We start from the raw sequence: 56396 nt of genomic DNA on the forward strand, positions 1-56396 counted from the left end.
CCTACAAACAGATCGTTTGCGCGGCGATGCGCAAGCTGCTGCACCTGGTTTACGGGGTGGTGAAGTCGGGGATACCGTTTGATCCCAAAATCGCTCTTGCAGGGTGAGGGTCAAGACGGTATCTACATTTGTTGCAACGTGCCATGGCCTGTGAGGCCATAGTTGTCAGCCTTGTTGGCACGACGCGATTTTTCGGTTGGCGCTGCTGGCGCCCCACCTGTCTTCAGCCTTGCGCCAAGGCGAACAACCATGGCCTGACTGGAATGGCACGTTGCAACAAATGTAGGAGCGGCTTTAGCCGCGATGCGCCGCGCGGGCGGCGCTCGATTTGCGCCGCGCCCCAAACATCAAGCCAAGCACTCCGCCGCCCCACAAACAAAAAGGGCCGAGCATTCCACATGCCCGGCCCTTCCATGTTTCACCCAACCTCCATCTGATTACTGCTTGGCCACCTTGGTGCTGGCACTGAGGTAGTCAATCAAGATGCGCCCAGTTTCAGACAGGTAAGCATCATCTTCCGGCTTGGTGTTCTCATCCTCCACCGGCAGCGCATCCTCGTCCTCTTTCTTCAGCTCTTTCAGCGGCTCTTCACCCTTGGCCTTGCGGCGGGTATTTTCCAGGGCCAGCTGCTTGGCTTCGACCTCGTCGTGGCGGGCGCGGCGGTCCTGCTCGTTGAGGCTGACGGTCTTCTCGTCCATCAGCTTTTTGGTCAGCGCCAGGCGGTCGCGGATGTAGGTGAATTCCGCATCCTTGTCGCTGCGCGCTTCATGCTGGGCCTTGAGCTGCGTCAGGTACGGCTTGAACGGGTCTGCCGCCGGCTTGACCACCGGGCGGATGGTATCCCACGGCATGGCCTCGGGCAGGGCGCTTTCACCGATTTCCTTGGTGTCGATGATAGACGGGTAGTCGATGTCCGGCAGCACACCCTGGTGCTGGGTGCTTTGCCCGGAAACCCGGTAGAACTTGGCCAGGGTCAGCTTCAGCTCGCCATGGTTGAGCGGCTGGATGGTCTGCACGGTACCTTTGCCGAAGGTCTGGCCCCCGATGATCAGGGCGCGGTGGTAGTCCTGCATGGCGCCGGCGAAGATCTCCGAGGCCGAAGCCGAGAGACGGTTGACCAGCAGCGCCAGCGGGCCTTTGTAGAAGGCGCCGGGGTTTTCGTCCTCGAGCACGTCGACACGGCCGTCGCTGTTGCGTACCAGCACGGTCGGGCCTTTCTCGATGAACAGGCTGGTCAGCTCGGTGGCTTCCTGCAAAGAACCACCGCCGTTGTTGCGCAGGTCGATGACCACGCCGTCGACCTTTTCCTTCTGCAGTTCGGTCAGCAGTTTTTTCACGTCACGCGTGGTGCTCTTGTACTCCGGATCGCCGGCACGGTATGCCTTGAAATCCAGGTAGAAGGCCGGGATCTCGATGATGCCCAGCTTGTAGTCACGGCCGTCCTGCTTGAGCTTGAGCACCGACTTCTTCGCCGCCTGCTCTTCAAGCTTGACCGCTTCACGGGTGATCGAAACGATCTTGCTGGTCTGGTCGCTAGGTGCGTTGCTGGCCGGAATGACTTCCAGGCGCACCACCGAGCCTTTCGGGCCACGGATCAGCTTGACCACTTCGTCCAGGCGCCAGCCGACCACGTCGACCATTTCCTTGTTGCCCTGGGCGACGCCGATGATCTTGTCGGCCGGGGCCACTTGCTTGGTCTTGGCGGCAGGGCCTGCCGGCACCAGGCGGACGATCTTGACCTGGTCGTTGTCGCTCTGCAGCACCGCGCCGATGCCTTCGAGCGACAGGCTCATGTTGATGTCGAAGTTTTCGGCGTTGTCCGGCGACAGGTAATTGGTGTGCGGGTCGTAGGACTGGGCAAAGGTGTTGATGTAGGCCTGGAAGATATCTTCGGCTCGGGTCTGGTCCAGGCGCGCCAGCTGGTTCTTGTAGCGCTTGGTCAGGGTTTCCTGGATCTGCTTGGGCTCTTTGCCAGCGATCTTCTGGCGCAGCACTTCGTCCTTGACGCGTTTGCGCCACAGGTCGTCGAGCTCGGCCTGGTTCTTCATCCACGGGGCATCCTTGCGGTCGATCAGCAAGGTCTCCTTGGTGGTGAAATCGATCTTGTCGACGCCCTTGTTCAGCTCGGCCAGGGCAAAGTCCAGGCGCTGTTTGACGCGATCGAGGTAGCGTTTGTAGATGGTGAAGCCGGGCTCGAGGTTGCCGCTTTTGAGGAAGTCGTCGAACTGCGTCTTCCACTTGTCGAACTCGGCGACGTCGGCCGCAGTGAAATAGCTGCGCGCAGGGTCGAGGAGCTTGATGTAGCTGTCATAGATGATCACCGAGCGGGCGTCATCCAGTGGCGGCTTGCTGTAATGGTGGCGCTTGAGCAGCTCCACCACATTCAGGCTGGCGACGATTTCGTCACGGTCCGGCTGTAGGCTGTCCCACTTGTTGGCGGCCGCCGCATTGCCGCCGAGCGTGAGGCTGCCGAGGCCGATCATGAGGGCCAGGGCGGTGCTAGGTAGGAAATGCTTCATGCTGATTCGACGTGGAGGCAATTGATCACGCATAGTAGGCCGTCTTTTCCGTTGCCGGTTCCATGGAGCCGGACAAATACTGCAAAAAGCCCGGGGCGAGGGTTCCCCAGGCTCAGTCATGATTCAACTATGGAGGCACTGTGAAGGCATTGCAAGGCGAAGACGGACATGTGGAGTGGGTTGAGGCGGTGCGCCCGGCCCTTGACGCCGGCCAGGTACGCATTCGAGTGGCCGCTGCGGGGCTGAACCGCGCCGACCTGTTGCAAATGAAGGGGCTGTACCCGCCACCACCAGGCGCCAGCCCCTACATGGGCCTGGAGTGCGCCGGGGTGATCGAGGAAGTGGGGCCAGGCGCCGACTGGCGCGTGGGCGACCGGGTCTGCGCGTTGCTGGCCAGCGGGGCGATGGCCGAGGAAGTGGTGGTGGATGCCCGCCATGTGCTGCCGGTGCCCGAGGGCCTGAGCCTGCACGAAGCGGCGGCGCTGCCCGAGGTGTATGCCACGGCGTGGTTGAACATCTTCCAGTTGGGCAACCTGAAAGCGGGCGAAAAGGTGCTGGTGCACGCAGGCGCCAGTGGCGTCGGCTCGGCGGCCATTCAGCTGTGCAAGGCGTTTGGCAACCCCGTGTATGTGAGCGTTGGTTCGCAGGACCGCCTGGCGTATTGCGAGGCTTTGGGGGCTGCCGGTGGGGTGGTGCGTAACGAGAACCTCGAAGCGCTTGAAGGTTTCGGGCCGTTCGACGTGATCCTCGACCCGGTCGGTGCCAGTTACGGGGAACTCAACCTCAAGCTGCTGGCGCGTGACGGGCGTTGGGTGATCATTGGCTTGATGGGCGGGCGCAAGTTCGAGCTGGACCTGGCGCAGGTGCTGGGCAAACGCCTGGAGATCACCGGTTCCACGCTGCGCAACCGCGACGACGGGTTCAAGGCCGAGTTGTTGCGCGAGTTGCAGCAGCAGGTGTGGCCGCTGTTCGCCGAAGGGCGCTTGTCGCCGCAGCTGGTGGATACCTACCCGGTGGCGTTCGCCCAGGCGGCGTATGCCGCACTTGAAAGCAACCAGGTGTCGGGCAAGCTGGTGATGGTCATCGACCCGAGCTTGGTTTAACGCTTGAAGGCCTCATCGCCGGCAAGCCGGCTCCGACAGGAATTCCACACTATTTGAAGCTGTGGTGAACCTGTGGGAGCCGGCTTGCCGGCGATGAGGCCGGACCAGCCGCTGAAATTTTTCAGCTCCAGCTCAGTATCGGCCACCCATTCTTCTCGGCGTGTTCACGCAACACCGCATCCGGGTTCACCACATGCGGATGGTCCACCTTCAGCAACAGCGGCAAGTCGTTACGCGAATCGGAATAGAAACTCGCCCCCTCCAGATTCTCCTGCTCCTGATCCAGCCATTCCAGCAACCGGGTGATCTTGCCCTCTCGGTAGGTCAGCACCCCATGAGTCTTGCCGGTATACACCCCGTTCACCGCCTCCAGTTCGATCGCCAGGTATTCATCCACGCCTAGCCGCGCCGCAATCGGCCCCACCAGGTGCGTGCCGCTCGCCGAGATGATCAGGATGCGGTCGCCACGCTTGCGGTGCTCGGCAATGCAGCGGCAGGCATCGCCAAAGATGATCGGCTCGATCACCTCCTCGACCCACGGCTCGACCAAGTGCTCGACTTCTTCCAGCGTGCGCCCGGCAATCGGCTCGAGGCTGAAGGCCATGTAGTCCTCCATCGCCAGGTGGCCCTTGCCGTAGGCCTCCATCAGCTCATGATCGCGGCGCAGGAAGGCCTTGCCGTCGACCCAGCCCAGCCGCGCCATCTGCTCGCTCCACAGTGACGCGCAGTCCCCGTGGATGAGGGTTTCGTCGAGGTCGAAAATTGCCAGTGCCATGTGTTGAATCTCCTTAGGCCACTTCCCGTAGCGCCGTGGGGTCGATCGACAAGGATACCCGTTGCCCGTCCGCGTGCAGGTCGGCGGATGAGCGGTTGAGCACATCGACCACCAGTTCGACGTCGCGCACCCGCACCCGGTAGCGGATCACGTTGCCCAGCAGGCTGTGGCTGCGGACCTCGCCGTCCAGTTCGCCTTGGCGGCCCAGGGTGATCGATTCCGGGCGGATAGCCAGGCGGCTGGCTACCGGGCGCTGCAACAGGCGGCTGGCGCTGTCGGGGTCGAGCAGGTTGTAGTTGCCAATGAAGCCGGCGGCAAACAGGTCGACCGGCGCGGTGTAGAGGGTTTCGGCATCGCCGCTCTGGACGATGCGCCCCTGGTTCATCAGGAAGATGCGGTCCGACAGGGTCAGCGCTTCTTCCTGGTCATGGGTGACGAAGATGGTGGTCAGCCCCAGTTCGCGCTGGATGCCGCGAATCTGCTCGCGCAGGTGCTTGCGGATGCGCGCATCCAGTGCCGACAGTGGCTCGTCCAGCAGCAACAAGCGGGGGCGTGTGACCAGCGAGCGGGCCAGGGCCACGCGCTGGCACTGGCCGCCGGACAGCTGGTGCGGGTAGCGCCCGGCAAAGCTGCCCAGCTCTACCAGCTCCAGGGCCTCGCGCACCCGCGCCTGGCGCTCGTCGGCTTTCACTTTCTGCATGCGCAAGCCGAACGCGACGTTCTGCTCGACGGTCATGTTGGGGAACAGCGCGTAGCTCTGGAACACCATGCCGATGCCACGCTTTTGCGGGCTGAGTGGCACGATGTCCTGGCCATCGAGCAGGATCTGCCCACTGTCCACGGGGGTCAGCCCGGCGATGCAGCGCAGCAGCGTGGACTTGCCGCAGCCGGACGGGCCGAGCAGCGTGACGAACTCGCCGCGTTCGATCTGGCAGTCGATGTTCTCGAACACCTGCGTGCCGGCATAGCTCTTATGCAGTTTCTGTACGCTGACGAAGCTCATGTCAGGTCTTGTCCTTGTTCAAGCGGTTGGCGACCCAGGTCAACACCAGCACGAAGGCGAAGTACGAAATCACCAGTGCGCTGTTGAAGTGGCCGCTGCTGTTGCGCATGTTGTTCAGGTACACCTGCAGGGTTTCGTAGCGGGTACCGACCAGCAGGTTGGCGAACACGAACTCGCCGAACAGGAACGAGAACGACAGCAGCAGCGCCACCATCAAGCCCTTGCGCAAGTTCGGCAGCACCACCAGGAACGCTGCCTGCCAGGTGCTGGCGCCGAGCAGCTGGGCGGCGTCCATCAGGTCGCGCAGGTTGATCGCCTGCAGGTTGTTGGTGATCGCCCGGTACATGAACGGTAGGGCGATGGTGAAGTAGCAGCCGATCAGGATCCACGGCGTGCCGACCATGGCCATCGGCCCGCTGCCGTACAGCTGCAGCAGGCCCACCGACGACACCACCGGGGGGACCGCGAACGGCAGCAGGATGAGGATGTTCATCAGCGCGTCGAGCTTGGGGAAGTGGTAGTGCACCACGAACAGCAGCGGCAGTATCAGCACCACCGACAGCAGCAGGGCGCCCATGCACACCAGCAGCGACTGGCCGAAGGCGGCCAGAAAGCGCGGCTCGCTCCACAGTGCCAGGTACCACTTCAGTGTCAGGCCGCTGGGCAGAAGGCTGGCCGACCAGCTGGTGGCCAGCGAATAGAGCAAGGTGCCAGCCAGCGGCAGCAGCAGGATCAGGAACAGCAGGTACACCACGAGGCGGTGGTACAGGCTGGCAGCGTTGGAATCAGCGCGCATGGTAGCTCCTCTTGAGCAGCCATTGATGCACCACCGTGACCAGGGTCATCAGGCCCACCAGCACCATGGCCAGGGCGCTGGCCAGGTTGGGGTCAAGGCTGATGTCGCCGGCCACCAGCCCGGCGATGCGGATCGGCAGCACGTTGAAGTTGCCGGTGGTCAGTGCATACACCGTGGCATAGGCGCCCAGGGCATTGGCCAGCAGAATGACGAACGTGCCGAGCAGCGCCGGGGCCAGCACCGGCAGGCCGATGTGCCGCCAGAACTGCCAGTGGTTGGCGCCGAGCAGCGCGGCCGACTCGCGCCAGTCCTCGCGCAGGGCGTCGAAGGCCGGGTATAGCAGCAGCACGCCGAGTGGGATCTGGAAGTAGGTATACACCAGGATTAGGCCGCTTTTGGAGTAGATGCTGAAGTCCTCCAGCAGGCCGGCCTGCTTGAGCAGCAGGGTCAGTGCGCCGTTGAAACCCAGCAGAATGATGAAGGCAAAGGCCAGCGGCACGCCGGCGAAGTTGCTGGTCATGTTGGCAAAGGCGCTGACGAAGTCGCGCAGGCGCGAATCCACCTGGCGCAGCGAATAGGCGCCGAGGGTGGCGATGACGATGCCGAACAGGCTCGACCAGAAACTGATCTCCAGGCTGCGCTGCAGCGCCTGCAGGTAGAACTTCGAGGCAAACACCTTGCTGAAGTTTTCGATGCCCCAGCCGGCTTCCGATTGCACGCTGTTGATCGCCACCCAGGCCAGCGGTGCAATCTGGAAGATGACGAAGAACACGGCGAACGGCAGCAGGCAGAGCAGGGCCAGATAGCGGCCACGGGCGCTGCGGCTGTGGGTGGTGGTCACTTGAGCAGCTCCCGGCAGACGGTCTTGTCGTGGGGCACGCCGAGCAATTCGCAGATGGTACCGCACAGTTCGGTCTGTAGTGGCTTGGCGGCAGGGTCCAGGCTGAAGGCGTCGCCGAACACGAACAGCGGCACCTCGCGCTCCTCGGCCAGCAGGCCATTGTGCGAGCGGTCATTGTTCATGCCGTGGTCGGCGGTGACCAGTATCTGGTAACCCTCTTCGAGCCAGCGCGGCAGGTAGTCGGCCAGCAGGATGTCGGCGCTGCGCGCAGCGTTGCGGTACTGGCTGCTGTCCAGGCCGTGGCGGTGGCCGGTGTCATCGATGCTCATCGGGTGCACCAGCAGGAAATTCGGTGCATGGCGGCGGCGCAGGTATTCGGCGTCGGCCAGCAGGTGTGAATCGGGGTAACGGTCGTCCCAATAGAACAGGCCATGCTGGATCGGCAGCTTGGGCGCGTGGGTATGGCGGTCGCGTTGCGGGTCGAAGGGGGAGCGGTTGTACAGTTCGCTCATCCAGTGATAGGCCGCGGCGGCGGTGCCCAGGTTGGCCTCGCGGGCATAGTGGAACACGCTGCGCTGGTTGGACAGGCGGTTGACGTTGTTGTGCACGATGCCGCTGTCGATCGGTGGCACGCCGGTGAGGATGCACTCGTACAGCGGCCGCGACAGCGACGGCAGCTCGCATTCCACGCGGTACAGCGCGGCGCGGTCGGCTTCGACATAGGCGTGCAGGTGGCCCATGGCGTGGTGGGCGACCTGGTGGTTGAGGCCGTCGAGCAGGACCAGGATGACGTTGTGTTGCATGGTGGCTCCAGTCAATAACCGCGTTGCCTTCATCGCCGGCAAGCCGGCTCCCACAGGTACACCACAGGGCTGAAAACTGTGCTGCCCGGTGGGAGCCGGCTCGCCGGCGAAGAGGCCGGTTCAGGCGCTAGAAAACTAGCCCCTTACTCCATCTCGATGATCACTTGCTCCTGCCACATCTGCGGCAGCTTCTTCGAGGTCGCTTCCCACACTTCGGCATTCTTGATCGGCTGCGCAGCACCGTACTGCTCGTTGGGCAGCAGCTTGGCCTGCACGTCGGCCGGCAGTTTCAGGTGCTCGGCGCGGATCGGCCGGGCATGCCCCTTGGCGAGGTTGATCTGCCCGGCGTCGCTGAAGATGTATTCACGTGCCAGCTTGGCCGCGTTCGGGTGCTTGGCGTACTTGTTGATGATGGTGGTGTAGCCCGAGGTGATCGACCCGTCCGAGGGGATCAGCACTTCGAAGCGCTTGGGGTCGATCTGATCACGGTAGCTCAGGCCATTGAAGTCCCACACCACGCCGACTTCCACTTCACCTTTTTCCAGGGTCTGGATGGTCGGGTTGGCCAGCGACAGGCGTTTTTGCTGGGCCAGCTTGGTGAACAGCTGCAGGCCCGGCGCGACGTTGCTCTCGTCACCTTTGTAGGCGATGGCCGCGGCCAGTACGCCGTTGGCAGCCTGGGCGGCGGTGCCGACGTCACCGATGGCGACCTTGTACTTGCCTTTTTCCAGGTCGTGCCAGGTTTTAGGGCGTTCCTCTTCCTTCACCAGGTCCTTGTTGATGATGAAGGCGATGGTGCCGGTATAGGCCAGCGCCCAGTGCCCGTCCTTGTCCTTGGCCCATTCCGGTACCTGGTCCCAGGTGCTCGGCTTGTACGGCTGGCTAACACCCTTGGCCACGGCTATCGGGCCGAAGGCTGCACCCACGTCACCGATATCGGCGCTGGCGTTGTCCTTCTCGGCCTCGAACTTGGCGATTTCCTGGGCCGAGCTCATGTCGGTGTCGCTGTGCTTGAGGCCGTACTTGCTGGCCAGGTCATCCCAGGTGCCTTTCCAGTTGGCCCAGGCATCGGGCATGCCCACGCTGTTGACGGTGCCTTCCTTGCGGGCGGCGTCTTCCAGGGCCTTGAGGTCGGTGCCGGCAGCCATGGCCGAAGTACACAGGGTGATGGCCGAGCCGAGCAGTGACGCCATGAACAACTTTTTCATCCGAAGCTCCTTGGGTGGGTGCCTTACGCGATCGTTGTTATGAGTGAAGCCTTTGCTTGGGAACCTTTGGTCTAGGTCAGCAAACCTTGCGCCAAGGTAGGCCGGTTGCATGACAGTTTGATGTAGGAGAGGGCCTGAACCGGCTGCTGGAGGTTCCTGGAAATACAGCGTAGCCCAGATCGCAAGGCCCGATTCATCAGGGTTGGCGCGAATCTGGCAGTCATCCTGAGGAGGCCGCTCAGCGCCTTTGTCACAGGATGTTCATCAGCCCTGCCTAGGCTTGCACTATTCTCCAAGTGCCCTGTTCTGGGGCTGGACTAGTCCAGATAGGTAACCCTTGATGCAGTCGATGCCACCGCGTGCGGTAACAGCCATCTGCCATGCGTTGCAGGAGCAGATCGAGCACGGCCTGTTGGCGCCGGGCGGCAAGCTGCCGGCCGAACGCAAGCTCAGCGACGTGTTCGACACCACGCGCATCACCCTGCGTGAGGCGCTGGCGCAGCTGGAAGCCCAGGGGCTGATCTACCGTGAGGAGCGGCGCGGGTGGTTCGTCGCGCCGCAACGGCTGACCTACGACCTGATCGAGCGGAGCCACTTTCATGCGATGGTGCGGGACCAGGGGCGGGAAGCAGCCACCGAGTTGCTCTCGGCGCGCCTGCAGCCGGCATCGGCGGCGATCTGCGCGCGTTTGCGCCTGCCGGCGCTGTCCAGCGTGGTGCAGATCTGCAGGTTGCGGCGCATCGATGGGCGGGCGGTGCTGTATGCCGAGCATTACCTCAACCCGCAGCATTTCCCGGCGATTCTCGAACAGGACCTGGCGCAGTCGCTGACCGAGATTTATGCACGTGTGTACGGCATTCGCTATGGGCAGGTGTGCTTCGAGATCTTGCCCACGGCGTTACCGGTGGACGCGGCGGCGGCACTGCGGGTGACCACGGGCAGCCCAGGGCTGCACATCACCCGGGTCAACAGTGACCAGCATGGGCATCTGATCGACTGTGACCTTGAGTATTGGCGGCATGATGCGATCCGCATCCGTGCCCATGCCGGGTAGGGCTTTGCAGCCCACTCGCCGGCAAGCCGGCTCCGTACAGCGCTGCCTTTGAGAGCAGTGGGGTGCTTGTGGGAGCCGGCTTGCCGGCGATGAGGCCTTAACTGGAGGCACCGGCCTCTGCCATGCCGCCACCGCCCGCGGTCACCACCTGCACCGACAACCGCGGCGTCGCCAGGTCCAACCCCGCTTCATCCAGCTGCCGCTTCAGTGCCAGGTTGAACGCCCGCGACACTTCCCACTGCTTGATCGGCGCGGTCTTGAAGCGTGCCCGCAAGATCGCCGAGCCCGACTCGAAACTCTCGACCCCCTGCAGTTCCAGCGGCGACCAGATATTGCGGCGCATCAGCGGGTCGTTGCGCAGCTTCTGCCCCACTTCACGGATCAACGTGATGGCCTGGTCGATATTCATGCTGTGCGGGATGGCCACGCGGAAGATCGCGTAGCCGAACTCGCGCGAGTAGTTCTTGATGCTCTTGATTTCGCTGAACGGGATGGTATGCACGATGCCGTCGATGTCGCGCAGGCGCACGGTACGGATGGTCAGGCCCTCGACCGTGCCCAGGTGGCCGCCAACGTCGACGTAGTCGTCGATGGCCAGCGAGTCCTCGATGATGATGAACAGACCGGTGATCAGGTCGGCTACCAGCGACTGCGCGCCAAAACCGATCGCCAGGCCGATCACACCGGCACCGGCCAGCAGCGGCGTCACGTTCATGCCCATGTTGGCCAGGGCGACGATCACCGCAATGATGAAAATCACCACGAACATCACGTTGCGGATCAACGGCATCATGGTTTGCGCACGGGCGTTGGCCAGGCCGCGGCGCGAACGCACCAGCGCGTGGTGCACGGCGGTGTCGGCGAGAATCCATACCAGCCAGGCGACAATCAGCGTGCCAGCCAGGCCCAGCAGGCGCAGGCTGACTTCATGGCCATCACCCTCGGCAAAGCTGATCATCGACTGGCCCCAGACGCGCAAGCCCAGCTCGATGAACACCAGCCAGATGAACAGGTGCACCAGCACATAACCGAAGTTGCGCAGGCGTTCGGTGTACACCGCCTGGCGCTTGTTGGCGCGTTTGGGGTTGGCGGCGTGGCGGCGCACCAGGCCGTTGAGCACCATGCACACCACCACCAGCACCGTGCACATCAGCGACTGGCGCAGGGCGGTGCTGGTGTCGCCGGCCGAAACGAAGGTGGCGAACAGCGAGATCGCCACCAGGATCATCGCCGGGACGAACCAGAAGCTGCCGAGAATCTCGATGGTGTCGCTGAGCGTGCGCCGGGTCAGGCGCCGGGACAGCGGCTGGTTGCGAATAAGGTGGGCGATCGGGCGGCGAAAGCGCAGCACGAACAACCCAGTGCACAGGGCGGCGATGACATTGGCCAGGGTGGCCAGCGCGTGTGCCAGGTGCGTGCCGAGGGCGACGGTCATGCGCGGGTCACTCATCGCCTCGCCAAACGCGGCGAAGCTGCCGATCAGCCACAGCGGGCGGAAAGCCTGGTGGCGCAGGATGTGCAGGGCACGGTGGCGGTGCGGGCCGTCGAGCAGCGAGAAGGCGATCACGCAGATGGCCGAGAAGCAGGTGCCCACCACCAGCGCGTAGGCCAGCACCATGGCCATCGACTTGCCCAGCGAAGAGGGCAGGGCAAAGCTCAGGTACACCGTGAACACCAGCGCCACCAGCCACGGCCCGAGCTTGCGCAGGGCGAAGCGCACCAGGTCCCAGGTACGCGGGTGCTGGGGCAGCTCCTCGGTCAGGCCGAAGCGCACCCGAACGCGGTGGCCGATCCAGTTGAAGGCATAGGCCAGCAGGCTCCACACGGCGATGATCGCGGCAAAGCCAAACAGGATCGCCGGCCATTGGTGCACCGGGACCACCAGCTCGACCAATTCGGCCTGGGCCTGCTCGAACTCCAGCGCCCAGCGGTTGAACGGGCTGGCGTCGCCACTGAATTGTTTTTCGAAGTCATGCAGCGCGCCGCCGATCAGGCCCAGCACGCCCTGTTCAGCGGTCGGTTGCGATTGCTTGGTGGCGTCGCGAAGTTTTTTCAGGTCGGCCAGCAGCTTGGCCCGTTGCTGGTCGTTTTCCAGGTTCTTGATCACCTCGTCCAGCGACTTGCCCAGCGGCTCGGTGGCCTCGGGCTGGGCGGGCGCACTGGAGCCCAGCAGGCTCGGCAGGCCCGCCGCCTGGACCGGGGCGATGAACAGAAACAACAGCAGGGCAAGGCAACGCAGAAGGGTTGGCACCGGGAAATCTACCTCAGGTCAAACGATTGCCCGAGTGTAGAGGTTTATGTGGGCAGTTTCTCCAGGATCTTCCAGCAAGTGAGGCCGAAGATACCCAGGGTGCCGATCCACATCATCAGCACGCCAATGTTGCGCTCGCGCAGGCTGAAGCCGATGGTCAGCAGCATCAGGAACAGGAACACCGGCACGAACAGGGACAGGAAGGGGGACATGGACTGCAATCCTTTTGCGTTGGGGCCATGTACTAAGCATAGCCCGTGGCAAGCGAAGCGGGATTGATCCTGGGCAGTTGCAGTGCCTGTGCCGGCCTCTTCGCGGGACAAGCCCGCTCCCACAGGTTCACCGCTGCTTGTGGGAGCGGGCTCGTCCCGCGAAGAGGCCAGTGCTTACAACTGCAGGCTCAAGGCAATTCGCGGCAACGATAGAACGCGGTGAGTACCTTCACCAGGTGCGCCAGGTCATGGCTGCCGCACAGCTCACGGATCGAGTGCATGGCAAAGGTCGGCAGGCCGATGTCGACCGTGCGCACGCCCAGGTTGCTGGCGGTGATCGGGCCGATGGTCGAGCCGCAGCCCATGTCGCTGCGCACCACGAAGCTCTGCACCGGCACTTCTTCGGCCATGCACAGGTGGCGGAAGAACCCGGCGGTTTCGCTGTTGGTGGCGTAGCGCTGGTTGTTGTTGACCTTGATCACCGGGCCGGCGTTGAGCTTGGGCCCGTGGTTGCCGTCGTGCTTGTCGGCGTAGTTCGGGTGCACGCCGTGGGCGTTGTCGGCCGATACCATCAGCGAGCGCTGGATGGTGCGCACAAAGGCGTCACCGTCTGGCAGCAGCCGCTGCAGCGTCTGTTCCAGCATCGGGCCGTCGGCGCCGCAGGCCGAGCAACTGCCGACCTCTTCGTGGTCGTTGCACACCAGCACGCAGGTTTCGTCACTGTCGGCGGCCAGCAGCGCTTGCAGGCCGGCATAGCACGACAGCAGGTTGTCCAGCCGGGCCCCGGCGATGAAGTCGCCGTGCAGGCCGATCTGGGCGGCATCCTGGGTGTCGTAGAAGCTCAGTTCGTAATCCAGCACCACGTCGGCGTTCAGCTGGTGTTCGCGGGCCAGCTGTTCGGTGAGCAGGGCGCGGAAGTCGATGCGCTCGTCGCCCGCGACCTGGGCCAGGATCGGCGGCAGTTCGGTCTGCGGGTTGATCATCCAGCCTTCGTTGGCGGTGCGGTTGAGGTGGATGGCCAGGTTGGGGATGATCGCGATCGGCAGCTTGAAGTCGATCAGCTGGCTTTCGACCTTGCCATCACGGCGGAAGGTGACCCGCCCAGCCAGCGACAGGTCGCGGTCGAACCACGGCGCCAGCAGGGCACCGCCGTACACTTCCACGCCCAGTTGCAGGAAGCCCTGGCGCTGCAGCTCGGGCTGCGGCTTGACCCGCAGGCACGGGCTGTCGGTGTGCGCGCCGACCATGCGGATACCGCTCAGCAGCGGTGCCTGCTTGCCCAGCTTGATGGCGATGATGGACGAATCGTTGCGGGTGACGTAGTAGCGGCCGCCGGGCACCGTGGCCCAGCTGTCACGCTCGTCCAGGCGCTGGTAACCGGCAGCCTCGAGGCGCTGGGCCAGGCTGGCGGTGGCGTGGAAGGGCGTGGGGGAGGCCTTGAGGAAATCGATCAGGCCGGTATTCAGTGCTTCGCGCATAACTCACTCCAGACAGCAGTGGCGCGAGTTTAGCGCAGATAGATCACAAATTGTGTCGGGCCCTTCAGAAGGGCGCCGGGCACTCGAACTTCAACCTTTCGCCGCTCACCGGGTGGGTGAAACCGAGCATTGCCGCATGCAGGCACAGCCGTTCATGCGCCGCCAAGGCTTCAGGGTTGGCGTACAACCGGTCGCCCAGCAGCGGGTGGCCGATCGACAGCATGTGCACGCGCAGCTGGTGCGAACGCCCGGTGATCGGGGTCAGCTCGACCCGGCAGTAATCGCCGCAACGTTCGATGATGCGCCAGAAGGTCAGGGCATGTTTGCCTTGCTCATGGTCCACCACATGCCGCGGCTTGGTCGGCGGGTCGTAGCGCAGCGGCAGGTCGATGCTGCCGCTGTCCAGCGCCGGTTGGCCCCAGCACAGTGCGGTGTAGGCCTTTTCGGTCTCGCGGTCATGAAACTGGCGTGACAGCTCGCGGTGGCTGTCGGCGTCGCGGGCCAGCAGGATGATGCCTGAGGTTTCCCAATCCAGGCGGTGGACGATCAACGCATCGGGGTAGCCGTTTTCCTGCAGGCGGGTGATCAGGCAGTCCTTGTTGTCGTCGGCACGGCCGGGTACCGACAGCAGCAGGGTCGGCTTGTTGACCACCAGGATGGCGGCATCTTCATGGAGGATCTGGACGTTCGACAGCGGCATTGCAGGTTCTCGGTCAAATTAACCATTGGGGCCGCTTTGCGGCCCATCGCCGGCAAGCCAGCTCCTACAGGTAGAGCGCGGACTCTGTAGGAGCTGGCTTGCCGGCGATGGGCTGCGAAGCAGCCCCAATAATCAACCCAGGTCGCTGAATCAGCGATCAGGCAAGGTGATGTTCAGCTCAAGAATCGAGCAACTGCCCTGGTTTTCCAGCTCGATATGCACATCATCGCTGCCGATGTTCACATACTTGCGGATCACCTCGAGCAGCTCTTTCTGCAGGGCCGGCAGGTAGTCCGGTTCGCTGCGCTGGCCGCGCTCGTGCGCCACGATGATCTGTAGACGCTCTTTCGCTACCGACGCGCTGCTCTGTTTCTGTCTGCCACGAAAGAAGTCAAAAAGGTTCATGGTTTATTTGCCTCCAAACAGGCGCGCGAAGAATCCTTGCTTCGGCACTTCGATGAACCGCAGTGGTTTTGGCTTGCCCAGCAGCCGGTCGACGGTGTCGCTGTAGGCCTGGCCTGCATCGCTCTGGTCGTCGAGGATAACCGGGATGCCCTGGTTGGATGCCTTCAGTACCGCTTGAGATTCCGGGATGACGCCCAGCAGTTCGACCGAGAGGATTTCCTTGACGTCTTCGACGCCCAGCATTTCGCCTTTCTCGACGCGCTCCGGGTGGTAGCGGGTGATCAGCAGGTGTTCCTTGATCGGATCATCGCCTTGCTCTGCCCGGCGCGACTTGCTCGACAGCAGGCCGATCATGCGGTCGGAGTCACGTACCGAGGAGACTTCCGGGTTGGTCACGACGATGGCCTCGTCAGCGAAGTACATCGCCAGGTGCGCACCTTTTTCGATACCGGCAGGCGAGTCGCAGACGACGAACTCGAACTGCTCCTTGAGCTCCATCAGTACCTTCTCGACGCCTTCCTTGGTCAGCGCGTCCTTGTCGCGGGTCTGGCTGGCGGCCAGCACGTACAGGTTCTCGAGGCGCTTGTCCTTGATCAGGGCCTGCTGCAGGTTGGCTTCGCCGTTGACCACGTTGACGAAGTCGTACACCACGCGGCGTTCGCAGCCCATGATCAGGTCGAGGTTACGCAGGCCCACGTCGAAGTCGACGATGACCGTCTTGTGGCCACGCAGCGCGAGGCCGGTGCCGATGGCGGCGCTGGTGGTGGTCTTGCCCACACCCCCCTTGCCGGAAGTAACGACGAGAATCTTGGCCAAGGTGTTTCACCCCTAAATAAGTCGGGACACGTGTCCCAGCAAAATGCAAAAACGGCAACAGGTAAAAAAGTTGCTCTAAAAATGACGGCAAGTATCCGTTAAAGACGGGTGATGTTCAACACATCACCGGACAGGCTGACTTGCACGCCGGCACCCCACAGCGGGTCGCGGCGCAGGTCTTCGCAGACCTTGTACTGCCCAGCGATGGAGACCATTTCGGCGGTCATCTGCTGGCAGAAGATACGGGCCTTGGTATTGCCTTTGATACCGGCCAGGGCGCGGCCGCGCATGGGGCCGTACACATGGATGTTGCCATCGGCAAGAAGTTCCGCACCCGGGCTGACCGCCGCGGTGACCACCAGATCGCCACCCTGGGCGTAGACCTGCTGGCCACCCCGCACGGGTGAGGTGATGATGCGGGTGGGACGGATTTCCGGCTCCGGGGCCGGCGCTGGCACCGGGGCCGGCTCGGGTTTCTTCACCTCGGGCTCGGGTTCCAGTGGCCGCTCGCGGGCGCCGGAGGGCGGCAACACCGGCAAGTCGATGGCGATCGCCGCCGCGATGTCCTCGATGCGGTTGGCGCGAATGGCCAGCGTCCGCAGGCCATGGTGGCGGCAGATGCGCATCAGCCCGGGCAGGTCGATCGCCCCTTCGCCGGCCGGCAGCTTGTCCAGCGCCAGCACCAACGGCGTGTTGCTGAAGAAATTGGGGGCTTGGGCCACTTTTGCCGCCAGCTGGCGGTCGAGGGCTTCAAGGTCGTTGCGCCCCAGCTCCAGCACAGTGATGGCGAGCATGCTGCCCTTGAGCTGGAACACGGAGGCGGTGTCGGGTGTGTGGTTTGGGCTCATGGTCTGCATAGACGGCTTGTTGCGAAAAAAGTGCCCTGACTTATAACGATAAGACCGGTTGGCCGCAACCGGCGCCGATCCGATGTAGAATGCTCGGCCTTTGACTTACCGGAAGCTTCAATGGAACGCCCGCGTTTTCGTCCCTATTTCCTCCACCCCAGGTTCTGGGGCTTGTGGCTTGGCCTGGGCCTGCTGTGGCTGGTGGTGCAGCTGCCGTACCGTGCCCTGCTGAAGCTCGGTGGCGCCCTGGGCGCGCTGATGTATCGGCTGGCGGGTGAGCGTCGACGCATTGCCGCGCGCAACCTGGAGCTGTGCTTCCCGGGACTGTCCGTCGACGAACGGCGCCGGTTGTTGAAGGCGAACTTCGCCTCCACCGGCATCGCCTTCTTCGAAATGGCCATGAGCTGGTGGTGGCCCAAGGCCAGGCTGGCGCGCCTGGCGCACATCGAAGGTCTCGAGCACCTGCAAGCCGCCCAGCAGGCGGGGCAGGGCGCGATCCTGATGGCCGTGCACTTCACCACCCTGGAGATCGGCGCCGCGCTGCTCGGCCAGGAGCACACCATCGACGGCATGTACCGCGAGCACGGTAACCCGCTGTTCGATTTCATCCAGCGCAGCGGCCGCGAGCGGCACAACCTCGATTCGCTGGCGGTAGAGCGTGAAGACGTGCGCGGCATGCTCAAGCTGCTGCGCTCGGGCCGGGCGATCTGGTATGCACCAGACCAGGACTACGGCGCCAAGCAGAGCCTGTTCGTGCCGTTGTTCGGTATCCCGGCGGCGACGGTCACCGCCACCACCAAGTTTGCCCGGCTGGGCAAGGCGCAGGTCATTCCGTTCACGCAGAAGCGCCTTGAGGATGGCAGCGGCTATCGTCTGGTGATCCATCCGCCGCTGGAGAATTTCCCCGGTGAAAGTGAAGAGGCCGATTGCCTGCGCATCAACCAATGGATCGAAAGCGTGTTGCGCGAGTGCCCCGAGCAATACCTGTGGGCGCACCGGCGCTTCAAGTCGCGGCCCGAGGGTGCGCCGCGGCTGTACGACAAGAAAAAGCGCTGAAATGTGTGCTGGCAGGGCCGGCCTCTCGCGGGCCCTGACAGCCGATAACCCTGGGAGCACTCCATGGCCCCACCCCCAACCACCGGCCTGATCCTCTCTGGTGGCGGCGCCCGCGCCGCCTATCAGGTCGGCGTGCTGGCCGGCATCGCCGAGCTGCTGCCACCCGCCGCGCCCAACCCCTTCCCGGTGATCGTCGGCACCTCGGCCGGGGCCATCAACGCCGTGGCCCTGGCCAGCGGCGCCACCCACTTCAATGAAGCCGTGCAGGCGCTCACCCGGTTCTGGCAAAACTTTCGCAGCCACCTGGTGATCCGCAGCGACTGGCCAGGGGTCGTCCGCCAGGCCAGTCGTTTTGTCGGCCACAGCCTGCTGGGCCTGGGCAGCCATGCGCCGGTCGCCTTGCTCGACAGCAGCCCGTTGCGCCGGTTACTGCAATCCCACCTCGACCTGAACGGTATCCACCAAGCGCTGGCCGCCGAGCACCTGCGCGCGGTGGCGGTGACCGCGTTCGGTTACGAGTCGGGCCAGGCCGTGACCTTCTACCAAGGCCGCGGCACCATCGACGCCTGGCTGCGGCACCGGCGCATCGGCGTGCCCACACCCTTGACCGTCGATCACCTGCTGGCCAGTGCAGCGATTCCGTTGTTGTTCGCCCCGGTCCGGCTGGGTGACGAGTACTACGGCGACGGCGCGGTACGCCAGTCGGCGCCGATCAGCCCAGCCTTGCACCTGGGGGCCAGCCGTGTGCTGGTGGTGGGGGTCAGCGGCAACCCGCAGCGGCCAGCGCCACCGTTGCCCACCCAGCGAGTGTTCAGTGGCCAGCAGCCGAGCCTGGCGCAGATTGGTGGGCACATGCTCAACAGCACCTTCATCGACAGCCTGGAGGACGATATCGAGCTGTTGCAGCGCCTCAACCACTTGAGCCACCTGCTGCCGGCCCACCTGGATGCACGCCGCCTGGGCCTGGCGCCGATCGATGTACTGGTGGTGGCGCCCAGCCAGCCGCTGGACGAGATTGCCGCGCGGCATCGGCGTGAGCTGCCGGCAGCGCTGCGGCTGTTCCTGCGCGGGCCGGGGGCGACCCGGACCAGCGGGGCAGGGGTGTTGAGCTATTTGCTGTTCGAGGCCAGCTATTGCAGTGAGCTGATCGAGCTGGGGCGGCGCGATGCCTTGGCCAAGCGGCGGGAGCTGGAGCGGTTTCTGGGGCTGTAGGAGCGCCCCGGCAGGGGCGCTCCTACACAGGCGGCGCGTTATTCGGCTATCTGCAACTTGCGCGCCTGGGTGTACACATAGCGCACCTTCTCGTACTCGAACGGCGAGTTGAGTTGGCCGTAGCGGAATTTGGTGGTGTAGCGCTTGTCCACCGCGCGCAGCAGGAAGATCTCGGGATGATCGGTGCTGGCCTGCGCCACGTTGAGGAAGTTGACCGCCTGTTCGCCGGCGTAATCCACCACCACCCCGGTGGTGTCGCGCAGGTTCGATGGCCCCAGCACCGGCAGCATGATGTAAGGCCCCTCAGGCACGCCATAGAAGCCCAGCGTCTGGCCAAAGTCCTCGCTCTGGCGCGGCAGGCCCATGCTGGTGGCCGGGTCCCACAGCCCACCCACGCCGATGATGGTATTGAACATCAGCCGCGCGGTGATCTCCGCCGAGCGTTTGGCCTTGAGCTGCAGCACGCTGTTGAACAGGTTCGGCACATCGCCCAGGTTGTTGAAGAAATTGCTCACCCCGGTGCGCAGGAACCTGGGCGTGACGTACTGGTAGCCATCGACCAGCGGCAGCAGCACCCATTGGTCCAGCCGGTAGTTGAAGTGGTAGATACGCCGGTTCAGCGACTCCAGCGGGTCGTAGATATTCAGCGCGCCCAGGGTGGAGCGCTCGAACTCGCGCTGGTCCAGGCCAGGGTTGAATTTCAGTTCGCGCAGTGGGTCGATGAAGCCGTCCGCTTCGGGGGCCAGCGGCTGGGCGGTGACCTGCGGGTCGGCCTCGATCACACTGGTGCGTGGCGCGGTTTCCGCGGCCAGGGCATTGCCGGCGGCGACGAGCAGCGCGGTGGCGAGGAGGAATTTGTTAGCCACGGAAGAACTCCAGCATGGCGTCGCTGTTGACGCGGTAATTGAGGTTGCCGCAATGGCCGCCATGGGGGTAAAGGGTCAGCCGGTCACCGAACACCTTGCGCAGGAAGCCGATATCGCCCGGGCCGAGGATGACGTCGTCGGCGTTGTGCATGACCTGGATTTTCGGGCTGTCGCGCAGGTAATCCTCCAGTGCGTACAGGCTGACCTGGTTGACCAGTTGCAGGATGCTGTTGCCGTCGGTGCGGGCCCGCCACATCGGTATCACCTGCTCGGTCAGGTAGCAGTCGAAGTCGCACTGCAGGGCGCGCTTGAAGAACGGGGTGAGGCTGCTGCCTTCGGTGATCGGGAATTTCGGCGGAATGATCAGGCCACGGCGGTTGATCAGGTCGGAGGTGAAGGCGATGTCGGCCGCCGAGAAGCGGAACGAGGTACCGATCAGCATGGCCATCTGTTCGTTGGACAGGTGCTGGCGCGACTGCTGGAAGTCGTACAGCAGGGCGTCGTTGAGGTCGATGTAGCCCTTGTCCTGGAAGTAACGGGTGAGTTTTTCCAGCATCAGCTCATAAAACGTGGTGCTGCGGTCGATGCCCTTGACCTGGGTCTGCACCAGCTTGTCCAGGTTGTTGATCGAGGTGTACAGGTTGACCGGCGGGTTGAGCAGCAGCACGCGCTTGAAGTTGAAGCTGCGGCGGGTTTCGTCCAGGTGGCTGACAAACGCTGCGTCCAGCGCGCCCAGGCTGTAGCCGGTGAGGTAGAACTCGCTGATCGGCAGGCGCGGGTGCTGGGCGCGTACCCCTTGCATCACCCGGTACATGTCTTCGGCATCTTCCGTGCTGATGCCCGGGGTGGCGAAGCGCGAGGCGGCGCTCATGAAGTCGTAGCTGGTTGGCGACGACAGTTGAACCACGTGGAAGCCGGCCTGGTAGAACAGCTTCTTGAGGTATTCGTTGATGGTGCTCGAGTACGGCGCACCGGTGCCGGCGATGATGAAGATCAGCGGCGCCTCGTGGTTCTGGCGGGCCAGGCGGTACTTGAGCTTTTTAACCGCCCAGAAGTTGTCGGGCAGGGTGAACTCACGTTCCGGGCGCAGGTTCAGGCTGTAATCGCTCTGGTCGATCTCGTCATCGCTGGGCAGCGTCGGGCGCTGGTCGGGCGGCGTGGTGGCGATGGTCGCCTCGAACGGGTTGGTCAAGGGGAAGCCGTAGGTCGCGGCGTCGATGTCCCGCGCCGAAGCGGCCGCAGCCATTAGCAGGCCGCCAAGTAGGGCGGCTAGGCGCCAAGATCGAAGCATGTAATCCCCCAGAAAGAACGCGAGCAAGGTAGTGCGTTATGCAGCCTAGGACCACAAGAGCCTCGGCAAAGTTGCCAAGTGCAGTGGCCTTTGGTGTGCTTGTTATCTGCAACATAGCTGCAGGGTTGCGATTTTGCCTTACAACCGGCCTTGGGCGATCATGGACGCTTTCGATTACCGCTATTGGAGAACTGGATGTCTCGTTCGTTGCCAGCCGTTTTGCTGCTGCTGTTCCTCGCCTTGTGGCTGCTTGCCAGTTATGGCGTGCGCTACGGGTTGATGGAGGATGCGCAGTGGGTTGGCCTGTGCACGGCGCCGGGCGAGTACTGGCAATGCCAGGCGCGCTCGCTACTGGGCCTGGGTATTCACTTTCAGGTGATGGGCTGGGCCGGGCTGGGGCTGGCGTTGCTGGCGCAGCTGGTGCCTGGCCGGGGTGGTTGGTGGCTGGCGGTGTTCGCCCTGGTGTTCGGGGTGCCGGCGCTGGTGCTGTATACCGCCAGCATGGCCGTATTTGCGCTGGTGCTGGCGGGGTTGCGGCTGGTGCGGCAAGCGCGTCGTGGTTGACAGGGGCTGCTGCGCAGCCCATTCGCCGGCAAGCCGGCTCCCACAGGCATGGGCGCCGCCGGCCCTGTGGGAGCCCGCAGCCGGCCCCCAAGGCATAGCGGTTCTTTGAAAGACGCCGCCGGCCCTGTGGGAGCCGGCTTGCCGGCGATGGGCGCACCTGTGTTTCAAGCCTTGCGCACCTGCAAGCTGCGCCACAACGCCGCCGTCATCAGCACACTGACCACCGCCCAACCCCATGCCTGCTGACTCTCCAGCCCTTCCCGATACAGCTGTGGCATCACCCCCGCGCCAACGATAAAGGCCAGCAACGCCACCTCAGCCCGCGCTGCCGCCACCGGCCGCAGCAGGTAAACCACCGCCGGCAGCACCAGTGCCGGCGTGGGGAAGCTGCGATAACGCGGGTCGAAGACCATCGCCAGCATGCTCACCGCCGCCGCAAAGCCGGCAGCCAGCAACAGCCACCCCGCACGCGCCTCGAACCAGGCAAACAACCTCTCACGCCAACCTGCCCGGCGCACCAGTGCCAGCACGGCATGGGCCAGCACCAGCAGGTTCAGCCCTGCCAGCACGGCTGCCCACAGCCATTCCCCGGCAAATCGCGCGTGGGTCCGCATCAGCTCGCCCCACAACCCCAGGCAGCCCGCGCCCAATGCCGCCAGCAGCGGCAACAGCAGGGCGGCACGCGTGCTGGCCGGGCGCCCGGCGAACAGCAGCATGGCGGCCATAAGCACCGCGCTGGCCAGCCACCACTGTGGCCAGTGGTGCAGGTTGCTCACCGGCCCTTCGAGTACGCCTTTGTCCTGCCTGTCTGCATCGTACAGCCCCCAGTAACCACCCACGGCGCCTTCGCTGGCACGCTTCCAGGGCTGGTCGAAAGCCTCGATCAGGTTGTAGTGCCAACCATTGGCCTCGGCCATGGCGACAAAGCCGCGGATGAAGCGCGCCTCGTTGGCGCGGCTGGGCACGGCGGTCTCGCGCTGGCGGCCTTCGCTGGGCCAGCCGGTCTCGCCGATGAGGATATCCTTGGGCGCAAAGCGCGTGCCGAACACCCGGCGCACATCGGCGACATGCGCCAGGGCATCGTCGATGCCGCGTGGCTCATCCTCCCAATAGGGCAGCAGGTGGATGGTCAGGAAGTCCACCGCGGGCGCTACCTGCGGGTGCTGCAGCCAGAACTCCCACACGTCGGCATAGGTGACCGGCACCTTCACCTGGCTTTTCACCTTGTTGATCAACCCGGCCAGGCGCTCGCCGGTGACTTCCTTGCGCAGCAGCGCCTCGTTGCCGACGATCACCGCGCTGACCACGTCCGGGTTGGCATTGGCGGCAGCGATCAGCAAGTCCACTTCCTTGTCGGTGTCGACCGGGTTGGCATTGACCCAGGCCCCGAGCATCACTTTCAGCCCATGCTTGCGCGCCAGCGCCGGGATTGCCTCCAGGCCGGTCATGGAATAGGTACGGATGCACTGGAATCGCTCGGCCAGCAGCGCCAGGTCGGCGTCCATGCGTGCCGGGCGCAGGCGGAACGGCTGGTCGAACGGCGACTGGTCCTTGTCGAACGGGGTGTACGAGGCGCACTGCAGCTTGTGCGTCGGGCTGGCCGCGTCGGGCAGCTGTATCGGCTTGCCGAGCCCGTACCAGAGCGCGCCGAGGCCGAGCAGGGCAAGCAGGCAGGCGAGCAGGTAAAACGGCATCAGCAAGCGGGCAGGGGTGGGCATCAGGCGGTCCATCGTCAGCGCAAAGCGTTAGATAGTAGCCCGGCGCCAATCATTTGGCATGCAAGGATCGCGCAGAACCGCGTAGGCCGATGCCGCTAATGGCACAGTGCTGTCGCAAAGCAATCGGTACAGGTCGCAGCTGGAGCAGGTCGCGCGTTGTTGCAGGACCATGATGCAATCTCCGAGACCTGACGAGGGGATGCTTTGATGGCGACTTTGAAGACAGTGCGACGTTTTCTGGGGGTGGGCACCGCCCTGGTATTGGCCATGAGCGCTGCACAGGCAATGGCCAAAGAAGTAAGCATTGGTTACGTGGACGGTTGGGCCGACAGTGTGGCGACCACCAACGTGGCCGCTGAAGTGATCAAGCAGAAACTCGGCTACGACGTGAAGCTGCAGGCCGTGGCCACCGGCATCATGTGGCAAGGCGTGGCCACCGGCAAACTCGACGCCATGCTCTCGGCCTGGCTGCCGGTCACGCACGGTGAGTACTGGACCAAGAACAAAGACAACGTGGTCGACTACGGCGCCAACTTCAAGGACGCCAAGATCGGCTTGATCGTCCCCGAATACGTCAAGGCCAACAGCATCACCGACCTCAAGACCGACACCACCTTCAAGCAGAAAATCGTCGGCATCGACGCAGGTTCCGGGGTGATGCTCAAGACCGACCAGGCCATCAAGGATTACGACCTGACAGGTTACAAACTGCAGGCGAGCTCCGGCGCGGCAATGACTGCCGAGCTGGGCCGTGCCTATGCCAAGCAGCAGTCGATTGCGGTAACCGGCTGGGTGCCGCACTGGATGTTCGCCAAGTGGAAGCTGAAGTTCCTCGAAGACCCGAAAGGCGTTTACGGTGCCGCCGAGACGGTCAACAGCATCGGCAGCAAAGCGCTGGCGACCAAGGCGCCGGAGGTGGCCGAGTTCCTCAAGAAATTCAGCTGGCAGTCCAAGGACGAGATCGGCGAGGTGATGCTGGCGATCCAGGAAGGTGCCAAGCCTGAAGCGGCGGCGAAGGATTGGGTGGCCAAGCACCCGGACCGGGTCAAGGAGTGGACCGGCAAGTAATTGATTTCAGGGCCAGCGTGCCCCCAATCGCCGGCAAGCCGGCTCCCACAGGGCCATCACAGGCATCGGGCCATGTTGTGACTGTGTGGGAGCCGGCTTGCCGGCGATTGGGGCACACTGGCCTTCTGGTTGTTACCGATCCTGCAAGACAGTGTTGCATCTAAGACTAAGGTCGTCTGGTTGGCGTCCAACGGCAGCATAAAGTGACGGTGTGGGTTCCATCCCCTATCTGTGCTGCTAGGACAAAAACAATGAACGACAGCATTTACCTCTCGATACAAAACAGCCCCCGCTTCAAGGAGCTGGTCACCAAACGCGAACGGTTCGCCTGGATTCTCTCGGCGATCATGCTCGGCCTGTACTGCGCCTTCATCCTCCTGATCGCCTACGGTCCTCATCTGCTGGGCGCCAAGCTCAGCCCTGAGTCGTCGATTACCTGGGGCATTCCCCTGGGCGTCGGCCTGATCGTTTCGGCATTCGTCCTGACCGCCATCTACGTACGCCGCGCCAACGGCGAATTCGATGAGCTGAACAAGGCCATTCTGAAGGAGGCGCAACAATGATTCGCCACGCCAAAGCCCTGGCCGTACTGGCCTGCGGCGCTTTTGCACCCGCCGTGTGGGCCGCTGATGCCCTGACCGGCGAGGTGCAGAAACAGCCGCTGAACATTTCTGCGATCGCCATGTTCGTGGCGTTCGTCGCCTTCACCCTCGGTATTACCTACTGGGCCTCCAAACGCAACAAGTCGGCGGCCGACTACTACGCGGCCGGTGGCAAGATCACAGGCTTCCAGAACGGCCTGGCGATTGCTGGCGACTACATGTCGGCAGCCTCCTTCCTGGGTATTTCCGCGCTGGTGTTCACCTCCGGCTACGACGGCCTTATCTACTCGATCGGTTTCCTGGTCGGCTGGCCGATCATCCTCTTCCTGATCGCCGAACGCCTGCGCAACCTGGGCAAGTACACCTTCGCCGACGTGGCCTCGTACCGCCTCGGGCAGAAGGAAATCCGCACCCTGTCGGCCTCCGGGTCGCTGGTGGTGGTGGCGTTCTACCTGATCGCGCAGATGGTCGGCGCCGGCAAGCTGATCGAGCTGCTGTTCGGCCTGGACTACCACGTCGCGGTCATCCTGGTGGGCATCCTGATGTGCCTGTACGTGCTGTTCGGCGGCATGCTGGCCACCACCTGGGTGCAGATCATCAAGGCCGTGCTGCTGCTGTCCGGTGCCAGCTTCATGGCGCTGATGGTCATGAAACACGTGGGCTTCGACTTCAACACGCTGTTCTCCGAAGCGATCAAGGTGCACAGCAAGGGTGAAGCGATCATGAGCCCGGGTGGCCTGGTCAAAGACCCGATTTCGGCCTTCTCGCTGGGCCTGGCGCTGATGTTCGGTACTGCCGGCCTGCCGCACATCCTGATGCGCTTCTTCACCGTCAGCGATGCCAAGGAAGCCCGCAAGAGCGTGCTCTACGCCACGGGGTTCATCGGCTACTTCTACATCCTGACCTTCATCATCGGCTTTGGCGCGATTCTGCTGGTCAGCACCAACCCGGACTTCAAGGACGCCGCCGGCGCCCTGCTGGGTGGCAACAACATGGCGGCGGTGCACCTGGCCGATGCCGTGGGTGGCAGCATCTTCCTCGGCTTCATCTCGGCGGTGGCGTTCGCCACCATCCTGGCCGTGGTCGCCGGCCTGACCCTGGCCGGTGCCTCGGCGGTGTCCCACGACCTGTACGCCAGCGTCTGGCGCAAAGGCAAGGCCAACGACAAGGACGAGATCCGCGTGTCGAAGATCACCACCATTGCACTGGGCGTGCTGGCGATCGGCCTGGGCATTCTGTTCGAGAAGCAGAACATCGCGTTCATGGTCGGGCTGGCCTTCTCCATCGCCGCCAGCTGCAACTTCCCAGTGCTGCTGCTCTCGATGTACTGGAAGAAACTGACCACCCGCGGCGCCATGATCGGCGGCTGGCTGGGCCTGGTAAGTGCGGTTGGCCTGATGATCCTTGGCCCGACCATCTGGGTGCAGATCCTCGGCCACGAGAAAGCCATCTACCCGTACGAGTACCCGGCACTGTTCTCGATGCTGATTGCATTCGTGGGTATCTGGTTCTTCTCGGTCACCGACAAGTCCAAGGCCGCTGAAAGCGAGCGTGCGCTGTTCTTCCCGCAGTTCGTGCGTTCGCAGACTGGCCTGGGTGCCAGCGGGGCGGTCTCACACTAACGTTAACGCGATGCAATGAAAAACGCCCCGCTTGTCGGGGCGTTTTTTATTGCATGCAGTTCGTCAGACGTTTCCTACATACCTAGTAATGTTCTGCTCGTACAGTTCCCTGATGTCGCAAGTGCTAGATAGATGCCGGCACTTTTGGGAGCTGCTCAATGAAATTACGCTGTTTAATTACCCTTGTTCTCGTTGGCGTGTCGGGCACTGTAGGGGCGAAGGAAACCCCGCAGGACATCAGTGTCCGGGCTGTCGTGTCGACCCCAGAGTTTCAGGTGGCCTCGGCCGGTAGTTGGTGGGATGAAGATCTTGAGATGGAATATGACCCGAGTAGGCTCACCTTCAAAGACGTTACTAAAGAAATTTTTGTAAAGAGTCACTATGGGCCGATTTACGCGAAAACAGATAGTTCACATTATTTTTTCAAGCGGGACGGCGGTGCGCAAGATACTCGTCGATACCAAATCCAGTTGAATCGCATACGGATGCAGCCAACGCCGACTGAAATAGTCAGCGCTGCTGACGCCGCCCAAGGAACAACCATTCCATTCAGGTTCTATGGGTTCTCTGGGGTAGGGTCTAGCCTGCCCGGCACCTACAGGACGCATGTCACCCTGACGTTTGAAACGGGTGCGCCCTGATTCGGGTTTTTATTGGGTGCTGCCTGTGTGCCTGCTATTTGATGATGTGTAACCCCAAAAGGAAACTTATTGTGAAACCCTATGCATTGGCTGTCCCATTCATTGCATTGTTTGCCGGTGCCGCTGTTGCGTCCGCCCCTGAGCCGATCACCCAGGAAATTTCAGTGAAGGCGATCATTCCCGGGAATGATTTTTCAGTGGAGCCCAAAGGGGATTGGATTCAGCGGGGCGTGACGCTTGAGTACCAGCCGCAGAGCGATGCGTTCACGGCGGTAAGCGAAGCTTTCACAGCCCAGAGTGATGCCGGCGCTATTCAGGCCAAACTGCTGGAAGCCGCAGAGTTGCGAGAGCAAACCAACAACGACCAGAAAATTGATCTTGTCATCACGGTAGGGGGCAAGCAGTTGGCGTTAATGGCCGAGGAAGTCATGAGCGCAGAAGATGCTAAAGCCGGTAACGAACTTCCCATTACCTTTGCCGCTGTAAAACCTCAGGCAGGTTATGTGAAGGGGGAATATAACGGGGTAGTGAAAGTATTGTTTGAAACTTCCTCCGCCAGCCTTTGATAGATGCAGTGCCGCCTGCCTCACCGTGCCAGAGGGTTGCCTGCGGTGAGGCAGGCGTTGAAGTGGATTGAATCATGTTCCAGTTTGCTGCACCCGGCCGTGCACTCGCTGCCTGGCTGCTGGGTGCTGCCTGCCTCTTACCCCTCCAAGTGTCGGCCGAGCGCGCGCCCAGTGCTGTCGGCCTGAACACGTTCGGGCGTTTGCCTGAAGATTTCGAGGCACATTTTTTCGACGTACCGCTTGCCGTGCGAGTGGAACTGGATCAGCGTTACCTCGGTGATGCCATGGTGGTGCTGAGCCGTGATAACCGTGTGCAGTTGCTGGCGTTTACCGACACTGAACAAAGTAAAGAGCCGTCCACACTCAGGCAGTTATGGCAGCAGCGGCTGGCGGACGGGCGCGTGCTGGGCGACTGCCTGCAAAACTGCCCCGACGGGTTGCAGGCTATTCATTACAGCCTGGCCAATTCCCAGTTGTCGTTGCTGACGTCCAATGCCGAAAAGCTGGACCAGGACGCGCTCTACCACCGCCTCCCGGAGCAGAGCGGCGCCGGGCTGCTGCTGCGTAACCAGCTCAACCTGGTCAACGATGGCAACCAGACCACGGGCAGGCTCGGCCTGCTCGGCCAGGGCAATCTGCATAATTGGACGACGCTTGCCGATGCACGCGTCGATCGCAGCGCAACTGAGCAAGGCGATGTGCGCTATCGCATGCACCAGCTTTACGCCGAGAGCCTGCACGACGAGCACTTCTTTCGGCTGGGGTACATCTCCGTTGGCGCGCAAGGCCTGGTGCGCCAGCCCACGCTACTGGGGCGCCGCCCCGATAGCACGCTTGGCTTGATGCTAGGCAGCAGTGACAGCCTGCTGGTCGACAGTGGCCAGGCCAGCGCTGTGCCGGTCTATGTCACCCCAAACCGTCCCGGCATCGTGGAGATCTACCGCAATGGTTCACTGATCAACAGTCAGCCGGTACAGCCTGGTTTGCAGGCGCTCGATACGCGGGTGTTGCCCGGCGGCATCTACGACGTGGAGCTGCGCTTGCTTGAGGACGGCCTGGAGACTTCGCGCAGTGAAGTGTCCATCTACAAGCCGAGCCGATGGCAGAACATGGACAACCGCTGGCGCTACAACCTCTACCTGGGCCAGCAGGTCGAGCTGCTGAGTAACTGGAATGACCCGCGTGAACCGAGCCCAGCGTTCGGTGCCCTCTCCAACTACCTTGTGCATCCTGCCGCGATACTGGGGCTGTCGGTGCAACAGGTCGATGCCGACCTGCAGTTAGGTACCTCGCTGGACTGGGATGTGCATGAGCGGTTCAAGTTTTACGCCAGCCTCAATCGGACCCAGGGCATGGGCAACAGCGGCGATCTGCAGGTGACCCATACCTACCCTTCGGGCTCGCTGTTGCTGACCCACAACCAGAGCTGGCTCGAGCCTCGCGAAAACGCTCGGGACGATACTTCACAGCGGCAGGTGCGCAGTCGTACCGCCTTATCGGTAAACCACCGGGTAACCTCGCGCAGCTCAGCGACGCTGCGCCTGGAACACAGCGCAGGCTCGGCAAGTGGCTTGGGCGCCGACCTGAGCTGGGCGTTCAACGGAACACTGCGGGGGCATCGAAGCAGTGTTCGCCTGTCTCTTTTCGACAGGCCTGGAACACGCAGCAGCGCCGGTGCCCGAAGCCGCGGCGTTAACCTCGCCATGAGCATGAACCTTGAACGCGAGGGCAGGCAGCTTGGGGTCGACGTCGGTAGCCGCGCCTCGCGGGAGGGGGGCAATGACCCTTACGCTTCGCTGTGGTATCGGCGCAACGTCGACCTTGGCCCGGTGCACAGCCTGGGGGGCAGCGCGACGCTCGACAGCTATGGCACCAGCCTGGCCGCCAACGGGCGGTTTCATAGCCAGGCGCTGCAGGGCGATGCTTATGCCCAGAGTTCTTCTTTCAACAATAACCTCAGTGCTGGCCTCAACCTGGAAAGCACCCTTGCGCTGGGTGCGGGGAAGCTGGCCATCGGTGGCCATAACCTACCGTTCGAAGCCGGCTTGATCATCGATGTCGAAAGCGACCTGCCAGGTATGAAGCTGCGGGCCAACGATGGCCAGGGCTTGAGTGCAGTGCTGCGCCCGGGGCGCAATATCGTGCCGGTGACGGCGTTCAAATCGGGCCATGTGCGCTTCGACTTCGACGCCAAGGACGTGCCGCCCGCTCAGATCCAACCCCTCGCTGTCGACTACCACCTCAACCGCGGTGGGGTGGGGTACCACTCATTGAAGGTGATGCGCACGGTCACCGTGTTTGGTCGGCTGCTCGATGGGCAAGGCCAGCCACTGCACGGCGCGCACGTGGTCAACGACGCCGGGCGCACGGTGGCCGAGGTGGATGGCTATTTCAGCGTCGAAATGAGTGAGTCACGGCCCACCTTGGAAATTCGTCATGGCGCGGCAGGTAATTGTCTTCTGACATTAACGCCGGCCAACTTCGATCGCGAGGATGACGTACTGATCGTGGGTGATCAGCGCTGTGTGCCGAGTATGGGCTGAACCGGTTTTCAGCATGACGCTGTAGCGGGCCCGATCTCGGGGCCGATGGATGAATGTTGAGCAAGCAGAGGTTGAAGATGCACAGATTCACATTTCAGTTACCCCCCATGTTGTTCGTAGCACTGATGCTGCCGTGGTTTGCTCAGGCCGGGCCACAGCTGGATGTCGGGGCTCTGTACGATTACCTCGAACCGGGCAAGGGCACCTACGCCAAACGCATCTACAACAGAGGGGACAGTACCGCGTTCGTCAAGGTCAGCGTGCTGGAACTGGTCTACGACGGGCAAGCCGAGCCCCGTGAAGTGGAAATCGATCAGTTGCCCTTCGATCAGCGCAGCGTTGTCGCCAGCCCCGCACGGATGATCATCCCGGCACGCGGCATGCAGGCCGTACGGTTGCTGTATCGCGGTGAGCGGGACCACGAGCGTTATTACCGGCTGCGCTTCATCCCGGTGGTACCGCAACAGGATGACAGCTTCGCGCTGGATGAAACGGAGCTTGAGGCTTACCGCGAGGAACTCAGTGCCGGTGTGCAGTTTCTGGCTGGCTTCGGCACCATTTTGATTACCAAACCTGCTGCCACGCGCTACCAGACATCGATTGAGCAAGCCGGCGGAAAATGGACCGTGCGCAACGAGGGCAATGCCACGGTACTGCTCGACAACGTCCAGGCCTGTGTACTGCTCGATGACCAGTGTGATCCTCCGGCCAAGCAGCATCTTCGCCCTGGGCGTACACGTGAGTTCGTCGAAAAACCGGGTGTCGAGTATCGCTTCGAACTGGTGGAAGGCGATGCGCGCAAAGCCATGAACTTCAAGGCAGGGTGAGAGGGCGGGCGATGTTTCGTAAGTGTGCAATGCTCGCGCTGGCTTCTGGCGTGTTCGGCGGGTCCTGGGCGCAGGCGGCCGACGTTACGCTGAAGCTGCGTTACCGCGGCGAGACCCGGCAATTTGAAAACCTGACACCCAGGTCGTCGCCTGTCTGCACTCAGCTGCCGCAGCTGTGTAGCCAGCCGCTGGCGAATCTGCTGGATGTGAATGTCGAGTACTCGAAAACAGTGGATGGCGAGGGTGCTGACGGCTTCTACCTATCAGCCCCTGTTCAGCCGACTGCGCTAGTAATGGTCCGTGATCAATCCGGTGAGCAGGTCAGCATGGACTTTGCCATCACCCACCTGGGCGGCGCAGTAACCTCGGACGATGGGTTGCCTGCGCCTACGGCGCGCACGGGCCTTGACTCGAGTGGTTGTCAGGTTGCCTTGGCCAGTGCTGCGCACCGCTTGTTTCTGTGGTCGCTGGCCAGCAGCGGGTGTTGGGCCAACCTCAACACGGCTGATGCGAGCACTTACCATGTCAGCCATCTGACGCTGGGTTACGCGCTGAAGACGCCATTGCCGGCGAGCTTGAAGGCGGGTGTCTATCGAGGGCGCGTGGTCTATTCGATAGGCCCCGACAGGGATATAGGCCTGGGGGCGAGCCGAACGGTCTCCGGGCTCACTGCCGACTCGGTGGCGATCAACGTCGAGCTGGAGGTAGTGCATGACCTTCAGGTGCGCTTTGAACCGGGCGCCGAGCAGGTGGCGTTGGTGCCACCGAAGGGCCATGGACGCAGCCTGGCAGATAAACTGGAAAAGGACGTCGCCTTCAGCCTTACTGCCAGTGGGCCTTTCAAAGTCTGGGCACTGTGCAGCACCGGGCTGGGTAGCACGTGCAGCCTACGGTCCGCTAAGGGCCACGGCATACCGCTGTTTCTGGCGATGACCTTGCCAGGTGTTTCATACCAGGGCCGTTCGCTCCATCGGCAGGCACTGACCTTTGGCGGGGTTGCGGACGCCATCACCCTCGAAGTCCCCCCAGAGGGCGTGACCGGCAGCCAAGGGCAGTTGCACTTTCATGTGAACCCCCGCGGCCCCACCAGGCAACAGGACATGTTGCCTGGCATCGAGTATCAGGCGGTCGTGACAACGGTGTTCGATGCCAACCTATAGGGGGCTAGCCGGGTGCGTGCGCCGTTCAGCACTGACCCACCGGCAATGAAAAACCGCGCTACGGCTGTTGCCCGTAGCGCGGTTTTTTCATTCCGGACGCTAGATCTAGATCATGCCAAGTAACAACAGCACCAGCAGTATCACCAGCACCACGCCGATGATGCCGGACGGGCCATAGCCCCAGCTGCGTGAGTGTGGGAAGACCGGTAAGCCACCAATCAACAGCAGGATCAGGATGATGATGAGGATAGTGGTCATGACGGAGTCCTTGCGTGGTTAGGGGTCAAGAGCCTCGGATTGCTGGCCTCTTGTTAATTCGGACCGGTGCCGCTTGCGAAAGATTCCATTTGCTCGGCACTGACCGCTTGGTCATGCCCGCCCATTCACTACCCTGATGAACCCTCCCACTCGGCAAGGCCTTGATTAGACTGGCCTGACAACCCATAAGCACAAGGCCTGCCACCATGCAAAACCGCATCATGATCACGGGCGCCGGGTCCGGCCTCGGCCGCGAGATCGCCCTGCGCTGGGCGCGCGAGGGCTGGCGTTTGGCGCTGGCCGATGTCAACGAACCCGGCCTGCGCGAAACCCTGGAGCTTGTGAGTAGCGCGGGTGGCACGGGCTTCACCCAGCGTTGTGACGTGCGCGACTACAGCCAGCTCACCGCTTTGGCCCAGGCCTGCGACGAGCGGTTTGGTGGTATCGACGTGATCGTCAACAATGCGGGCGTGGCCTCGGGCGGGTTCTTCGCCGAGCTGTCGCTGGAGGACTGGGACTGGCAGATCGCGGTCAACCTGATGGGGGTGGTCAAGGGCTGCAAGGCCTTCTTGCCGCTGCTCGAACGCAGCAAGGGGCGGATCATCAACGTGGCCTCGATGGCGGCGCTGATGCAGGGCCCGGGCATGAGCAACTACAACGTTGCCAAGGCCGGTGTGCTGGCACTGTCGGAGAGCTTGCTGGTGGAGCTGCGGCAGTTGGAGGTGGCCGTGCACGTGGTGTGCCCGTCGTTCTTCCAGACCAACTTGCTGGACTCCTTCCGCGGCCCCAACCCGGCAATGAAAGCCCAGGTCGGCAAGCTGCTGGAAGGCTCGCCGATCAGCGCGGCAGACATCGCCGAGCATATCCACCAACAGGTCACTGCCGGCGAATTCCTGATTCTGCCCCATGAGGCCGGGCGCCAGGCGTGGGCGCTGAAGCGGCAGGCGCCGGAGCGGCTGTACGACGAGATGGCGCAGATGGCGGTGAAGATGCGAGGCAAAGCTCAAATACGCTGATTGTAGGCTGCGTCTGTAGGGGGAATTACCTGCTTAAGTAGGCTTGTTCTGAATTATTGCGCAGGCGTTGAATAGCCGGATACCCCCATGCAGTCTACGGTTTTCCCTGTTGCCGGAGGACCGCAGCATGTTGGTCATTGGACGCGAAGTCGGCGAAGTCATCACCATCGGTGACGATATTCAGATCAAAGTGGTGGAAACCCGCGATGGCATGGTGCGTTTTGGCGTCAGTGCGCCGCGCGAGGTGCCGGTGCACCGGGCCGAGGTGTACAAGCGGATCAAGGCGGGCGAGGTGCGCAAGGGCAATTCGGCTTGAGCCGACTGTGCCGGCCTCATCGTGGGCTCCCCCGCGATGAGGCCAGTATTGTCAGTCGAGCAGCTCGCGCGGCACATCATGTTTGGCCAGCAGCTGGCACTGCTGGCTCTCCAGGTCGAACAGGATGAACGCCTGGCCCTTGGCCAACGCCTGGCGCACCCGCAGCACGCGGGTTTCCAGCGGCGTGTCGTCGCCGTTGTCGGTACCGTCACGGGTGACGAAATCCTCGATCAAACGGGTCAGGGTTTCGGCTTGCAGTTGCTCGTAGGGGATCAGCATGGGCGGTATTCGGCTTCATTGAACAATACGCCCATGCTACGCGAAACCCGTTGGCTGTGGCTCACCCCTTGTTGCCGACCAGGCTGTCGACGGCCGGCACCCGCGTGTCGCTCTCCATCTGCGCGTCGTGCTCCAGCTGATGGCTGAAGCGCTCGAGCGAGGCATTGGCCGGGTTGGAGTCGCTGGCGAACACCGGCGGGCTCAGCAGGTAGCCCGACAGCAGGCGGCTGAGCGCGGCCAGGCTGTCGATATGGGTGCGCTCGTAGCCATGGGTCGCATCACAGCCGAACGCGATCAGCGCGGTGCGGATGTCGTGCCCTGCGGTCACCGCCGAGTGGGCATCGCTGAAGTAGTAGCGGAACACATCGCGGCGCACCGGCAGGTCCTGGTCGCCGGCCAGTTTCAGCAGGTGGCGCGACAGGTGGTAGTCGTAGGGCCCCGAGGAGTCCTGCATGGCCACGCTGACGGCATGTTCGCTGGACGCTTGGCCAGGCGCGACCGGGGCGATGTCGATGCCGACGAACTCGCTGACGTCCCAGGGCAGGGCAGCGGCGGCGCCGGAGCCGGTCTCTTCGGTGATGGTGAACAGCGGATGGCAGTCGATCAGTGGCTGGCGGCCGCTCTCCACCACTGCCTTGAGGGCAGCCAGCAGCGCCGCGACGCCGGCTTTGTCATCCAGGTGGCGGGCGCTGATATGGCCGCTTTCGGTGAACTCCGGCAACGGGTCGAAGGCGACGAAGTCGCCGATCGACAGCCCCAGCGCTTCGCAATCGGCGCGGGTGGCGCAGTAGGCGTCCAGGCGAACCTCCACGTGCTCCCAACTGACCGGCATCTGGTCGATGGCGGTGTTGAAGGCATGCCCGCTGGCCATCAGCGGCAGCACGCTGCCGCGAAACACGCCGGTGTCGGTAAACACGCTGACCCGGCTGCCCTCGGCGAAGCGGCTTGACCAGCAGCCCACCGGCGCCAACGCCAGGCGGCCATTGTCCTGCAGCTGGCGCACGCTGGCACCGATGGTGTCGAGGTGGGCCGAGACGGCGCGGTCGGGGGAGCTTTGCCGGCCCTTGAGGGTGGCGCGGATGGTACCGCGGCGGGTCAGCTCGAAGGGGATGCCCAGTTCATCCAGGCGCTCGGCGACGTAGCGCACGATGGTGTCGGTAAAGCCGGTGGGGCTGGGGATGGCGAGCATCTCCAGGAGCACGCGTTTGAGGTAGTCGAGATCGGGTTCGGGGTAGTGTTCAGGCATGTGTACTCCTTTGCGGCCTCTTCGCGGGCAAGCCCGCTCCTACAGGTTCACTGTTGCCCTTGAGCCCAGCGGCAAACTGTGGGAGCGGGCTTGCCCCGCGAAGAGGCCTTCATTGATTCACGCCAACGCCCGGCTATGCGGGAACAGCAGGTCGACAAAGCGCTCCGCCGTTGGCTGCGGTTCATGGTTGGCCAACCCAGCCCGCTCGTTGGCCTCGATGATCACGTAATCCGGGTGCTCGGCGTCGCGCACCATCAGGTCCAGGCCCACTACCGGAATGTCCAGCGCCCGCGCAGCGCGCACCGCCGCATCGGCCAGCACCGGGTGCAGGCGTTCGGTCACGTCTTCCAGCGTGCCGCCGGTGTGCAGGTTGGCAGTCCGGCGCACGGCCAGGCGCTGGCCGGCGGGCAGCACGCTGGTGTAGTCGAGGCCGGCATCGCGCAGGGTGCGTTCGGTCTCGTCATCCATCGGAATGCGGCTTTCGCCACCGGTCGCGGCCTGACGACGACGGCTCTGGGCTTCGATCAGCGCCTTGACGCTGTGCTTGCCGTCACCGATCACCTGCGCCGGGTGGCGGATGGCCGCGGCCACCACTTCATGGCCGATTACCAGGATGCGCAGGTCTTGCCCGGGGTGGAAGCTTTCCAGCAGCACGCGGCTGTCGAAACGCCGGGCGTGCTCGATGGCCTGGCTGACTTCATCGTAAGTGCTCAGGTTGACCGCCACCCCTTGGCCCTGCTCGCCATCCACCGGCTTGACCACCACGGCGCCGTGCTCATCGAGAAACGCCAGGTTGTCGTCAGCGTTGCCTGCCAGCTGCTGCATCGGTACCTGCAGGCCGGCGTTGTGCAGTGCCTGCTGGGTCAGGCGCTTGTCCTGGCAGAGGGTCATGCTGACCGCACTGGTCAGGTCGCTGAGTGATTCGCGGCAGCGTACCCGACGCCCGCCAAGGCTGAGGGTGAACAGCCCGGCGCTGGCATCGTCCACCTGCACTTCGATGCCACGGCGGTACGCCTCATCGACGATGATCCGCGCATACGGGTTGAGCCCGGCTTCCGGGCCGGGGCCGAGGAACAGTTGCTGGTTGATGCCGTTCTTGCGCTTGACCGCGAAGGTCGGCAGGTTGCGGAAACCCAGCTTTTCATAAAGCCGCTTGGCCTGGCGGTTGTCATGCAGCACCGACAGGTCCAGGTAGGCAAGCCCGCGGCTCATGAAATGCTCGATCAGGTGGCGCACCAGCACCTCGCCCACACCAGGGCGGGTGCAGTGCGGGTCGACGGCCAGGCACCACAGGCTGCTGCCGTGTTCGGGGTCGTCAAACGCCTTGCTGTGGTTCAGGCCCATGACACTACCGATCACCGCATGGGTGTCTTCGTCCTCGGCCAGCCAGTACACCGGCCCGCCCAGGTGGCGTGGGGTCAGCAGTTCGGGTTGCACCGGCAGCATGCCGCGCGCCTGGTAAAGGCTGTTGATCGCCTGCCAGTCGGCGTCGCTCTGCGCCCGGCGGATGCGAAAGCCGCGGAACACCCGCTGCGCCTGGCGGTAGTCGGAGAACCACAGGCGCAAGGTGTCGGAGGGGTCGAGGAACAACTGTTGCGGTGCCTGCGCCAGCAGCTGTTGCGGCGCCGCCACATACAGGGCGATGTCACGCTCACCGGGGCGCTCCTCCTGCAGCGCCTCGGCCAGGGTCGCGGGGTCCGGATAGGTGTGGCCGATCAACAGCCGGCCCCAGCCGCAGTGCAGGGCGCGCGGCTGGTCGTGGGGCTCGCTGCCATCGCCGGCCAGGCGCGCCTGCAGGCGCTCGTAGGACGGCGTCTGGCCGCGCAGCAGGCGCTGGCCGTAAGCGGTTTCATGGGGCTTCATGGGTCAGATTCCTTGTTCGCTGAGCCACAGGTTCAGCGCCGCCAGCTGCCACAGCTTGGAGCCGCGCAGTGGGGTCAGCTGGCCATGCGGGTTGCTCAGCAGGCGGTCGACCATGGCAGGGTTGAACAGGCCGCGGTCCTGGCTAGGGTCGGTCAGCAACTCGCGTACCCAGTCCAGGGTGGCGCCTTGCAGGTGTTTGAGGCCGGGCACCGGGAAGTAACCTTTTTTGCGGTCGATCACTTCGTGAGGGATCACGCGTCGCGCGGCCTGCTTGAGCACCTGCTTGCCGCCGTCCGGCAACTTGAAACGCGCCGGGATCCGCGCCGACAGTTCCACCAGGCGGTAATCGAGGAACGGCGTACGCGCCTCCAGGCCCCAGGCCATGGTCATGTTGTCGACGCGTTTGACCGGGTCGTCCACCAGCATCACCGTGCTGTCCAGGCGCAGCGCCTTGTCCACCGCATCGGCGGCACCGGGGCGGGCGAAGTGTTCGCGCACGAAATCGCCGGCCGCGTCGGTCTCCAGCAGCCACGGCGCCTGCACGGTATCGCGGTACTCGGCATGGCTGCGGTCGAAGAAGGCATCGCGGTAGGCGCCAAAGGCATCCGCTGCGCCGTCCACCTGCGGGTACCAGTGGTAGCCGGCAAACAGCTCATCGGCGCCCTGGCCGCTCTGCACACCTTTGCAATGCTTGGCCACTTCCCGCGACAGCAGGTAGAAGGCAATGCAGTCGTGGCTGACCATCGGTTCGCTCATGGCGCGGAACGCGGCCGGCAGCTGCTCGATGATTTCACGCTCGTCGATGCGCAACTGGTGGTGGCGGGTGCCGTAGTGCTTGGCGATCAGGTCGGAATACTGGAATTCGTCGCCACGTTCGCCACCGGCATCCTCGAAGCCGATGGAGAAGGTCGACAGGTCGTCCACGCCCACGTCGCGCAACAGGCCGACCAACAGGCTGGAGTCGACACCGCCCGACAGCAGCACGCCCACATCGACGGCGGCCCGTTGGCGGATGGCCACCGCATCACGGGTGGCGTCGAGCACACGGGTGGTCCAGCCTTCCAGGTCAAGTTCGCGCTCGTCCGGGTTGGGGCCGTACTGCAGCTGCCACCAGGTCTGGCGCTCCACTTCACCGTGGCGGTCGACCCGCATCCAGGTGCCGGGCTCGAGCTTCTGCACGTTGGCCAGCAAGGTGCGTGGTGCGGGCACCACGGCGTGGAAGTTGAGGTAGTGGTTGAGCGCAACCGGGTCGATCATCGGGTCGATGTCGCCGCCTTTGAGCAGCGCTGGCAGCGTCGAAGCAAAGCGCAGGCGCTCGCCGTTGCGCGACAGGTACAGCGGCTTGACGCCGAGGCGGTCGCGGGCCAGGAACAGGCGCTGGTTGTCGCGCTCCCAGATGGCCAGGGCGAACATGCCGTTGAGCTTGGGCAGCAAGGCTGCGCCCCAAGCGTGGTAGCCCTTGAGCAACACCTCGGTGTCGCCGTCGGACCAGAAGGTGTAACCCAGGTCCTGCAGCTCCTGGCGCAGTTCGGGGAAGTTGTAGATGGCCCCGTTGAAGGCCAGCGACAGGCCCAGGGTGTTATCGACCATGGGCTGTGCCGAACCGTCGGACAGGTCCATGATTTTCAGCCGGCGGTGGCCGAGGGCGATCGGGCCCAGGCTATGGAAGCCCCAGGCGTCGGGGCCGCGGGGCGCCAGGTGATGGGTCATGCGCTCTACCGCGGCGAGGTCCGCCGGGCGAGGGGCTTGGTCGATGGGGGTGAAACGCAACTCTCCAGCTAATCCGCACATAGGTCCTTACCGGTTTTTCCGTTGGGGAATCAGTGCCCCGGATTAGGGCACCTGTAAGGAACTGACCTGAGCGATTTATGAGAGTTTTAGATCAATCTGTTATATGGGGGCGGTTTGGGGGCTGGCTTGGGGGTTTTATGGGGGTAAGCGCCGTCCTCGCGACGTGCTCGTCTTGGGATCTTCAGCGCGTTTGAGATCGAGCGCCGCCCGCGCGGCGCATCGCGGGCAAGCCCGCTCCTACATTTGTTGCAACGTGCCATGGCCTGTGAGGCCATAGTTGTCAGCCTTGTTAGCACGACGCGATTTTTCCATTGGTGCTGCCGGCGCCCCACCTGTCTTCAGCCATGCACCAAGGCGAACAACCATGGCCTGGCTGGAACGGCGCGTTGCAACAAATGTAGGAGCGGGCTTGCCCGCGATGCGCCGCGCGGGCGGCGCTCGATCTCAAGAGCCCTAGATACCTCCCGACCTGCACCAGGCATCACCCCCTAACCCCACCATGCCGTTCCTTAAACCCGAATCCATCACTTGCCCCGAATCAACCTGCGCAACCCAAACCGATTCGGATGACACGCCTCAGCCACCGCCCGAGGCAGCGGCAGCGGCTCACCGCTGGCCCAGGCTGCAATCAATTCACCGGCAATCGGCGCCGTGATCAACCCTCGCGAGCCATGCCCGCTGTTCACATACAACCCTGCCAACCAAGGGCAGGGCACGTCGGGCACCTGGCGCGCGTCCTTGCCCAGCGCGGCGTAGGCCTCGGCAAAGGCGACGGGGTCGGCAACCGGGCCGACAATCGGCAGATAATCCGGGCTGGTGCAACGAAACGCCGCGCGACCTTGCAACTGCTCAGGGTCGAGCGCCGCAGCACCCAGGCGCTGAGCCAGGTCTGTGGAGATTTCGTCCAGCAGCGCCAGGTTGCCCTGGTGCTCGGCCACGGTCGGCGCCAGGCCCTCGCTGTGGAAGTCGAAGCTGGCGCCCAGCGTGTGTTCGTCACCCCGCGGCGGCGCCACGTAGCCCTCGGCGCACACCACGGTCCCCAGCGCCCGGCTGCCCTCAGTCGACGGCAGGCAGGTGACTTGCCCACGTATGCGCTTGAGCGGCAGTTGCGCACAGGCTTCAAAGCGCTTCACATCGGCCGCCCCCGCCAGCACCACCATCGGGGCGCTGGCCAACAGCCGCTCGCCACCCCAGGCCTGCCACAGGCCATCGGCCTTGCGCAGTTCAAGCACCTCCTGGTGAACCAGCAGGCGAATGTTCGGGTGCTTCAGTTGCGCCTGGCACAACGCCGGCGGGTGCACCCAGCCGCCTTCCGGGTAAAACAGCCCGCCCGCAGGCAGCGCGATCCCGGCAATCGCTTCGGCTTCCTCGCGCCCCAGGGCGCGCAGCAAGGCGCTGTCGAAGGCCGCGGCGAGCTTGCCCTGGCGCTCGGCCTCTTTGCTGTCGAAGGCTAGTTGCAGCACGCCGCAGTCGTCCCAGTCCTGCCCGCGCTGCAACTGCTGCAGTTGGCGTCGGGTGTAGCCGAAACCAGACAGGATCATTTGCGACAAGGCCGTACCATGTGCGGACAGCTTGAGGTACAGCACGCCCTGAGGGTTGCCGGAGGCTTCGCGTGCAGCGGCGTCGTGGCGCTCCAGCACGGTCACCTGCCAGCCGCGTCGAGCCAGGCTGGCGGCAGTGCAACTGCCGGCCAGCCCGGCACCGATCACCAGCGCCTGGCGTGGGCCCTGATCACTGCGCGGGCGGTCATACCAAGGCAGGTATTGATGCGAGGATGTCGGCCCGGTGTACATGCCGCTCATCACCTCCCACTTCTTGCCGATCCCCGGCACCTTTTTCATCGCGAAGCCGGCCTCGACCAGGCTGCGTCGCACCCAGCCGGTGGTGGTGAAGGTGCCCAGCACGGTGCCTGAATGCGACAGCCGTGCCAGTTGCGCGAACAGCTCGGGGGTCCACATGTCGGGGTTCTTGGCCGGGGCGAAGCCATCGAGAAACCACACGTCGATGGGCGCATCGAGCTGCGGCAACTGTTCCAGCGCATCGCCAATCAACAGGGTCAAGGTGACGCGCCCGTTGGCGAACGTGAACTGCTGGAACCCTGGGTGCACCGCCACGTACTGCGCCAGCAGTGGCTCGGTATAGGCGGCCAGCTCTGGCCACAGGCGTACCGCCTTGGCCATGTCGTCGTAGCCGAGCGGGTATTTTTCGACGCTGACAAAATGCAGCCGGGCGTCGGCGTGGGCGTGGGCGTCGAACAATTGCCAGGCGCAGAAAAAATTCATGCCGGTACCAAAACCGGTTTCGCCTATGACCAGGCAAGCGTGCGGGGGCAGGGCGGTGAAACGCTCGGCCAGGCGGGTTTGGCCGAGGAAGACATGTTTGGTTTCTTCGATGCCTTCGTTGACGGCGAAGTACACATCGTCGTACTGCCGCGAATGTGGGCGGCCCTGGTCGTCCCAGTCGATCTGGGCATGCTGGAGGAGGGTGGACATGGTTGGCTCGGTTGCAGCGGATGAGCGATTTTATGTCATCTGCAGGTTTTGCGCAGGGCTACAGGCCGATCACAAATCCGCTAGTCTTGCTTATCCATTGAAGGAGCCAATGCATGTTTGAATCCGCCGAAATCGGTCACAGCATCGACAAGGAAACCTACGAGGCAGAAGAGCCCGCCCTTCGCGAGGCATTGCTCGAAGCTCAGTACGAACTCAAGCAACAGTCGCGCTTCCCGGTGATCGTGCTGATCAATGGCATCGAAGGTGCCGGCAAGGGCGAGACGGTCAAGCTGCTCAACGAGTGGATGGACCCGCGCATGATCGACGTGCTCACCTTCGACCAGCAGACCGACGAAGAGCTGGCCCGGCCACCGGCTTGGCGCTACTGGCGGGCGCTGCCGCCGAAGGGGCGGATGGGGGTGTTTTTCGGCAACTGGTACAGCCAGATGCTGCAGGGGCGGGTGCACGGGTTGTTCAAGGACGCCGTGCTCGACCAGGCCATTGCCGGTGCCGAACGCCTGGAGCAGATGCTGTGCGATGAGGGCGCACTGATCATCAAGTTCTGGTTTCACCTGTCCAAGAAACAGATGAAGGCGCGGCTCAAGTCGCTCAAGGACGACCCGCTGCACAGCTGGCGCATCAGCCCGCTGGATTGGCAGCAGTCGGAAACCTACGACCGTTTCGTGCGGTTTGGCGAGCGCGTGTTGCGCCGCACCAGCCGCGACTATGCGCCGTGGCACATCGTCGAAGGTGCCGACCCGCACTACCGCAGCCTGGCCGTGGGCCGCATCTTGCTCGAAAGCCTGCAGGCCGCGCTGGCCGTGAACCCCAAGGGCAAGCATCAGGGCAATATCGCGCCGCTGGGGCGCAGCATCGACCAGCGCAGCCTGCTGGGCGCGCTGGACATGACCCTGCGCCTGGACAAGCACGACTACCAGGAGCAACTGGTGACCGAGCAGGCGCGCCTGGCCGGCCTGCTGCGCCACAAACACATGCGTCGGCATGCCCTGGTGGCGGCCTTCGAGGGTAACGATGCTGCAGGCAAAGGTGGGGCGATCCGCCGCGTCGCCGCTGCGCTCGACCCCCGCCAGTACCGCATCGTGCCGATCGCCGCGCCCACTGAAGAAGAGCGTGCGCAGCCCTACCTGTGGCGGTTCTGGCGGCACATCCCGGCGCGCGGCAAGTTCACCATCTTCGACCGCTCCTGGTACGGCCGTGTGCTGGTGGAGCGCGTCGAAGGCTTCTGCAGCCCGGCCGACTGGATGCGCGCCTATGGGGAAATCAACGATTTCGAGGAGCAGCTGGTAAACGCCGGCGTGGTGGTCGTCAAGTTCTGGCTGGCCATCGACCAACAGACCCAGCTTGAGCGTTTCGAGGAGCGCGAGCAGATCCCGTTCAAGCGCTACAAGATCACCGAGGACGACTGGCGCAACCGCGATAAATGGGACCAGTATGTCGATGCGGTGGGCGACATGGTCGACCGTACCAGCACCGAGATTGCGCCCTGGACGCTGGTGGAGGCCAACGACAAGCGCTGGGCGCGGGTGAAGGTGCTGCGCACCATCAACGAAGCGCTCGAGGCGGCATTTGCCAAGCACAAGAAGTGAGCCATGCCGCTGCGGAATGACCTGATGAATTCTTTTCCCTGGTTTTTCCCCCGGTGGCAGGCAGCAAGCCCGTAGAATCCAGGCTCCCCCACCACGGGCACGATCGAGGATTTTATGCACATCACTTCCGGGCGCTGGGTCCACGGCCTGCTGCTGGCGCTGCTCACAGCGCTGCTCTGGGGCATCCTGCCGATCAAGCTCAAGCAGGTGTTGCAGGTGGTCGACCCGGTTACCGTCACCTGGTACCGCCTGCTGGTATCTGGCAGCCTGCTGTTCGCCTGGTTGGCGGCCAAGCGACAGTTGCCGTCGTTCGCCAGGCTGGGCAGCAAGGGCAAAGGTTTGGTGGCCGTAGCCGTCTGCGGGCTGATGGGCAACTACGTGCTCTACCTGGTCGGCCTCAACCTGCTCAGCCCCGGCACAGCCCAATTGGTGGTGCAGTTGGGCCCGGTGCTGTTGCTGGTGGCGAGCGTCTTTGTGTTCAAGGAGCGCTTCAGCCTGGGCCAAGGCCTGGGGCTGGTGGTTCTACTGGGCGGTTTCGGCCTGTTCTTCAACCAGCGCCTGGAAGAGCTGCTCACCTCGTTGGGCGCTTACACCACCGGGGTGCTGACCATCCTGCTGGCCACCAGCATCTGGGTGTTCTATGCCTTGAGCCAGAAGCAGCTGCTGACGGTGTGGCATTCGCAGCAAGTGATGATGGTGATCTACCTGTGTTGCGCGGCGTTGCTGACGCCATGGGTGCACCCGCTGGAAGCGCTGCAGTTGAGCCCGTTGCAAGGCTGGTTGCTGCTGGCCTGCTGCCTGAATACGCTGGTGGCCTATGGGGCGTTTGCCGAGGCACTGGCGCATTGGGAGGCCTCGCGGGTGAGTGCCACGCTGGCGCTGACGCCGCTGGTGACCTTCGTTGCGGTGGCGATTGCGGCCTGGCTGTGGCCGGACTACGTGCAGGCCGAGGACATCAATGCCTTGGGCTATGTCGGCGCGGTGACGGTGGTGCTGGGCTCGTCGCTGGTGGCCCTGGGGCCATCGCTGGTGGCTGGGTGGCGAGCGAGGAGGGCGCGCTTGGCGCAGCTGGGTTGATAACCTGCTCCGGCCCTATCGCCGGCAAGCCGGCTCCCACAGGATCACCACGTGGGAGCCGGCTTGCCGGCGAGAGGGCCTTGAGTACCAGCCGATCAATCAGCCCTTGCCACCCGGCGCCAGCATGTTCTCCGGCCTTACCCACTCATCGAACTGCTCGTTGGTCAGGTACTTCAATTCCAGCGCAGCCTCGCGCAGCGTCTTGCCCTCGCTGTAAGCCTTCTTGGCAATCTCCGCCGCCTTGTCATAGCCGATATGCGGGTTCAACGCCGTCACCAGCATCAGCCCGCGCTCCAGGTGCGCGGCCATCTGCTCGGCATCCGGCTCGATTCCCGCCACGCAGTGTTGCTGGAAGTTGCGGCAGCCATCAGCCAGCAGTTCGATCGACTGCAACAGGTTATGAATGATCACCGGCTTGAACACGTTCAACTGCAAGTGCCCCTGGCTTGCGGCAAAGCCGATTGCCGCGTCATTGCCCAGCACCTGGCAGGCCAGCATCGACAGCGCTTCGCACTGGGTCGGGTTGACCTTGCCCGGCATGATCGAGCTGCCCGGCTCGTTGGCCGGCAGGCGCACTTCGGCCAGCCCTGCGCGCGGCCCGGAGCCCAGCAAGCGCAGGTCGTTGGCAATTTTCATCAACGCCACCGCCAAGGTCTTGAGCGCGCCCGCCAAGCTGGTCAGCGGCTCATGGCCGGCGAGGGCGGCGAACTTGTTGGGCGCTGTGACGAACGGCAGGCCGGAGAGGGCGGCGAGCTCGGCAGCGATGGCCTCAGCGAAACCCTGCGGGGCATTCAGCCCGGTGCCCACGGCAGTGCCGCCTTGGGCCAGCTCGCACACGGCCGGCAAGGTGGCGCGGATGGCGCGCGTGGCGTAGTCCAGCTGGGCGACGAAGGCCGACACCTCCTGGCCGAACGTGATGGGTGTGGCATCCATCATGTGCGTGCGGCCGGTCTTGACCAGTTGGTGGTAGCGCGCCGACAGCTCGGCCAGCCCCGACGACAGCTCGGCGATTGCCGGCAGCAGTTGGTCATGCACCGCCTGCGCAGCGGCGATGTGCATGGCGGTGGGGAAGCAGTCGTTGGAGCTCTGCGAGCGGTTGACGTGGTCGTTGGGGTGCACCGGTGCCTTGCCGCCGCGGCCCTGGCCGGCCAGTTCGTTGGCGCGCCCGGCGATCACTTCGTTGACGTTCATGTTGCTCTGGGTGCCGCTGCCGGTCTGCCAGACGACGAGCGGGAACTGGTCGTTGTGCTCGCCGTCGAGCACTTCGTCGGCGGCCTGCTCGATCAGCCGGGCGATGTCCGCCGGCAGGTCGCCATTGCGGTCGTTGACGCGTGCAGCGGCTTTCTTGATCAAAGCCAGGGCGTGCAGCACCGCGAGCGGCATGCGTTCCTTGCCAATGGCAAAGTTGATCAGCGAGCGCTGGGTCTGCGCGCCCCAGTAGGCGTTTTCAGGAACTTCGACTGCGCCCAGGCTGTCTGTCTCGATACGGCTCATGCTGCATTCACTCCTTTGTCAGTCAGAATCAGCAGTTTAGGCCCTCATGCGAACGAGCGGTTCATTCGCTCGTCGTGCCACTTGAGCGCTGCGCCTTCGCAGGAGCAGAATGCTCTACTCTGAGGTACCGCCTCCCCCTCTTGAAGGAAATGCAATGACCCGTCTCCGTGTCCTCTGTGCTGCCGTCGCCCTGGCCTGTGCCAGCGGCCAGGTACTCGCTGCCACCGCCAGCCACAACGCTGCCGCCGAGAAATTCCTGACCCTGGCCCACGCCGACAAGCTGGGCACCCCGGTGTACATGCAGGTCCAACAGATGTTCGCCCAGCGCTTTGCCCAGACCAAGGCCCCGGCCGCCAAGCAGCCTGTTCTGCAGAGCTACCAGGCCAAGGCCAACGCCGCGCTGGACAGCGCCATCGGCTGGAACAAGCTGAAGCCGAAGATGGTCGACCTCTATACCAAGACCTTCACCGAGCAGGAGCTCAAGGACCTGGTCAAGTTCTACGAGTCGCCGCTGGGCAAGAAAGTCCTCACCGAGATGCCCAAGGTTACCCAGCAGTCGGCCCAGCTGACCCAGCAGAGCCTGGAGCCTGCGGTACCGGTGGTCAACAAGCTGCTCGAGGACATGACCAAGGAACTTGACCCCAACGCCGGCAAGGCCGCTGCCCCGGCGAAGAAGTGAGTAATACCCGATGACCATGCAGCAACGCATCGAGCAGCAGCTGGCCGCACTGGCGCCGCAACACCTTGAAGTGCTCAACGAAAGCCACATGCACAGCCGTGGCCAGGAAACCCACTACAAGGCAGTGATCGTCAGCGAGCAGTTTGCCGGGCTCAACAGCGTCAAGCGCCACCAGAAGGTCTACGCCACCATGGGTGAGCTGATGGGCGAAATCCACGCCCTGGCGATTCACACCTACACGGCCGAGGAATGGGCCAAGGTAGGCGCAGCACCGGCTTCACCGGTGTGTGCAGGTGGCGGCAAGCACTGAATCCTTTCCGTCATTCTGGTACAATCCGCAACATCCCAAGGGGGCCGCCGCGCGGCCCATCGCCGGCAAGCCCGGCTCCCACAGGTACAGCGCATTCCTCAAGGGTTGTGCTGGCCCTGTGGGAGCTGGCTTGCCGGCGATGGGCTGCACAGCAGCCCCCTGTTTCATGTCCACCCCGGTCCGCCCCTTACGAGGGCACCCACCTGGAGATCCACCTGAATGTCCCAACCCATCGTCGTGGCGGCGCTGTACAAGTTCGTCACCCTGGAAGATTACCTCGAGCTGCGTGAGCCGCTGCTCAAGGCCATGGCCGACAACGGCGTCAAAGGCACCTTGCTGCTGGCCAACGAAGGTATAAACGGCACGGTCTCGGCCACCCGCGAAGGCATCGACGGCCTGCTCGCCTGGCTGCGCAACGACCCGCGCCTGGTCGATATCGACCACAAGGAATCCTACTGCGACGAGCAGCCGTTCTACCGCACCAAGGTCAAGCTGAAGAAAGAGATCGTCACCCTCGGCGTCGCGGGCGTGGACCCGAACCAGGCAGTCGGCACTTACGTCGAGCCCAAGGACTGGAACGCCCTGATCAGCGACCCGCAAGTGCTGCTGATCGACACCCGCAATGACTACGAAGTGGCCATCGGCACCTTCAAGGGCGCCATCGACCCCAAGACCGAGACCTTCCGCGAGTTCCCCGAGTACATCAAGGCCAACTTCGACCCGAGCAAGCACAAGAAGGTCGCCATGTTCTGCACCGGGGGCATCCGTTGCGAAAAAGCTTCCAGCTACATGCTCGGTGAAGGCTTCGAGGAGGTCTATCATCTTAAGGGTGGCATCCTGAAATACTTCGAGGAAGTGCCTCAGGAACAAAGCCTGTGGGACGGCGACTGCTTCGTCTTCGACAACCGCGTCACGGTGCGCCATGACCTGAGCGAGGGCGAGTACGACCAGTGCCACGCCTGCCGCCACCCGATCAATGCAGAGGAACGCGCGTCCGAACACTATTCGCCAGGCGTGAGCTGCCCGCACTGCTGGGACAGCCTGAGCGAGAAGACAAGGCGCAGCGCCATCGACCGGCAGAAGCAGATCGAGCTGGCCAAGGCCCGCAACCTGCCGCACCCGATCGGTTACAACTACAAAGCCGAGGCCTGATGCATGACTGCACGCCTGCTTTATGTGATGGACCCGATGTGCTCCTGGTGCTGGGGTTTCGCACCGGTGGCCGAGGCCCTGATCGCCCAGGCGCGTGAAGCGGGCGTGGCCACCCAGCTGGTGCCCGGTGGCCTGCGCAGCGGTGGCACCGCGCTGGATGCCTCAACCCGCAAGTACATCCTCGAACATTGGCAGGCCGTGGCCGAGGCCACCGGCCAGCCGTTCCGCTTCGAAGGGGCCATGCCCGATGGTTTCGTCTACGACACCGAGCCCGCCTGCCGTGCCCTGGTAGCCGCTCGCGAGCTGGACGCCGAGCGCGTCTGGCCGCTGCTCAAGCTGATCCAGGGTGCCTTCTACGAGCAGGGCTTGGACGTTACCACCGCGCCCCGGCTGGTCGAGCTGGCCGAGCAGGCCGGCTTCGATCGCGCAGCCTTCGCCGAAGCCCTGACCCGCGCCGATACCCGCGCCGCCACCGCGGCCGATTTCGGCTGGGTGCAGGGCCTGGGCATTGCCGGCTTCCCGACCCTGCTGGCCGAGCGCAACGGCCAACTGGCCCTGTTGACCAATGGCTACCAGCCGCTTGGCAGCCTGCAACCCTTGCTTGGCCGCTGGCTGCAGCAGGCCGCCTGTGCTTGATGTGCCAGGGTCGCCCGACCCTGTGCCAGGGAAGCCCGCTGCTGTGCCTGATCGCCTGAGCTGGGCAGAAATCCGCCGCCTGGCGCTGCACCGCAAGAAAAACCTCTGGACTGCCAACCTGATCGCCGTGCTTGCCGCCTGCTGCAGCGTGCCGATCCCATTGCTGCTGCCTTTGTTGGTCGACGAAGTGTTGCTCGGCAACGGTGATGCCGCCCTGAAGTTCATGAACCATCTGCTCCCGGACGGCTGGCAGGTGGCGGCCGGTTACATCGGCCTGATGCTGGTGGTCACGCTGTGCCTGCGCCTGTTCGCGCTGGCGTTCAACGTGGTCCAGGCCAGGCTCTTCGCAGGCCTTGCCAAGGACATCGTCTACCGCCTGCGCATACGCCTGATCGAGCGGCTCAAGCGCATCTCGCTCAAGGAATACGAAAGCCTCGGCAGCGGCACGGTGACCACGCACCTGGTCACCGACCTGGACACCCTCGACAAGTTTGTCGGCGAAACCCTCAGCCGCTTCCTGGTGGCCATGCTGACCCTGACCGGCACGGCGGCCATCCTGATCTGGATGCACTGGCAGCTGGCCATGCTGATCTTGCTATTCAACCCGCTGGTGATCTACTTCACCGTGCAGTTGGGCAAGCGCGTCAAACACCTGAAAAAGCTCGAGAACGACAGCACCTCGCGGTTCACCCAGGCGCTGGCGGAAACCCTCGATGCCATCCAGGAGATCCGCGCTGGCAACCGCCAGGGGTATTTCCTCGGCCGCCTTGGCGTGCGTGCCCGGGAAGTACGCGATTACGCCGTGGATTCGCAGTGGAAAAGCGACGCCAGTGGCCGCGCCAGTGGCCTGTTGTTCCAGTTCGGTATCGATATCTTTCGCGCTGCCGCCATGCTCACGGTGCTGTTCTCCGATTTGTCGATCGGGCAGATGCTCGCCGTGTTCAGTTACCTGTGGTTCATGATCGGCCCGGTCGAACAGCTGCTGAATCTGCAGTACGCCTATTACGCTGCGGGTGGTGCGTTGAACCGGCTGAACGAGCTGCTGGCGCGTGATGACGAACCGCAATACCCGGCAGCCAGCGACCCGTTCGCCGGCCGTGAAACGGTGGGCATCGAGGTGCGCGACCTGCGCTTCGCCTACGCCGACGAGCCGGTGCTGGACCAGCTTGACCTGTCCATCGCCCCTGGCGAGAAGGTCGCCATCGTCGGTGCCAGCGGCGGCGGTAAAAGCACCTTGGTGCAGTTGTTGTTGGGCCTCTACAGTGCCCAGGCCGGGACCATCCGTTTCGGCGGTGCCAGCCTTCAGGAAATTGGCCTGGAAACCCTGCGCGAGAACGTCGCGGTGGTGCTGCAGCACCCTTCGCTGTTCAACGACACGGTGCGTGCCAACCTCACCATGGGCCGCGACTGCACCGACGAAGCCTGCTGGCAGGCGCTGCGCATCGCCCAGCTGGATGCCACCATTGCCGCCTTGCCGCAGGGGCTGGACAGCGTAGTGGGGCGTTCGGGTGTGCGCTTGTCGGGCGGCCAGCGCCAACGCCTGGCGATTGCCCGTATGGTCCTGGCCGAGCCGAAGGTGGTGATCCTCGACGAGGCCACCTCGGCACTGGATGCCGCGACCGAGTACAACCTGCACAAGGCCCTGGCGCGCTTCCTCAATGGCCGCACCACGCTGATCATCGCCCACCGCCTGTCGGCGGTGAAGCAGGCTGACCGGGTGCTGGTATTCGATGGCGGGCATGTGGCCGAGGACGGCGACCATCAGCAGCTGATTGCCGACGGTGGGCTGTATGCCAAGCTGTATGGGCATTTGCAGCAAACCTGACCCAGTTGTTGTTCCGGCTGGCCCCATCGCCGGCAAGCCGGCTCCCACAGGTACAGCGCTGCCCTTGAGCACTGCGCCATACCCGTGGGAGCCGGCTTGCCGGCGTTTGGCCAGTGCAGGCAACCGAGCATCCAGATCGGTGTCATAAAAAACCCCTCCACATAGATGGCAGATGGCCTACGCTGTGCTTGTCTGGGTTGATTCGAGCCTTATCTGCTCTGTGACAGGGACTTCATGAAGGGAAATCGCACGCTAGAGGCGCCAAGGTTGCTGGGTATCATCTGGCCCTTCATCGCCGTTGTAGTCTTCCAGGTCCTGTTGGGCAGTCTCAGCCTTTATGCGCTGTCGGCCGTGCGGGCTTATGTCGCGGGCGAAAGTCTGTGGTCCAAGGCCCAGAAAGACGCCATCTATTACCTCAACCTGTATGCCGACAGCGGCGACGAAAGTGCCTACCAGCGCTATCGCCAGGTCATCAGCGTGCCCCAGGGCGACCACCAGTTGCGCGAGGTGCTCGACCAGCCCGATCCGGACCTCGAGGCCGCGCGCCAGGCCGTGCTGCAAGGTGGCAACCACCCAGACGACGTCGACCGCATCATCTGGTTCTATCGCAACTTCAGCCAGATCAGCTACATGCAGACGGCGATTGCCTACTGGAACATCGGTGATGACTACCTCGGCCAGCTGGATGTGCTGGCCAATGACATGCGCGAGGGCTTTGCCATGGGCCAGGCCAGCCCCCGCCAGGTAAGCGATTGGCGGGCGCGCATCGTTGCCATCAACGAGGGCGTGACGCCGGCGGCCAAGGCCTTCAGCGATGCCTTGGGCGAGGGCTCGAGGATGCTCTTGCGGGTGCTGTTGATCACCAACCTGCTGACAGCGCTGTTCCTCATTACCATCGCCTGGCGCCGTTCGAGCAAGCTGCTGGCGCAGCGCCAGGCGTTCGCCAGTGCCCTGCAGGAAGAGAAAGAGCGCGCGCAGATTACCCTGCAGGCGATCGGCGACGCGGTGATCACCACCGATGTCGATGGCTGTATCGGCTACATGAACCCGGCGGCCGAACAACTCACCCACTGGCAGGCCGGGCAGGCCCAGGGCCTGCCGCTCACGGCGCTGTTCAGCCTGGTGGATGAACAGGCCGAGAACGAAAGCGGCAGCCTGCTCGAGCAGGTGCTCAGCGGCAGCCTCAAGGGCGGGGCCGAACACGCGCGGCTGATCCAGCGCCTGGATGGCAGCACGGTGTCGATCAACCTGGTGGGCTCTCCCATCATCAACGACGGGCAAATGGCGGGCATTGTCCTGGTGCTTCACGACATGACCCAGGAGCGTCAGTACATCGCCAACCTGTCCTGGCAGGCCACCCACGACGCCCTCACCGGCCTGGCCAACCGCCGCGAATTCGAGTACCGCCTGGAGCAGGCGCTCAACGCCCTGGCCCGTCAGGCCGGGCGTCATGCGTTGATGTTCCTCGACCTCGACCAGTTCAAGCTGGTCAACGACACCTGCGGCCATGCCGCTGGCGACGAGCTGCTGCGGCATATCTGCGCCGTGCTGCAATCCGGGCTGCGCGAGGGGGATACCTTGGCGCGCCTGGGTGGCGACGAGTTCGGCGTGCTGCTGGAGAACTGCCCGCCCGAGCAGGCCGAACGCATTGCCGAAAGCTTGCGCCAGGCCGTGCAGAGCCTGCATTTCGTGTGGAAGGGCCGGCCGTTCGTGACCACCGTCAGCATCGGGCTGGTGAACATGGCGCAGGCGCCCTCGACGTTGGAAGCGTCCCTGCGCGCGGCCGATATGGCGTGCTACATGGCCAAGGAAAAGGGCCGCAACCGTGTCCAGGTGTACCACGCCGACGACAGCGAGCTGTCGATGCGTTTCGGCGAAATGGCCTGGATCCAGCGCTTGCATGTGGCCCTGGAAGAAAACCGCTTTTGCCTGTATGCCCAGGAAATCGCCCCGCTTACCGCCATCGAAGGGCAGGGCCACATCGAGATTCTGTTGCGCCTGCACGATGAAAGCGGCCGCACCATCTTGCCCGACAGCTTCATCCCGGCAGCCGAGCGCTACGGCCTGATGACCGCGATTGACCGCTGGGTGGTGCGCAATGTGTTCCAGGTCATTCGCCAGTGCCTGGACGAGCAGCGCGAGGGGCCGTTGTCGATGTGCGCGATCAACTTGTCGGGTTCGAGCATCGGTGACGACAAGTTTCTCGACTACCTGCAGCGACTGTTCGTCGAATATTCCATTCCGCCGCGGCTGATCTGCTTCGAGATCACCGAAACCAGTGCCATTGCCAACCTCGGCAGCGCCATCAGATTCATCAACGAATTGAAAGGGCTGGGCTGCAGGTTCTCGCTGGATGACTTTTGTGCCGGAATGTCGTCATTCGCTTATTTGAAACATTTACCCGTCGACTTCTTGAAGATCGACGGAAGTTTTGTCAAAGATATGCTGGATGATCCGGTCAACCGGGCCATGGTCGAGGTGATCAACCACATCGGCCACGTAATGGGTAAGCGGACCATTGCCGAGTTTGTCGAAACACCGTTGATCGAGCAGGCCTTGCAGGAGATCGGCGTGGACTACGCCCAGGGCTATCTGATCGAAAGACCGCAGGTCTTCACCTGCGACAGTCTGCAGCGCCAACGGATTGCTGCACGGCCCCTGCTGCATCGGGCGCCTGGAACCTTTCGCTGAACAAGCGTCGGCAAAATCACAAGGATCAAGGAGCTGAAACGTGATTGATGCATTCGTTCGTATCGGGCCACTGATGGACCCCGCCAGTTACCCCCAATGGGCCCAGCAGCTGATCGAGGATTGTCGCGAGAGCAAGCGACGCGTCGTCGAGCATGAGTTCTACCAGCGCTTGCGCGACGGCCAGCTGCGCCAGGCGACCATTCGCCAGTACCTGATTGGCGGCTGGCCGGTGGTCGAGCAGTTCTCGCTGTACATGGCGCACAACCTGACCAAAACCCGCTTTGCCCGCCACCCCGGCGAAGACATGGCGCGGCGCTGGCTGATGCGCAATATCCGCGTCGAGCTCAACCATGCCGACTATTGGGTGCACTGGTGCCATGCGCATGGCATCCATTTGCACGAGCTGCAGTCCCAGGAAGTACCGGCAGAGCTCAATGGCCTCAACGACTGGTGCTGGCGGGTATGTACCACCGAGTCGCTGGCGATCGCCATGGCGGCCACCAACTACGCCATCGAAGGGGCGACGGGTGAGTGGTCGGCGGTGGTCTGCGCTGAAGACACCTATGCCATGGGCTTCCCTGAAGACCAGCGCAAGCGCGCCATGAAGTGGCTGAAGATGCATGCGCAGTATGACGATTCACACCCGTGGGAGGCGCTGGAAATCATTTGCACCCTGGCCGGCGAGAACCCGACCCAAGGGTTGCGCAATGAATTGCGCAGGGCGGTCTGCAAGAGCTATGACTGCATGTACCTGTTCCTGGAGCGGTGCATGCAGATGGAAGGGCGCCAGCAAGGGCGGATGCGTCCGGCGTTGGCTGCGGGTTGAAAAGCTTGGGGTCGCGAAGCGACCCCGACGCTCTCAACCTTTACTGGGCGTTGAACGCCTGCCCATTCACCCCGGTACTGTCCGGCCCCATCAGGTACAGGTACACCGGCATGATCTCTTCCGGCAGCGGGTTGTTCTGCGGGTTCTCGCTTGGGTAGGCCTGTGCCCGCATCGCCGTGCGCGTAGCGCCGGGGTTGATGCTGTTGGAGCGCACGGGTGCTACGCCTTCCAGCTCGTCTGCCAGGGTCTGCATCAGGCCCTCGGTAGCAAACTTCGAAACCCCGTAGGCGCCCCAGTAAGCACGGCCCTTGCGCCCGACGCTGCTGGAGGTGAACACCACCGAGGCGTCTTCCGACAGCTTCAGCAACGGCAGCAAGGTGCTGGTCAGCATGAACGTGGCGTCGACGTTGATGTGCATCACGCGCATGAAGTTGTCGCCCGAGAGCTGCTCCAGCGGCGTGCGCGGGCCGATGATCGAGGCATTGTTGAGCAGCCCGTCGAGGCGGCCGAACTGGTCCTCGACCATCACCGCCAGTTCGTCGTACTGGTGGGGCAGGGCGGTTTCCAGGTTGAACGGGATGACCACAGGCTGTGGGTGGCCGGCGGCTTCGATCTCGTCGTAGACCTCGTTCAGGTTGGCTTCGGTCTTGCCCAGCAGCAGCACGGTGGCGCCCAGGGCGGCATAGGCCTTGGCGGCGGCGGCACCGATGCCGCGGCCGGCACCGGTGACCAGGATGACGCGGCCCTTGAGCAGGTCAGGGCGGGCGGTGTAGTCGAACATTGAAGTTTCCCTGTGTCCTTTAAAGCAAATACGACCCCATCGCGGGCAAGCCCGCGCCTACAGGATCAGCAGCCGCACAAGGCGCTGTCGAGCACCTTGCGCAACTCCAGCGGGTGGTCCACCACCACGTCGGCGCCCCAGTTGTTCGGGTTGTCCTCTGGATGAATATAACCGTAGCGCACCGCCGCCGTGCGGGTGCCGGCATCGCGGCCAGACTCGATATCGCGCAGGTCGTCGCCGACGAACAGCACACTGGCCGGGTCCAGGTTCAGGGTCTTGCAGGCCAGGATCAGCGGTTCGGGGTCTGGCTTGCTGTTTTTCACGTGGTCCGGGCAGATCAACAAGGCCGAACGCTCGGCCAGGCCCAGGCGCTGCATGATGGGTTCGGCGAAGCGTACCGGCTTGTTGGTCACCACGCCCCACAGCAGGTTGCCTTTCTCGATGTCGGCCAGCAGTTCGGCCATGCCGTCGAACAGCTTGCTGTGCACGGCGCAGTCACGCTGGTAGCGCTCGAGGAACTCCAGGCGCAGGGCTTCGAAGCCCTCGCTGTCCGGGTCCATGGCAAAGGTGGCCGCAACCATGGCCCGGGCGCCGCCGGAGATCACGTCGCGGATCAATTTGTCGTCAACGGCGGGCAGGCCGCGCTCGGCGAGCATGGCCTGGCAAATGGCGATGAAGTCCGGCGCCGTGTCGAGCAGGGTGCCGTCCATGTCGAAGAGTACTGCTCGCAAACGCATGCTCATTCCTCGCGCAGGGTCTGGATCATGTAGTTGACGTCCACATCGCTGCTCAGCTTGTAGTGCTTGGTCAGCGGGTTGTAGGTCAGGCCGATGATGTCCTTGACTTCAAGGCCGGCAACGCGGCTCCAGGCGCCCAGCTCGGACGGCCGGATGAATTTCTTGAAGTCGTGGGTGCCGCGCGGCAGCATCTTGAGGATGTACTCGGCGCCGACGATGGCCAGCAAGTAGGCCTTCGGGTTGCGGTTGATGGTCGAGAAGAACACCTGGCCGCCCGGCTTGACCATGCGGTAGCAGGCGCGGATGACTGAGGACGGGTCAGGTACGTGCTCGAGCATTTCCAGGCAGGTGACCACGTCGAACTGCTCTGGCATTTCTTCGGCCAGGGCTTCGGCGGTGATCTGCCGGTATTCAACCTGCACGCCCGATTCCAGCTGGTGCAGCTGGGCCACGGCCAGCGGTGCTTCGCCCATGTCGATGCCGGTGACGGTGGCGCCGCGCAGGGCCATCGCCTCGCTGAGGATGCCGCCGCCGCAGCCCACGTCCAGCACCTTCTTGCCGGCCAGGCTGACGCGCTCGTCGATCCAGTTGACGCGCAGCGGGTTGATATCGTGCAGCGGCTTGAACTCGCTCTCGCGATCCCACCAGCGGTGCGCCAAGGCTTCAAACTTGGCGATTTCGGCGTGGTCGACGTTGCTCATTGAACAGTCCTCTGAAACTTGTACGAATTGCGCCGGAGTATACCCGAGCGCCCGAGGCTGATGGTCGCTAT

General features: G+C 63.6%; 51 protein-coding genes. 24 read left to right on the plus strand and 27 right to left on the minus strand.

Annotated features, from left to right (window positions below):
* Positions 1 to 437: 437 nt before the first annotated feature.
* The gene (locus tag ABEH27_RS22250; protein ID WP_346615640.1) at positions 438 to 2519 is read right to left on the minus strand and encodes a carboxy terminal-processing peptidase; all 2082 of its coding nucleotides are present in this window, start codon (positions 2517 to 2519) and stop codon (positions 438 to 440) included.
* Positions 2520 to 2659: 140 nt separating this feature from the next.
* Between ABEH27_RS22250 and ABEH27_RS22255 the strand changes: the two genes are divergently transcribed.
* A complete protein-coding gene (locus tag ABEH27_RS22255) occupies positions 2660 to 3622 on the plus strand; it encodes an NAD(P)H-quinone oxidoreductase (RefSeq protein WP_346615641.1) in 963 nt (320 codons plus the stop codon).
* Between the two features lie 121 nt (positions 3623 to 3743).
* Here ABEH27_RS22255 and ABEH27_RS22260 read toward each other — a convergent pair whose 3' ends face one another.
* The 6 genes from ABEH27_RS22260 to ABEH27_RS22285 form a co-directional block, all read right to left on the minus strand.
* On the minus strand, positions 3744 to 4397 hold the full coding sequence (locus ABEH27_RS22260) for an HAD family hydrolase (protein WP_346615642.1): 654 nt from the start codon (positions 4395 to 4397) through the stop codon (positions 3744 to 3746).
* A gap of 13 nt (positions 4398 to 4410) precedes the next feature.
* Complete coding sequence (locus ABEH27_RS22265) at positions 4411 to 5400, minus strand: ABC transporter ATP-binding protein (protein WP_346615643.1); 990 nt, start codon at positions 5398 to 5400, stop codon at positions 4411 to 4413.
* Between the two features lies 1 nt (position 5401).
* A complete protein-coding gene (locus ABEH27_RS22270; protein ID WP_346615644.1) occupies positions 5402 to 6196 on the minus strand; it encodes an ABC transporter permease in 795 nt (264 codons plus the stop codon).
* A complete protein-coding gene (locus ABEH27_RS22275) occupies positions 6186 to 7037 on the minus strand; it encodes an ABC transporter permease subunit (protein WP_346615645.1) in 852 nt (283 codons plus the stop codon). Before ABEH27_RS22275 ends, ABEH27_RS22270 begins: the two co-directional genes overlap by 11 nt.
* Positions 7034 to 7840: an alkaline phosphatase family protein gene (locus tag ABEH27_RS22280; protein ID WP_346615646.1), complete on the minus strand. Its 807-nt coding sequence runs from the start codon at positions 7838 to 7840 to the stop codon at positions 7034 to 7036. The genes ABEH27_RS22275 and ABEH27_RS22280 overlap by 4 nt, the downstream gene beginning before the upstream one ends.
* A 143-nt stretch (positions 7841 to 7983) precedes the next feature.
* The gene (locus ABEH27_RS22285) at positions 7984 to 9048 is read right to left on the minus strand and encodes an ABC transporter substrate-binding protein (RefSeq protein ID WP_346615647.1); all 1065 of its coding nucleotides are present in this window, start codon (positions 9046 to 9048) and stop codon (positions 7984 to 7986) included.
* Between the two features lie 340 nt (positions 9049 to 9388).
* Between ABEH27_RS22285 and ABEH27_RS22290 the strand changes: the two genes are divergently transcribed.
* Positions 9389 to 10102: a UTRA domain-containing protein gene (locus ABEH27_RS22290; RefSeq protein WP_346615648.1), complete on the plus strand. Its 714-nt coding sequence runs from the start codon at positions 9389 to 9391 to the stop codon at positions 10100 to 10102.
* A gap of 97 nt (positions 10103 to 10199) precedes the next feature.
* On the opposite strand, the gene ABEH27_RS22295 is transcribed toward ABEH27_RS22290, so the two are convergent.
* The 7 genes from ABEH27_RS22295 to minC all read right to left on the minus strand — a co-directional run bounded on the left by ABEH27_RS22295 (position 10200) and on the right by minC (position 16821).
* The gene (locus ABEH27_RS22295; protein WP_346615649.1) at positions 10200 to 12353 is read right to left on the minus strand and encodes a mechanosensitive ion channel family protein; all 2154 of its coding nucleotides are present in this window, start codon (positions 12351 to 12353) and stop codon (positions 10200 to 10202) included.
* Between the two features lie 44 nt (positions 12354 to 12397).
* Positions 12398 to 12565 carry a hypothetical protein gene (locus ABEH27_RS22300; RefSeq protein ID WP_011532728.1) on the minus strand — a complete coding sequence of 56 codons (168 nt, stop codon included), beginning with the start codon at positions 12563 to 12565 and terminating at the stop codon, positions 12398 to 12400.
* Positions 12566 to 12753: 188 nt separating this feature from the next.
* Positions 12754 to 14043 (minus strand): M18 family aminopeptidase, encoded by a 1290-nt coding sequence (locus ABEH27_RS22305; RefSeq protein WP_346615650.1) that lies wholly within the window; start codon positions 14041 to 14043, stop codon positions 12754 to 12756.
* A gap of 64 nt (positions 14044 to 14107) precedes the next feature.
* A complete protein-coding gene (locus ABEH27_RS22310) occupies positions 14108 to 14743 on the minus strand; it encodes an RluA family pseudouridine synthase (protein ID WP_346615651.1) in 636 nt (211 codons plus the stop codon).
* 150 nt (positions 14744 to 14893) lie between these two features.
* Positions 14894 to 15148 carry a cell division topological specificity factor MinE gene (gene minE, locus ABEH27_RS22315; RefSeq protein WP_043206650.1) on the minus strand — a complete coding sequence of 85 codons (255 nt, stop codon included), beginning with the start codon at positions 15146 to 15148 and terminating at the stop codon, positions 14894 to 14896.
* A gap of 3 nt (positions 15149 to 15151) precedes the next feature.
* Complete coding sequence (minD, locus tag ABEH27_RS22320) at positions 15152 to 15964, minus strand: septum site-determining protein MinD (RefSeq protein WP_110996258.1); 813 nt, start codon at positions 15962 to 15964, stop codon at positions 15152 to 15154.
* Positions 15965 to 16062: 98 nt separating this feature from the next.
* A complete protein-coding gene (gene minC, locus ABEH27_RS22325; RefSeq protein WP_346615652.1) occupies positions 16063 to 16821 on the minus strand; it encodes a septum site-determining protein MinC in 759 nt (252 codons plus the stop codon).
* Between the two features lie 111 nt (positions 16822 to 16932).
* Between minC and ABEH27_RS22330 the strand changes: the two genes are divergently transcribed.
* Positions 16933 to 17868 (plus strand): lipid A biosynthesis lauroyl acyltransferase, encoded by a 936-nt coding sequence (locus tag ABEH27_RS22330; protein WP_346615653.1) that lies wholly within the window; start codon positions 16933 to 16935, stop codon positions 17866 to 17868.
* Positions 17869 to 17931: 63 nt separating this feature from the next.
* On the plus strand, positions 17932 to 19080 hold the full coding sequence (locus ABEH27_RS22335; RefSeq protein WP_346615654.1) for a patatin-like phospholipase family protein: 1149 nt from the start codon (positions 17932 to 17934) through the stop codon (positions 19078 to 19080).
* Positions 19081 to 19118: 38 nt separating this feature from the next.
* Here the strand turns inward: ABEH27_RS22335 and ABEH27_RS22340 are convergent, their stop codons facing one another.
* Both ABEH27_RS22340 and ABEH27_RS22345 read right to left on the minus strand, forming a co-directional pair.
* Positions 19119 to 19946 carry a VacJ family lipoprotein gene (locus ABEH27_RS22340; RefSeq protein ID WP_346615655.1) on the minus strand — a complete coding sequence of 276 codons (828 nt, stop codon included), beginning with the start codon at positions 19944 to 19946 and terminating at the stop codon, positions 19119 to 19121.
* Complete coding sequence (locus ABEH27_RS22345) at positions 19939 to 21237, minus strand: serine/threonine protein kinase (protein WP_346615656.1); 1299 nt, start codon at positions 21235 to 21237, stop codon at positions 19939 to 19941. The genes ABEH27_RS22340 and ABEH27_RS22345 overlap by 8 nt, the downstream gene beginning before the upstream one ends.
* 195 nt (positions 21238 to 21432) lie before the next feature.
* Between ABEH27_RS22345 and ABEH27_RS22350 the strand changes: the two genes are divergently transcribed.
* Positions 21433 to 21801, plus strand: coding sequence for a hypothetical protein (locus ABEH27_RS22350; RefSeq protein WP_346615657.1), 369 nt, complete (start codon positions 21433 to 21435; stop codon positions 21799 to 21801).
* Between the two features lie 164 nt (positions 21802 to 21965).
* On the opposite strand, the gene ABEH27_RS22355 is transcribed toward ABEH27_RS22350, so the two are convergent.
* Positions 21966 to 23531 (minus strand): beta (1-6) glucans synthase, encoded by a 1566-nt coding sequence (locus ABEH27_RS22355; protein WP_346615658.1) that lies wholly within the window; start codon positions 23529 to 23531, stop codon positions 21966 to 21968.
* Between the two features lie 195 nt (positions 23532 to 23726).
* On the opposite strand from ABEH27_RS22355, the gene ABEH27_RS22360 reads away from it, so the two are divergent.
* From ABEH27_RS22360 to ABEH27_RS22395, 8 genes are all read left to right on the plus strand, one after another.
* On the plus strand, positions 23727 to 24587 hold the full coding sequence (locus ABEH27_RS22360) for a glycine betaine ABC transporter substrate-binding protein (protein ID WP_346615659.1): 861 nt from the start codon (positions 23727 to 23729) through the stop codon (positions 24585 to 24587).
* Positions 24588 to 24838: 251 nt separating this feature from the next.
* Complete coding sequence (locus tag ABEH27_RS22365; RefSeq protein ID WP_016501040.1) at positions 24839 to 25150, plus strand: DUF485 domain-containing protein; 312 nt, start codon at positions 24839 to 24841, stop codon at positions 25148 to 25150.
* Positions 25147 to 26811 (plus strand): cation acetate symporter, encoded by a 1665-nt coding sequence (locus tag ABEH27_RS22370; protein ID WP_346615660.1) that lies wholly within the window; start codon positions 25147 to 25149, stop codon positions 26809 to 26811. Before ABEH27_RS22365 ends, ABEH27_RS22370 begins: the two co-directional genes overlap by 4 nt.
* A gap of 158 nt (positions 26812 to 26969) precedes the next feature.
* Entirely contained in the window at positions 26970 to 27452 is a 483-nt protein-coding gene (locus ABEH27_RS22375; protein ID WP_346615661.1) for a hypothetical protein, read from the plus strand.
* Positions 27453 to 27523: 71 nt separating this feature from the next.
* A complete protein-coding gene (locus ABEH27_RS22380; protein WP_346615662.1) occupies positions 27524 to 28018 on the plus strand; it encodes a CS1 type fimbrial major subunit in 495 nt (164 codons plus the stop codon).
* Positions 28019 to 28092: 74 nt separating this feature from the next.
* A complete protein-coding gene (locus ABEH27_RS22385) occupies positions 28093 to 30561 on the plus strand; it encodes a CS1-pili formation C-terminal domain-containing protein (RefSeq protein ID WP_346615663.1) in 2469 nt (822 codons plus the stop codon).
* A gap of 53 nt (positions 30562 to 30614) precedes the next feature.
* The gene (locus tag ABEH27_RS22390; RefSeq protein WP_346615664.1) at positions 30615 to 31388 is read left to right on the plus strand and encodes a molecular chaperone; all 774 of its coding nucleotides are present in this window, start codon (positions 30615 to 30617) and stop codon (positions 31386 to 31388) included.
* Positions 31389 to 31399: 11 nt separating this feature from the next.
* Complete coding sequence (locus tag ABEH27_RS22395) at positions 31400 to 32548, plus strand: hypothetical protein (RefSeq protein WP_346615665.1); 1149 nt, start codon at positions 31400 to 31402, stop codon at positions 32546 to 32548.
* A gap of 105 nt (positions 32549 to 32653) precedes the next feature.
* Here the strand turns inward: ABEH27_RS22395 and ABEH27_RS22400 are convergent, their stop codons facing one another.
* Entirely contained in the window at positions 32654 to 32806 is a 153-nt protein-coding gene (locus ABEH27_RS22400; RefSeq protein ID WP_003252624.1) for a DUF3309 family protein, read from the minus strand.
* A 206-nt stretch (positions 32807 to 33012) separates the two neighbouring features.
* On the opposite strand from ABEH27_RS22400, the gene ABEH27_RS22405 reads away from it, so the two are divergent.
* Positions 33013 to 33822, plus strand: a complete 810-nt coding sequence (locus tag ABEH27_RS22405; protein WP_346615666.1) for an SDR family oxidoreductase — start codon at positions 33013 to 33015, stop codon at positions 33820 to 33822.
* 127 nt (positions 33823 to 33949) lie between these two features.
* Positions 33950 to 34138 carry a carbon storage regulator CsrA gene (gene csrA, locus ABEH27_RS22410; RefSeq protein WP_346615667.1) on the plus strand — a complete coding sequence of 63 codons (189 nt, stop codon included), beginning with the start codon at positions 33950 to 33952 and terminating at the stop codon, positions 34136 to 34138.
* 51 nt (positions 34139 to 34189) lie between these two features.
* Here the strand turns inward: csrA and ABEH27_RS22415 are convergent, their stop codons facing one another.
* The 5 genes from ABEH27_RS22415 to mnmC form a co-directional block, all read right to left on the minus strand.
* Positions 34190 to 34417 carry a YheU family protein gene (locus tag ABEH27_RS22415; protein WP_054900489.1) on the minus strand — a complete coding sequence of 76 codons (228 nt, stop codon included), beginning with the start codon at positions 34415 to 34417 and terminating at the stop codon, positions 34190 to 34192.
* A 61-nt stretch (positions 34418 to 34478) separates the two neighbouring features.
* A complete protein-coding gene (locus ABEH27_RS22420; protein ID WP_346615668.1) occupies positions 34479 to 35663 on the minus strand; it encodes an osmoprotectant NAGGN system M42 family peptidase in 1185 nt (394 codons plus the stop codon).
* Between the two features lie 117 nt (positions 35664 to 35780).
* Positions 35781 to 37526, minus strand: coding sequence for an N-acetylglutaminylglutamine synthetase (gene ngg / locus ABEH27_RS22425; protein WP_346615669.1), 1746 nt, complete (start codon positions 37524 to 37526; stop codon positions 35781 to 35783).
* A 3-nt stretch (positions 37527 to 37529) separates the two neighbouring features.
* Entirely contained in the window at positions 37530 to 39317 is a 1788-nt protein-coding gene (locus ABEH27_RS22430) for an N-acetylglutaminylglutamine amidotransferase (protein ID WP_346615670.1), read from the minus strand.
* 524 nt (positions 39318 to 39841) lie between these two features.
* Positions 39842 to 41809 (minus strand): bifunctional tRNA (5-methylaminomethyl-2-thiouridine)(34)-methyltransferase MnmD/FAD-dependent 5-carboxymethylaminomethyl-2-thiouridine(34) oxidoreductase MnmC, encoded by a 1968-nt coding sequence (gene mnmC, locus ABEH27_RS22435; protein ID WP_346615671.1) that lies wholly within the window; start codon positions 41807 to 41809, stop codon positions 39842 to 39844.
* A gap of 113 nt (positions 41810 to 41922) precedes the next feature.
* On the opposite strand from mnmC, the gene pap reads away from it, so the two are divergent.
* Complete coding sequence (gene pap / locus ABEH27_RS22440; protein ID WP_346615672.1) at positions 41923 to 43416, plus strand: polyphosphate:AMP phosphotransferase; 1494 nt, start codon at positions 41923 to 41925, stop codon at positions 43414 to 43416.
* 114 nt (positions 43417 to 43530) lie between these two features.
* A complete protein-coding gene (locus ABEH27_RS22445; RefSeq protein ID WP_346615673.1) occupies positions 43531 to 44493 on the plus strand; it encodes a DMT family transporter in 963 nt (320 codons plus the stop codon).
* 99 nt (positions 44494 to 44592) lie between these two features.
* Here the strand turns inward: ABEH27_RS22445 and ABEH27_RS22450 are convergent, their stop codons facing one another.
* Positions 44593 to 45987, minus strand: coding sequence for a class II fumarate hydratase (locus tag ABEH27_RS22450; RefSeq protein WP_346615674.1), 1395 nt, complete (start codon positions 45985 to 45987; stop codon positions 44593 to 44595).
* A gap of 154 nt (positions 45988 to 46141) precedes the next feature.
* On the opposite strand from ABEH27_RS22450, the gene ABEH27_RS22455 reads away from it, so the two are divergent.
* From ABEH27_RS22455 to ABEH27_RS22485, 7 genes are all read left to right on the plus strand, one after another.
* A complete protein-coding gene (locus ABEH27_RS22455; protein WP_346615675.1) occupies positions 46142 to 46666 on the plus strand; it encodes a DUF2059 domain-containing protein in 525 nt (174 codons plus the stop codon).
* Between the two features lie 10 nt (positions 46667 to 46676).
* Positions 46677 to 46976, plus strand: coding sequence for a BolA family protein (locus tag ABEH27_RS22460; protein ID WP_346615676.1), 300 nt, complete (start codon positions 46677 to 46679; stop codon positions 46974 to 46976).
* A 219-nt stretch (positions 46977 to 47195) separates the two neighbouring features.
* Positions 47196 to 48128 (plus strand): rhodanese-related sulfurtransferase, encoded by a 933-nt coding sequence (locus tag ABEH27_RS22465; RefSeq protein ID WP_346615677.1) that lies wholly within the window; start codon positions 47196 to 47198, stop codon positions 48126 to 48128.
* Positions 48129 to 48131: 3 nt separating this feature from the next.
* The gene (locus ABEH27_RS22470; RefSeq protein WP_346615678.1) at positions 48132 to 48764 is read left to right on the plus strand and encodes a DsbA family protein; all 633 of its coding nucleotides are present in this window, start codon (positions 48132 to 48134) and stop codon (positions 48762 to 48764) included.
* Positions 48757 to 50589 (plus strand): ABC transporter ATP-binding protein, encoded by a 1833-nt coding sequence (locus ABEH27_RS22475; protein ID WP_346615679.1) that lies wholly within the window; start codon positions 48757 to 48759, stop codon positions 50587 to 50589. Before ABEH27_RS22470 ends, ABEH27_RS22475 begins: the two co-directional genes overlap by 8 nt.
* A gap of 234 nt (positions 50590 to 50823) precedes the next feature.
* The gene (locus ABEH27_RS22480; RefSeq protein WP_346615680.1) at positions 50824 to 53280 is read left to right on the plus strand and encodes an EAL domain-containing protein; all 2457 of its coding nucleotides are present in this window, start codon (positions 50824 to 50826) and stop codon (positions 53278 to 53280) included.
* Between the two features lie 40 nt (positions 53281 to 53320).
* Entirely contained in the window at positions 53321 to 54106 is a 786-nt protein-coding gene (locus ABEH27_RS22485) for an iron-containing redox enzyme family protein (protein WP_346615681.1), read from the plus strand.
* Between the two features lie 40 nt (positions 54107 to 54146).
* On the opposite strand, the gene ABEH27_RS22490 is transcribed toward ABEH27_RS22485, so the two are convergent.
* From ABEH27_RS22490 to ubiG, 3 genes are all read right to left on the minus strand, one after another.
* Positions 54147 to 54887 (minus strand): YciK family oxidoreductase, encoded by a 741-nt coding sequence (locus ABEH27_RS22490; RefSeq protein ID WP_346615682.1) that lies wholly within the window; start codon positions 54885 to 54887, stop codon positions 54147 to 54149.
* Between the two features lie 65 nt (positions 54888 to 54952).
* Complete coding sequence (gene mupP / locus ABEH27_RS22495) at positions 54953 to 55624, minus strand: N-acetylmuramic acid 6-phosphate phosphatase MupP (RefSeq protein WP_346615683.1); 672 nt, start codon at positions 55622 to 55624, stop codon at positions 54953 to 54955.
* Positions 55625 to 55626: 2 nt separating this feature from the next.
* Positions 55627 to 56325: a bifunctional 2-polyprenyl-6-hydroxyphenol methylase/3-demethylubiquinol 3-O-methyltransferase UbiG gene (gene ubiG, locus ABEH27_RS22500; RefSeq protein WP_346615684.1), complete on the minus strand. Its 699-nt coding sequence runs from the start codon at positions 56323 to 56325 to the stop codon at positions 55627 to 55629.
* Between the last annotated feature and the right edge of the window lie 71 nt (positions 56326 to 56396).

This window comes from Pseudomonas sp. P39-UII1 (assembly GCF_039672635.1).
Lineage (GTDB): Bacteria > Pseudomonadota > Gammaproteobacteria > Pseudomonadales > Pseudomonadaceae > Aquipseudomonas.

Excerpts from the sequence above, each read along its gene's own strand:
- ABEH27_RS22400 (WP_003252624.1), bottom strand. The coding sequence starts at position 32,806 with ATGACCACTATCCTCATCATCATCCTGATCCTGCTGTTGATTGGTGGC.
- ABEH27_RS22460 (WP_346615676.1), top strand. The coding sequence starts at position 46,677 with ATGACCATGCAGCAACGCATCGAGCAGCAGCTGGCCGCACTGGCGCCG.
- minE (WP_043206650.1), bottom strand. The coding sequence starts at position 15,148 with ATGAACCTTTTTGACTTCTTTCGTGGCAGACAGAAACAGAGCAGCGCG.
- ABEH27_RS22415 (WP_054900489.1), bottom strand. The coding sequence starts at position 34,417 with ATGCTGATCCCCTACGAGCAACTGCAAGCCGAAACCCTGACCCGTTTG.
- ngg (WP_346615669.1), bottom strand. The coding sequence starts at position 37,526 with ATGAAGCCCCATGAAACCGCTTACGGCCAGCGCCTGCTGCGCGGCCAG.
- ABEH27_RS22480 (WP_346615680.1), top strand. The coding sequence starts at position 50,824 with ATGAAGGGAAATCGCACGCTAGAGGCGCCAAGGTTGCTGGGTATCATC.
- ABEH27_RS22405 (WP_346615666.1), top strand. The coding sequence starts at position 33,013 with ATGCAAAACCGCATCATGATCACGGGCGCCGGGTCCGGCCTCGGCCGC.
- pap (WP_346615672.1), top strand. The coding sequence starts at position 41,923 with ATGTTTGAATCCGCCGAAATCGGTCACAGCATCGACAAGGAAACCTAC.
- ABEH27_RS22365 (WP_016501040.1), top strand. The coding sequence starts at position 24,839 with ATGAACGACAGCATTTACCTCTCGATACAAAACAGCCCCCGCTTCAAG.
- ABEH27_RS22250 (WP_346615640.1), bottom strand. The coding sequence starts at position 2,519 with ATGAAGCATTTCCTACCTAGCACCGCCCTGGCCCTCATGATCGGCCTC.
- ABEH27_RS22385 (WP_346615663.1), top strand. The coding sequence starts at position 28,093 with ATGTTCCAGTTTGCTGCACCCGGCCGTGCACTCGCTGCCTGGCTGCTG.
- ABEH27_RS22465 (WP_346615677.1), top strand. The coding sequence starts at position 47,196 with ATGTCCCAACCCATCGTCGTGGCGGCGCTGTACAAGTTCGTCACCCTG.
- ABEH27_RS22360 (WP_346615659.1), top strand. The coding sequence starts at position 23,727 with ATGGCGACTTTGAAGACAGTGCGACGTTTTCTGGGGGTGGGCACCGCC.
- minC (WP_346615652.1), bottom strand. The coding sequence starts at position 16,821 with ATGCAGACCATGAGCCCAAACCACACACCCGACACCGCCTCCGTGTTC.
- ABEH27_RS22310 (WP_346615651.1), bottom strand. The coding sequence starts at position 14,743 with ATGCCGCTGTCGAACGTCCAGATCCTCCATGAAGATGCCGCCATCCTG.
- ABEH27_RS22285 (WP_346615647.1), bottom strand. The coding sequence starts at position 9,048 with ATGAAAAAGTTGTTCATGGCGTCACTGCTCGGCTCGGCCATCACCCTG.
- ABEH27_RS22420 (WP_346615668.1), bottom strand. The coding sequence starts at position 35,663 with ATGCCTGAACACTACCCCGAACCCGATCTCGACTACCTCAAACGCGTG.
- ABEH27_RS22280 (WP_346615646.1), bottom strand. The coding sequence starts at position 7,840 with ATGCAACACAACGTCATCCTGGTCCTGCTCGACGGCCTCAACCACCAG.
- ABEH27_RS22490 (WP_346615682.1), bottom strand. The coding sequence starts at position 54,887 with ATGTTCGACTACACCGCCCGCCCTGACCTGCTCAAGGGCCGCGTCATC.
- ABEH27_RS22330 (WP_346615653.1), top strand. The coding sequence starts at position 16,933 with ATGGAACGCCCGCGTTTTCGTCCCTATTTCCTCCACCCCAGGTTCTGG.
- ABEH27_RS22395 (WP_346615665.1), top strand. The coding sequence starts at position 31,400 with ATGTTTCGTAAGTGTGCAATGCTCGCGCTGGCTTCTGGCGTGTTCGGC.
- ubiG (WP_346615684.1), bottom strand. The coding sequence starts at position 56,325 with ATGAGCAACGTCGACCACGCCGAAATCGCCAAGTTTGAAGCCTTGGCG.
- ABEH27_RS22450 (WP_346615674.1), bottom strand. The coding sequence starts at position 45,987 with ATGAGCCGTATCGAGACAGACAGCCTGGGCGCAGTCGAAGTTCCTGAA.
- mupP (WP_346615683.1), bottom strand. The coding sequence starts at position 55,624 with ATGCGTTTGCGAGCAGTACTCTTCGACATGGACGGCACCCTGCTCGAC.
- ABEH27_RS22430 (WP_346615670.1), bottom strand. The coding sequence starts at position 39,317 with ATGTGCGGATTAGCTGGAGAGTTGCGTTTCACCCCCATCGACCAAGCC.
- ABEH27_RS22260 (WP_346615642.1), bottom strand. The coding sequence starts at position 4,397 with ATGGCACTGGCAATTTTCGACCTCGACGAAACCCTCATCCACGGGGAC.
- mnmC (WP_346615671.1), bottom strand. The coding sequence starts at position 41,809 with ATGTCCACCCTCCTCCAGCATGCCCAGATCGACTGGGACGACCAGGGC.
- ABEH27_RS22300 (WP_011532728.1), bottom strand. The coding sequence starts at position 12,565 with ATGTCCCCCTTCCTGTCCCTGTTCGTGCCGGTGTTCCTGTTCCTGATG.
- ABEH27_RS22345 (WP_346615656.1), bottom strand. The coding sequence starts at position 21,237 with ATGCTTCGATCTTGGCGCCTAGCCGCCCTACTTGGCGGCCTGCTAATG.
- ABEH27_RS22335 (WP_346615654.1), top strand. The coding sequence starts at position 17,932 with ATGGCCCCACCCCCAACCACCGGCCTGATCCTCTCTGGTGGCGGCGCC.
- ABEH27_RS22390 (WP_346615664.1), top strand. The coding sequence starts at position 30,615 with ATGTTGAGCAAGCAGAGGTTGAAGATGCACAGATTCACATTTCAGTTA.
- ABEH27_RS22350 (WP_346615657.1), top strand. The coding sequence starts at position 21,433 with ATGTCTCGTTCGTTGCCAGCCGTTTTGCTGCTGCTGTTCCTCGCCTTG.
- ABEH27_RS22470 (WP_346615678.1), top strand. The coding sequence starts at position 48,132 with ATGACTGCACGCCTGCTTTATGTGATGGACCCGATGTGCTCCTGGTGC.
- ABEH27_RS22375 (WP_346615661.1), top strand. The coding sequence starts at position 26,970 with ATGAAATTACGCTGTTTAATTACCCTTGTTCTCGTTGGCGTGTCGGGC.
- ABEH27_RS22370 (WP_346615660.1), top strand. The coding sequence starts at position 25,147 with ATGATTCGCCACGCCAAAGCCCTGGCCGTACTGGCCTGCGGCGCTTTT.
- ABEH27_RS22445 (WP_346615673.1), top strand. The coding sequence starts at position 43,531 with ATGCACATCACTTCCGGGCGCTGGGTCCACGGCCTGCTGCTGGCGCTG.
- ABEH27_RS22355 (WP_346615658.1), bottom strand. The coding sequence starts at position 23,531 with ATGGACCGCCTGATGCCCACCCCTGCCCGCTTGCTGATGCCGTTTTAC.
- ABEH27_RS22265 (WP_346615643.1), bottom strand. The coding sequence starts at position 5,400 with ATGAGCTTCGTCAGCGTACAGAAACTGCATAAGAGCTATGCCGGCACG.
- ABEH27_RS22290 (WP_346615648.1), top strand. The coding sequence starts at position 9,389 with ATGCAGTCGATGCCACCGCGTGCGGTAACAGCCATCTGCCATGCGTTG.
- ABEH27_RS22455 (WP_346615675.1), top strand. The coding sequence starts at position 46,142 with ATGACCCGTCTCCGTGTCCTCTGTGCTGCCGTCGCCCTGGCCTGTGCC.
- ABEH27_RS22305 (WP_346615650.1), bottom strand. The coding sequence starts at position 14,043 with ATGCGCGAAGCACTGAATACCGGCCTGATCGATTTCCTCAAGGCCTCC.
- ABEH27_RS22270 (WP_346615644.1), bottom strand. The coding sequence starts at position 6,196 with ATGCGCGCTGATTCCAACGCTGCCAGCCTGTACCACCGCCTCGTGGTG.
- csrA (WP_346615667.1), top strand. The coding sequence starts at position 33,950 with ATGTTGGTCATTGGACGCGAAGTCGGCGAAGTCATCACCATCGGTGAC.